The sequence below is a fragment of the Pseudomonas congelans genome (assembly GCF_900103225.1).
In the GTDB taxonomy this organism is placed as follows: domain Bacteria; phylum Pseudomonadota; class Gammaproteobacteria; order Pseudomonadales; family Pseudomonadaceae; genus Aquipseudomonas; species Aquipseudomonas congelans.
Genome location: NZ_FNJH01000002.1, coordinates 788,157 through 845,827, shown reverse-complemented (window position 1 = coordinate 845,827; position 57,671 = coordinate 788,157). Strand labels below are relative to the sequence as shown.

Sequence of the window (57,671 nt, the reverse complement as noted above, 5' to 3'; positions counted from 1 at the left end):
TGAACCGGTTCAAGGCGCTGCAAGCCGCGGTCACCGGCCTGGATACGGCGTCATTGCGCACGGTGGGCTGGTGGCCTGATGGCTATGACCGATTCACTGCAGTGCTGAATCTGGTCCAGGCACTGCGCGAGCAGATTGCCATGGACAGCGGGTTGATTCTCGACCCATGGCTTGAAACCTACATGCTCATGCAGCTCTCCACCCAGCAAGTGCCGGACCTGATCGAGCGTATCGGTCGTCTGTCGAGTGTGGGGCAGACGTCGGTGGCATCCGGTCAGTTCAGCCTGCAGAGCCGTCTGCAAATGCGTGATCTGCGTGGTCGCATCGATGATTCCAAGGATCAGATGCAAAAGGCTGCCGGCCTGCTGCTATCCAAGCTTCCCGAGCAGTTACAGCCCTGGGCCGACAAGTACGCTGCGGTAATGCAAGTGCTGGAAGCACAGCTGAAGGTGATTGATGACGGTGTTTTCGGCGGCAGTATCAAGCTAAAGCCGGAAGAGTTCGAAAACAGCATCGACGCCTTGACCGGCAGCATGGTGGATTTGCGCAGGCAGTCGCTTGAGGCGCTCAATGGACGCCTCGATTACTACCATGAGACCTCCAACACGGAGTTCATCCCGATGGCGGTGGTCTTCTGTGTTCTGGTGATCATGGCGATCTATCTGTTCGCCTGTCTGCAATCCTCGATTCGCAACAGCGCCAAAGGCATCACCACGCTGGCTGAATCCCTGCGTGACGGCAATCTGTGTGTGGAAGTGGCTGTGCAGGGCCGTGACGAACTTGCTGCCATCAGTCGCGCGCTGAATGTCGCGGTGGTGCAACTGCGTACCAGCCTGCTGGGCGTCAATCAGGAAACCGTTCGCGTCGGCGACGCCGTGCTGACGCTGAGTGCTCAGTCCAGCGGGACGCTCACCGAAGTCGAGGACCAGCAACAGCAGATCAGTCAGATCGCCGCCGCAGCCACCGAGCTGGCTGCCACTTCTCAAGGCGTGGCGAGAAGCTGTGAGCAGGCATCGGAAAGCGCCAGGCAGACGCGCCAGATTGCTCAGCAAAGCAGCCAGGACAGCCAGCGCACCACTGACAGCATTCAGCAGCTCAATCAGCGCCTGACCGAAACTGCCGCCGCGCTGGGTCGGGTCAGCGAGCAGGGCCAGCAGATTCAATCGGTGGTGGATGCCATTCGCGGTATCGCCGAACAGACCAACCTGCTGGCCCTCAACGCAGCCATCGAGGCGGCACGCGCCGGTGAGCAGGGTCGCGGTTTCGCCGTGGTCGCCGATGAAGTGCGCAGCCTGTCCCAGCGCACCCAGGCCTCGACCGCTCAGATCGCCGGCACAGTCGACAGCTTGCGCTCCACCGTGACGCAGGCGGTCAACCTGATGGAAGCGGCCTGCGGGCAAGCCGTCAACGATGCGCAGTCGGTGACCGGGCTGGGCGTCCGCCTGGGCGAAATCGCCATAGCAGTGCAGGGTGTGACCGATACGCTGGCGCAGATATCGACCGCCGTGGAAGAACAGGCGACGACCGCTGATGAAGTGAGCAGCAACATCCAGCAGGTCGATCAGGCCGCAGGGCGTTTGCTGGAAGGTGCCCGTGCGGTCAATCAGGCGGCGGATACACTGAGTCAGGGCAGCCGGGCGTTGAATGACAATACGGCGCGGTTTCGGTTGGGGTGATTGGACGGCTGGCCACGTCACACTGAAAAACCGGCGTGGTCATACACAGCCGGTTTTTTCGTATTTGTGGCCGTGATGTATGAAAGTTGGATAAACGGATGTGCATTCAATCATTTGAGGACTGACGGGAGTCGACACAAGGCGTAAAATGCGCGGTTTTTGCAGGCGAAAGGTTTCTTGAGAACGCAGCTCACCGAAAAACACAGAGCGGATGGTGACGGCTCGCTAAGACGTCGAGGTTTATCCGAGGTGTCAGGTCGCTCACGCGTCGCTATTTTGATGTGCACGTACAACGGGGCTGAGTACCTTCGTGAGCAGCTAGAGTCGTTTTCCGCTCAGACCTTTCGCAATTGGGTTCTTTATGTTTCCGACGATGCGTCGACCGACGACACTCTTCGCATTTTGTCCGAATACCAGGTTCGCTGGGGGGCGGAGCGACTAGTCATTTTCAGCGGCCCCTGCAAGGGCTTCGCGGAGAACTTTGTCTCTCTGGTCAAGCGCCCTGAAATAGAAGCTGATTATTTTGCGTTCAGTGACCAGGATGACGTCTGGTTCAGCGACAAGCTGGAGAGAAGCGTGGGGCGCCTTGAGCTCTTGAAGCCCGATGCGCCGGCGCTTTACTGCTCCAGAACCCGGCTGGTGGATGCAGACCTGAAGGTAATCGGGGTTTCCCCGCTATTCAAAAAAACGCCGTCTTTCAAAAATGCCTTGGTTCAGAGTCTGGCAGGTGCCAATACGATGCTGATCAACCAGGCGGCGCGGGATCTTTTGGCCCAATTGCCTGAACACGCTCCACTGATCGCCCATGACTGGCTGACCTACCTTCTTGTAACAGGGTGTGGTGGTCAGGTTTTCTATGATGCCGACCCCTGCCTCTACTATCGTCAGCACCGAGGAAACTTGATAGGCGCGAATGCGAGTACTCGAGAAAGGCTGGTGCGGTTTCGTAAAATGCTCTCGGGACGATTTGTCGAGTGGAACGATGCGAACGTGTCGGTTCTGAAGGGGATGGAGTCTGTGCTCACTGAAGAAAGCAGGAGCGTACTGACGTATTTCGACACCGGTCGAAGAGAAGTTTTTTTGAAGCGCGTCTTGACTCTGCGAAAGGCCGGGATCTACCGGCAGACGGTGCAGGGTAATCTAAGTCTGATATTGGCAGTGTGTGTGGGGCGGGTGTAGCAGGCGAGCAATCTTGCGTTGTGTTACGCAAGGCGCTTTGTAATGATCCAGAGAGGCATATTCGTCAAAGCATCTTCATTGGAAAGTTTACGGTGCGTGGAGCCGCGTGTGGTTAATAGCAATAATTCATTTGATTGTATTAGGCACCTTGCGGCATTAGCATTGTTAGTTAGCTATCACTATAGGGCTTCTGGTTTTGGATTCGATGCTTAAGGGATATAACTCATCAGGGGATATTGCTGTGCTGGCGCTTTTTGCTATATCGGGTTTCCAATTTCTTAACGTTTCCTAGATGCGTCCAGTTTTTGTTTGTATAAAAAAAGAGTAGCACGAATATTACTTGCTTTGATAGCTTGCGCGTTTGTTATGGTATACGTGGCGGGTGTCATCCTTACACGAGCACGTGGCATAAGGTATGCACTCAGTATTGAAGCTGAGTTTGATTTTATTAAAGTCATATTGCTTGATCGGCCCGATCATCAGTGATGTTGCAAGTGAATTCATACTCAAAGATTCAATGGATGCACGCTCATGGACGTTAAAAATTTAAATTCGGGTTCTATGTGATTTTCGTATTGAAACTAATAGTCATGCGTAACATTGTAATGCCAGTGCGCGCAATAAGTCGAGTGGCTGCTTGAGTATTGCGTAAGCCGAGCGACTTCATTGAAAAATATTTCCGTAATAGGGATGCTTTCATCGAGCAAGTCGTACGTAGATACTAGATATAAGCTTTTACTAAAGCTGGTTTCGTCGACCAGAACCAGTAAATACTCGGTGATGATTTAGCCCGTCGCCATCATTAGCTCACGGAGCGTCCTTGAGGGGAGCGCTCTATGAATGGATCGCACCGAAATACGTTTTCTTCAGTGCTCATCCTGTTTACGAGGTGTAATGTTCAAAGCAACAAGCAAGTCATCGTACAGTGCTAGAACTTCGCGTGTGTGGGATCTGGTTCTTTACTAAGCCTGACCAAGTACCGATTGCCAATCTTTTTTACCGATCCAGCCGCAGGCCAAACAGGCATCTCTGTGAAGATCGGAGTCATTGCTATTCGTTCCTCGGCTGCAGGTGTCGTCAGGTTTTCATAACCCATGACTCTCATGTAGGTGACCATTCTACCGACATTGCCGTCGTCCCAGGAAAAGAAAGACCCCTGCATCGTGGATGACCAGCCATTTGCATAAAGAGTGGTTATAACCTTTTTACCAAAAACATCAACTTCCAGTGGTGCATTTCTATCAAAATCATTACTGAGCTCACCTATTCTTCTATAAATATCTGCTGCCAGTGCCCGATCATGAGCCTGGGTTATAGTCGCAGAAACCATATATTGGGAGTTTGTACTGAAAATTTGAATTTGATAAAGCAGGACAGTCAACACTCCAAGGGCCAGAATGAATGGACGTCTACTGGAAAGTATAAGTAAGCTTGCTATCCAGCTAACATACGCTATCGCCAGCAGAGTGCGCATGGGCAACGGGGAGCCTCCGGAAACAAGATTGAATGCGAAGGGAATCGTCAGCACGCCAGCCCAGAGAAAAAGCGGAACGGCAATTTTTCCATGGCTTTTAAATAATACAGTCAACGTCGAAGCTATAATTAAAAGTGCCGACAGACCCATGCTCGTACCGTAACGTGCTGAGTCGCCAGTGTAGATAAGTTTCATTTCCGTAAAGACTGACTCTAAGGCGTCAAATGGATGGTCGGCAAGCGCTTTGTAGTTTATAAAATTACCAATGTATCCGCTGTCTGCAGCAATGATTTTTTGCGCAATCATGTTGATTGCAATGTAGGTTCCCAACGCGGCTAAAACTAAGAGCATATTTTTCAACAGGGCTGTAGCGGTATGCTTTAAGAGTTTACCGTCGCCACAGTTATTGCGTTGGTAGCGGGTCAGTAGGGTTCCGAATACCATGGCTATAAAGAAAAGTATCAGTGACTGGTAGGCTGCTGTTGCACAGGCAAGAAGAATGACCACACTGATATTTTTTAGTGTGTGATTCCCGTTTTTAAGGCGGTCGTTATTGTTTTCTCCAAGCACTAGATAGGCGCTACAGCTTGTGAAAAATATACCAAATGCTACAGCAGGAATATTTGAATAGAATTCAGATATGAACCACCATGTTGGGAATGCGCAGAAGATGGGGTAGGTTGCATAGCTTCTCCAGTCCGGGGTGTAGCTATGTGCTCTTAAAATCAATGCGTAAGAAGCAGCAAGCATAGTGACTAGAAACGCATAGGGTGCAAATGGGATTGATGACTGAGGGAAGATTAGCTTTTCTACAATATATACAAACCAGCGGCCCTGGGTAACCCACGCGGCAGGGTCTTGACGTACGGCCGCCATTTCGTCATCAATTGAAAAGGAAAATGTTGATAAGAAATAAACATAAAATATAGAGCCAATCGCGATCAGGCAGCCTATTTCTTTGAGGCTGATGCCGTCATTGCGTAATTGACGTGCTGCCGCGAGAATTACGCTATCTATGTGATTAATTAATTTTTTTGCAGAGCTTCTGAAATAAAATAGTGCAACTAAAAAAAGCGCCAGAAAGAAGCCAAGAAGGGCGCTGGTGAGTACACGAGCTTTGCTTATTTTTTCGAAGTCAAGCGTCACGCCAATTTGGGGGTCTCTAGCGTCTACCTGTGTGGTAATATAGGTTTTCGCCCCCACTGATTGCATCTGCTCTATATCGAATAAAGGAGTTAACGATAAATTACCCGTATTTAACTTCTCCCCAAGGAGGGTTACATATAGGTTGTCAACTTCAAGAGAGCCTGGACCATCCAGTAGATCCCACCTTAAGGAAGAGTAAGATCCGTGAAGGGGGAAAATCAGTTTGTTTCTTCCCGGCACTACATGCTGCCATGCGCTGTTATCCTGTGTGTAGTTTGAATCTACCCCGAAAAAAAGCTGAGAGTCACCTGTCATTTTTGAACTTGTTTCAACAACCAATGAAGCATTGGTAATCGGTAAAAAAAACAGAGTCACACTAAGCACTAACTGGAGTAGGCAAAGGGCTGCTATCCATAAGAATATCGAGCGCTTCTTTAAAACCGGGATTTTTTTTGGAGAGGGCATTTTTGGGCCTGGTTTGCAATTATGGTATGTGCGGTTGCGAGAATGGTGTTGGCTTATTATTATTCATGGCAACGCAAAGGCGCGTATGAAGTGGAGTGTAGCTCAATTACATCCGTCAATCAAACCTCGATTCGTGCGACGAGCGAGAATGAGTCGAGCGCGCATGTTTATAGAAAACGGAGTTGACATGCGCGTCATTGGCACTCTTATTTTCTTATTAATCGAACGCCGATACGCTGGCGGGGGCTTGGCGGGAGCGTATTCAACATTGATCGAACTCGGCGTCGCCAGGCCTGCGCGATGAAGCGGCTACAGTGCCGAGCTTGATCAGCGACATGACACAAATAAAGGTTTTGCGCTCATTGACGATTATGAAAGAATAGCGGTACTTTTCCAGATCTGAAGATTGTCAGTGTTTTGTTATCCGGCTTGGTTAAAAAATAGGCTAAATTCATCTTCAGCCTTTGACGGAGAGTCCATATCCTCGATAGCAGTCTCGGGTTGGGGGTAGAGAGGCAGGTGCTGATTGACCATGAAATGGAAGGCAGCAAGCGGTTCTTGCTCGTCTAACATGCGATGTCGTCCTCACTGGGTTTTCATCGTTCGATCGGATTAGCGGGTTAAAAAGTAAAATTTTACTCATGCGGTATGTCTGCTGTTTTACGCCAGCACTACTTGCAAGGTCATCAGCGAAGTGTGCTAGCATTTTACAAAATTTTCAGCTTAAGGATTGTCATGAAATCCCTCCCTGCAGATTTCTCTGCCTCCGATTACCTGCGTTTGAACCCTGACGTTGCATTGGCAGGGGCCAACCCCGCCCAACACTACCTTGAGTTCGGTCATGCAGAGGGGCGTGTGTACACGATAGCTTCCATCGATAAAGAAGACCTGCTGAGTACTGGGCTATTTGATCCGGATTTTTATGTGCAATACTATCCTGACATCTTGGAGTCTGGCGTTGATCCAGCTGATCATTTCTTGGCGAGTGGCTGTGCCGAGGGCCGATGGCCAAGTTTGTTTTTTCGCAGTGATTGGTATATGGATCGCTATCCTGCATCCAGGAGTCATGCGAAGAACTGTCTATTCCACTACATTGAAATAGGTAGCAAACTTGGTTATGAACCCAATCCTTTTTTTGAACCTGATTACTACGTTGAAAAATATAGGCATAAGCTTGAGGGGAGGGAGCCTCTAACGCACTTTATAAAGTACGGTGAAGAAGGATTTAACCCATCTCCCAGATTTGATTCGAAATCTTACCTAAAGGAGACCGGTTGCTCGGGTAATCCGTTAAAGCATTATCTGGAAATCGGCATGGGGGCAGGTGTCGTCTTGCGAAGAGCAGAACCGTTAAAGTGGGGCGAATACGTAGAATCTGCATTTTTAACTATTCTCAAAGGCTCTGCGCCCGTTGAGCGTGTTGCACTGCTGATAACGCATAGTAGTGATGGCGAGATCAAGCCACACGTGGAGCATTATGCTACGGAACTTGCCAAGGGTGGATTATCTATTTTTCTTATTGTTGCGTCCGATTTTAGTAACGTATCGATACCCGAGAAATTAAAAAATGGATGTTCAAATATTGTCGTGCGTCAAAATATTGGTTATGACTTTGCTGCGTGGGCGCATATCCTGAAGTCATTTCCATGGCTTATGGACTGCGTAGAAATAATTCTGACAAATGACAGCATTATCGGGCCGATTGGTAAAACTGGGACTGCCTTGATGGCAGAGGTACGCTCCCACTCTGAAGACCTGGTCGGTCTTATTGAAAATCATGAGCATGCAGATCACCTGCAGAGTTTTTTCTTAATGTTTGGCGAAAAAGCGATAAGGTCAAACGCCTTCAAAGAATTCTGGTCTGCCGTAGTGAATCATAATGATAAGAGCAGAGTGATACGTGATTATGAGGTAACGCTTACCAGTCGGATGAAGGCTGCAGGCCTCACTACATCATGTGTTTTTCAGAAGGCAGGAGCGAATAATGCAACCATTTTTAAATGGCAAGAGCTGCTAGACTGTGGATTTCCATTTTTGAAGTTTGAAGTGGTCAAAAACTCAGGTAGTAAAGAGTTGAAGTCTATAGGCTCGAAATTGAATAAGATGTCTTACGATATTTCACTTATACCTCAATTGAAATAAGGTTTACTTGCACTGGTTACCTTGTATCTTTTCGATCTGTGAGGGCCAGTGTCTTGAGGCGTGAACTCTAAGCAGAAAGCGAAATGCTGCTGTTTTTTACTTACTTGTTAAAAGGTGTTATTGAAGAAGATTTCTCGGTTCGCCGATCTGTAAGTAAAGTCTCCGTGGTCGGTGGACATGAGTTATTCAGTGAAAAGCGTTTGGGCTGGCTAAAAAGGCGCTGCGCATTTTAGGGGGGGGGCATTGTTCTGTTCATGAAAAGTGAGAAGGAAAGGTGCAACTGCGTAACCGCGGCATTGGTAGTGTAACGAGATCTGTCCATCCAGGCCATGTGTGAATTTTTAGAGGTGGATATTTTTGGCCGTCGGCGTGTTGCCGGATCACGCTAAATGACGGCTGGTTTATAGAAAGGGGGGAATGGCTGGAACGCACACACACACACACACACACACACGTTGAAGATCACGAATGATTGAATCAATAAAAAAATGATGATTTTAATGCCTGAAATCTTATTGGAAACTTAACTGGCCGTCACAAGTCGTGTAGTATTAAAATCGTTGGTCGGAGCGCAGATGCCCATATTGCCTTAAGGGTGATGAGGTAGGCTCGAGAGAATTCTAAAATTTTATGAGGTCATTGAGTCATGCTTAAGCGTCTCCGCCGAGAAAACTCCCTTCAGAGAAAGCAATCTTCTGCTGACCTGGAAAAGCTGCAACAAGAGCTGGCTAGCAAAGAGGCGGCAATGACAGCTGCTCTGCTTGAGCGAGACACGCATATCCATAATCTAAATCTTACTATTATGGAAATACAAAGTTCTACCAGTTGGAAAGTAACCTCTCCACTGAGGAAGATAGTTTCTGCTCTTCGCCGCGTTGGCCGCAGTCATCCAATAATTGCACCATTGCCTTTGCCTAACACGCCTCAGGTCAGGTCTGATCTTGACACGACTGGAATCGCCCATCCAGAGCATATCGATACCTATGCTCAGTGGGTGGAAGAGTTTGACACAATCGATGATATAGATCGTCTTTGCATGTACGAGGAAATCGGACGGTGGAAAGTACAGCCGTTGCTGTCGATTATTATGCCGGTTTACAATCCGCCGATCGACATGCTGAGAGAGGCCATTGAAAGTATAAGAAGCCAAGTGTATTTTAACTGGGAGCTGTGCATAGCTGATGATGCGTCAACCGATCACCGTGTTCGGTTATTTCTTGAGCAAAGTGCCAAATCAGATCATAGAATAAAAGTAACTTACCGTACAGAAAATGGGCACATATCGAAGGCCAGTAATTCTGCATTGGATATGGCGGAAGGGCAGTTTATTGTTCTTATGGATAATGATGACCTTATTGCTGAGCACGCTCTGTTTTGGGTCGCCAAAACTATTAATAGTTATCCTGACGCCGGTATCATTTATTCGGATGAAGATAAAGTAGACGAGCAGGGTTTAAGGTCTAATCCTTACTTCAAAACTGATTGGAATCCTTACCTGTTCCGTTCACATAATATGATCTGTCACTTGGGTGTGTATAGAAGGGAGCTTGTAGAGAAGGCCGGACGGTTTCGAGTGGGGATGGAGGGATCTCAGGATTATGACCTGGCGCTTCGTTGCGTCGAACAAGTTGATGCTGCTCAGATTATTCATATTCCTCGCGTACTGTATCATTGGCGAATGCATGCTGGCAGTACTGCTATGTCCACTGGTGAAAAGCCCTATGCACTGCCCGCGGGGCAAAGAGCACTTGACGAGCATTTGAGACGCTCTGGGATAGCCGGGCATGTCGAGTTGCTTGATTTTGGGATGTACCGTGTTCATTATCACTTGCCCAAAGAAAAGCCTTTGGTGAGTTTAATAATACCTACCCGCAATGCCCATGGACTAGTAAAGCAATGTGTAGAAAGTATTCGTCATAAAACCCTTTATCCTAATTACGAAATAATTTTGGTTGATAATGGCTCTGACGATCCACAATCATTGCAGTATTTCGAAATGCTCTCACGCCTGACGGGTGTTACCGTTCTTCGTGACGACGGCGAGTTCAACTACTCCGCGCTCAACAATAACGCTGTAGAGCACGCCAAGGGTGAACTCATCGGGTTGATCAATAACGACATTGAAGTCATCAACCCCGAGTGGCTGGATGAAATGGTATCCCTGGCGTTACAACCTAATGCGGGAGCCATTGGAGCGCGTTTGTGGTACCCCGATGAGCGGCTACAGCACGGTGGCGTCATCATGGGGCCACTCACTCTCGCCGGGCACGCTCATAAAATGCTGCCCAGGGGGCATCACGGCTATTTCGGAAGAGCATCTTTGATCCAGGGGATGTCTGCGGTAACAGCAGCGTGTTTGGTCGTTAAAAAATCAGTCTTCCAGGAAGTAGGCGGGCTCAACGCCAAGGATCTGAAGATTGCCTTCAATGATGTGGACTTGTGCCTGAAGATCATGCAGGCCGGGTATCAGAATATCTGGACCCCGAATGCAGACCTTTACCATCATGAGTCGGCGACGCGTGGCTTTGAAGACACGCCTGAAAAAATAAAGAGGTTTATTAGCGAAGTTGAGTACATGCAGAATAAGTGGCGGGCGATTATCAAACATGACCCTTATTACAACCCTAACCTGACTATATCTGCTGAAGACTTTTCGGTAGCGTTCCCTCCACGCGTTACTGATTTGACCGGTAGCGTGTAGCCTGCAAAGGGCTTTGTTTGAGGCAGATGTCGGTAGTCACTGACACCTGCCTCAACCTGATCAAGCAGAACGTTTGCCCCGTTGTGATCGTGTTGGTTACTGGTTTTTATCAACCTTTGCGGCGAACGCAAATTTTGAAAGGATGAATGTAACAGGCAGTGTTAAAACAATGGCAGCCAGGGGCGCAAGCCTTTCGTCAAACTGCAGCTTTTCAACCCAACACCAGAGTATGGCCAGACTCAAGCAATACTGAATGGCGTAAATCAGCGGCAACAGGATCACAGAGCGAAGGCCCTGATGGCTTTTGAAGACAAAAAATCGATTCAGAATATAGGCCAGCAATATTCCGGTCACATAAGAAATCGTATAACTGATTTTATAGGACAGGAACATCAACAGAATAAGATAGATTCCATAAGTCAAGGCGGTGTTGAAACCGCCTGACATCAGGAATCGAGCAAAATCCTGTTTTAAGAGTTTTGAAACAACCTGATTCATCATGGTGCCGTTATTCAGCGTTTGCGATCAGGGACTTGAATTCTTCGTAGTTACGAATGTAGTCCCCGGCATCATAGTAATGCGATGCAAACACCAACAGTACGGCGTCCTGTGAATAGCGATACTGGATACCCCAGGTCATCGGCGGCAGGTGGATTCCCTGATTTGGCTTGTCGAGAATAAACTCTTCACGATTGACACCATCATCCGCTACAACATGAACCGAGCCCTTCACGGCAACCAGAAACTGGTGACATAGACGGTGCGCGTGCTCGCCCCGGGTCTCGGCAGTCGGCACATCGTATACAAGAAAATAGCGCTCGGACTTGAAGGGCACCGAACGCTCGAATTCGCCTGCCGACAAACTACCGCGAATATCCGCCACTTCATTCATGGTGTGCAGAGTAACGTTCTTCACCGATGTTGCTGTTACGCCTGGCGCCGCCTTTTCCGGGCGTGTCTCGCTATTGGCGTTGACAGGCTTGGCGTCCACGTAACCAATGATCTTGGCCGGGTTGCCTACGACTATCGCGTTAGGTGGTACCGAGCGGGTAACGACAGCGCCTGCGCCAACCATAGCGTTGATGCCGATGGTGATACCCGGAAGAATCGTGCAGTTAGCGCCTAGTGAGGCGCCTTTTCTGATGATGGTACGGGCGAAACTCTGTGGATAGACTTTGCTGCGTGGGAACAGGTCATTGGTAAATGTAGCGTTAGGACCGATGAAGACATCGTCTTCAACGGTAATGCCATCCCATACCTGTACGCCGCATTTCAGCGTCACTCGATCGCCGATGATAACGTCATTCTCGATGAAGACGTTGTCACAGACGTTGCATTCACTACCAAGACGTGCGCCTGGCAAAATATGCGCAAACGCCCACACTCGCGAATCTTTCCCGATATTCTCGGACTCGCACAGCGCATGACTGTGAACAAAGAAATCCTTACCGCTGCTCATGTGTTTCTCCAAATCCCTCAATCCGCATCGGGATAGCCAAGGGTCTATTCTTTGTGTTTTCGTAAGTACGCCATGCATAAGAACCGACGATTCCCAACCCCAGCAGGTTCAAACAGCCGAGGAAGGTAATGGCCAGCATGATCATTGCGTAGCCGGGCACTTCAATTCTGCCTTCGAGCTTGGCGATCAGTGTGAACACACCGAACAGCGCCGCAAACGTAGAGCCGAACGCACCAACGCGGGTCAATATACGTATAGGCATATCCGTGAAGGAGAATACGCTGTCCATCAGGTAATTGACTTTTTTACGCAGTGTCCACGCAGAGGTACCGTGAACCCTCTCCTGTCGGGTGTAGGTTACTACTTCGCGGCGATAGCCCATCCAGAAGATCTGAGCGATGAGAGAGCTATGACGTTCTTCAAGGGTCAGCAGAGTATCCCGAAAAGCCTTATTGCAGGCGAACATATCGACGCCGCCTGGCGGGATTTCAGGAATGACATAGCGACGATAAAAGCCCCAGAAAATCTTTGAGGCCGTCCGTGTTGCCCATGGATCCTGACGACCTTCACGTACGCCGACGACAACATCGATGTCGCCGCGCACAAGGACCTCATTCATTTCCAGAATCAGTTCTGGTGGTTCCTGAAGATCCGCTGCCATTACCGCAAAACGATCGCCGGTCCCATGCTGCAGGCCTGTGCGAATAGCCATGAAGGACCCGAAGTTTCTGGACAGCAGGATCAGTTTGGACTTGAAGGATTGTGAAGGCAGTTGTGCCCTGAGTAGTTCGTAACAGCGATCCGGGCTGCCGTCCACAACGAACACGACCTCCAGGTCGTGTCCGAGTTGCTTATCAAGCGCCGTGACTGCAACGAGCAAATCCGGAAGATTGCTCTCATTGCGGTACACGGGAATGACCAACGTCAGCAAGATCATATCTCCTTGGAAAAGTAGGCGGTCACCGCATCTATAACGCGATCAACTTCTTCGTCGCTCAGGCCCGGGAAGCAGGGCAGAGAGATGACGGTATCACATGCAAGCTCGGTTTCCGCAAGCGAAAACTTTTGAGTGACTTCGTAGGCAGGCTGGTGATGATCTGCAATGGGGTAATGAATATCTGTAGTAATAAATTTTTCCTTCAATGCAGCTGAGAACTGGGTTCTGTTTTCAACCCTTACAACGTACAGGTGGGCAACAAAATCTTCATCTGTAGAGCAGGGGAGCTGCATTTTTAATTTTGCAAAAGCAGCATTGTAGCGTCTTGCTATGGAGCGTCTCTGTTCATTCCATGTATCTAGAAGTGGTAGCTTGATTCTAAGGATGGCTGCTTGGATTTCGTCCAGACGGCTATTGCGTCCGCCCGGAATGGATACTTCGTATTTTTGCGACCAGCCATACTGACGTAGCTGTTTAACGCGTGAAGCCAGTACCTCATCGTTTGTAACTATCGCGCCACCGTCTCCCAGTGCCCCTAGGTTTTTGGTCGGATAAAAACTGAAGCAAGCGATCGTTCCAAAGCTACCAGCTTGTTTTTCGCCTCGGCGTGCACCATGGGATTGTGCGCAGTCTTCTATGACCGGCACACCTGCGGAAGAGGCCATCGATACGATGGTTTCAATATCGGCCAGTTGCCCATACAAATGAGTAACGATAATTGCTGATGGCTTGCTATCAAGCACTGATTTTAATGCTTCAGGGCACAAAGTAAGTGTTTTTGGGTTGACGTCGATATAGACAGGCTCGGCCCCCACTGCGTGGATCGCGGTGCTGCCATAAAACCCCGCATTAGCGACAGCCACAACTCGATCGCCGCTGCCAACGTTCAATCCCTTTAAAGCCAGTTCAAGAGCGTCAGAGCCGTTAGCAACGCTGACGCAGTGACTAACGCCTACGTAGTTCGCGAATTCATTCTCGAAACTCGTAACTTCTTGGCCTAGAACATACCAGTGAGAGTCAAGTGTCTTTGTCAAAGGAGTAATGAAATTCAGGCCAGCATTTGCTTTGGCTGCTGAGAATAAAGGCACAATATTTTTTGAGTTCATAAATAGTATCCTGAATAATTAATTAGTAATGAGCCGGGTCTGCTTCGTTGCCTAGTTTTACTAGGTAAGTGTCATTTATCTTTATAACGGACCCAGGTGCGGGCCATGCAGGCATTGACATGAATACGGGTTTCAATGTTTTTCTGGTGTTGTCATCAGCAGCGTACAGATTCGGGTAACCCTGAATTTTCAGGTAGGAGAGTATTCTTGATATGTTTCCATTGTCCCAGTCAAAGAAGGAGGCTTGCATGGTTGATGTCCAGGCTTTTGCATAAATGGTTTCAAATTTCTTATGCCCATAAAAATCTATTTTTACAGGGCTGTCGGCACTAAAGTCTTTATCGATTTCGCCAATTTTTCTATAAATGTCTGCAGCTAAAAGCTCGTCATGTTTTTGAGTTAACGTTGCAGATGCGATGTATTGGGAGTTCAGGTTCAGTAGCTGCATCGAGTAAACGATTACGAGTGGTGCGCAGACAGCAGCAGAGAACCCTTGAGCAGTAGTTAATAATACAAAGGTCATCAGCCATGCGACGTAAGCAAGTGAAATCATGGTGCGCATGGGGACGCCGTTCGCTCCCGCTAAGACATGCAAAAGAAAAGGGGTCGCTAACACCAGCAGCCAGATGAAAATGGTAATCAATTTGTTTTTGGCGGCGGCAGTATTTAGAGTCGTCAGTGTGGACACCAACAGTATGAGTGGGGCCAAGCCGATGGACGCACCAAAGTAATAGGGCGAGCCAAAATACACGCGCCCGGCTTCAGACACTATCTGTCTGAAGGCAGATAGTGGGTTTTCAATAATTCGATCCAGGTTTAAGAAATTATTCAGATAAGCGCTATAGGATCCGGAGATATCTTGAAATATTTTATTTAGCAAATAATAAATTGCCATGCCCCCGGCCGCGAGAAAGAGGTAGCGTACACCGTTTCTTAACACCCAATAGTTCATGCTTTGGGGGGTTGAGAGCGTTCTCGTCAGCATTATGCCTAACCCCATGGTTAGATAAAGCAGAATGAGTGACTGATAAGACGCTATAGCGATGGCAAGCATTGAGCAAATCGCGAGGGTTTTGAACTTGGAATTCTTGTTGTTCTTCACCGTATCAACGGGAGTCGAAATAGATGCCGAAAGCACAGTCAAAAACAAACCGATCGCAACGGCGGGGACATTAGAAGAAAATTCGGATATTAACCACCAGGTAGGGAAGCTGCAGAATACTGGAAAGGTCAAATATGATTTCCAGCTGGGTACTCCTCCGTGGATCCTAGTCATCAACATGTACGACAACGTCAACGCTACGTCCAATATTAGGTAGGGAAGAAATGGAATCGCTGGCAATGGGAGTAAGAAGCGCTCTATCAGATAGACTGCCCATCGTCCTTGAGAAATCCATACTTCGGGGTTGGTTCTTAATGCCCCCATTTCATCGTCGATCGATAATGAAAGGTTGGTTATAAAATAGCTGTTCAGCAGTGTTGATAAGAAAAGCAGGATGAAGAATTCTTTCTTTGAAAATTGTTGTTTGGCGATATGAGTCTTGAGGTCGAGTATCTTCCGGTTGATACCGAGCGCGTACTTATTCTGCACGCGGTCAGCTATTTTGCCGCCAGTGACAAGAAGAAAAATAAAGCAAGACAGTGTCATGCAGATAACCAGTCTGGCGAGGGCAATGTTGCTATCGTCAAACTGAACTAATACTTGTGGATCGTTAGCATCTGCTGCCATCGATAGGGCGTACTCATCAGGTGCTTTTGTCACGCTGGTGATCTGATTTAATGGCTGAATATCTATACGAGTGCCCGGCACTCTTATACCGGCCACGGTGACACGTATGCCGGAAACTTTTATATCAGCAGCGGACTGTGTCGGGTCCCACCGTGCTGGCGAGGCAGCATTGAGCAAGCTGAACCTCAAATCATTTTTTCCTACGGTAAGTGGCTGAGTCTCGGAGCCCGTCTCGGAAAAAATGGCGTTTGAGCTCGTATACAGCTGAGATTGACTTGCCGTATCGGAGGTCACGGTGAACTCAAGAGTCGGCGTGCATAGGGGGGACAGCCATATACATCCTGTCAAGAGAAGAAAAATGAATGTCTTTAACAACACCGCGTTGATCTTGTTATTCAGCATGATCTCGATTCTTGGTTGGGTTCTGCATTTTTCGCTGAAAAATGTACTCTTTTTTGCCTGTCATGGCTTCGTACATCCCTCATTTTCTGAAAGCGGCCACCGTACACTGATGACCGCGTTTCATGGGCGTTATTGCTGGTGCACTGTCCAGTGGTAGCGGATCAGGGTAGGATTTTTGGAGCCCGTGGAGGCCACGACAAACTAAAATCCTCATGGTCTAGTGATAGGTTCGGATTGTAACAATAGTCGCTTCTGATGTCAGGCCAGCGGAGCAACATATAGTTGACTTCTTTCGAAAATCGTTGTTTTTTTTCTGGCGTGTCTTCAAGTCCGCGAGTAGCCGATTCATGATGATAAAGCTCAGCAAACGGAGTCCAAACGTTGACATATCCCGCATCTCTGACACGTAGACAGAAATCAACGTCATTGAATGCGATTTTCAAATGTTCTTCGTCAAAACCACCGACCTGCTCAAAAATCGCCTTCTTGATTACAAGGCATGCAGCGGTCACTGCTGAGAACTCCTGAGCCAGCGCAGCTCGACAGAAGTAGCCATAACTACCTTTTGGCAGGTACTTGTGCGAGTGCCCTGCCAGCCCCCCGATACCTAGAATGACGCCGCCGTGCTGCAGCCTTTCATCCGGGTACCACAACCGCCCCCCTACCGCCCCGACGTTGGGCTGCAGAGCCATTGAAACCATCTCTTCCAACCAGCCAGGTGTGATAACTTCAATATCATTATTGATCAAGCCAATTAACTCGCCTTGGGCGAGTTTTACGGCACGGTTGTTAAGCGCGGAGTAGTTAAACGGCCCTTCATCGCGCACGACGCGTATGTTTTCTTCCCGATCGATATCGGCGAAGTATTCAAGCGCTTCCGGTTCGTCCGAACCATTGTCCACCAGGATGATTTCATAGTGTGGATACGTCGTCCGTTTACGTATGCTGTCAATACACTGTTTGACGAGCGCCTGAGCATTTCGAGTCGGAATGATCAACGTCACGAGTGGTAAAGTAGCGGGTAGCGAATAGTGAATTCGGTACATACCCATAGGTAAAAGTTCGGCGGTTCCAATTTTCCCGATTCGATCAAGGTGCTCATTCAAGGCTTTTAAACCAGCCAAGGCAGCGTAAGGTTTTTCATCTCCCGCCATGGCAGTGCTGCCTGCATGTATCCTCCAGTGATACAATACGTGAGGAATATGTACAATCTGATCGCGTTTTAGTTTTTCCACACATCTCAATGCGAGATCGTAATCCTGAGCGCCCTCGAAGCCGACTCGGAATTGGCCGACCTCAATGGTGAGGTCTTTTCGATAAGCCGCCAGATGGCAGATCATGTTCTGTGAGCGAAATAAAAATTCATTCCAGTCTGATTTGAAGTAAGGCGAGCTTCTCGTCCCTTCAATGTCTACTTTGTCTTCATCTGAATAAATCAGACCGGCTTCGGGATTCTCGATAATCGTGCGGGCAACCCAATACAGCGCATGCTTGGACAGCAAGTCATCGTTATCCATAAGCGCTACAAAATGCCCACGCGCCAAGTCCAGGGCTGAATTACTTGCCTCGGATATATGTCCATTACGCTCACGGAATATGATTTTGATGCGTTCGTCTTGCGATGCCAGGGATTTCAGATAATCCACGACCTCTGGATCGGTAGAGGCATCGTCGGCAAGGCATAACTCCCAGTGCGGATAGAGTTGATTGATCACGCTGTCAACTGCTTCGCGCAGGAGGTTTAGAGGCGGATTATACACCGGCATAATGATAGAAATTACCGGGCGGTCAGTCCATTGAGAGACTTCCTGGAGGATAGAGTCAATCTTGGTTTGGTCCAGCGTGTCGTAATAGTTGATCCATTGAGTGTAATTATTTCGGTCTGAAACGTGACGGGTTTCTCGCCCTGTGAATGCTTGCGCGGGTTCACCTTTGGCCCATCGTGCCTGAGCAACGACGCCGGCAAGACCTCTCATTTGCCATACACGGTACGCTTTCTTAGCTGTGCTTAGCAGACCACCACCGCGTCGAACGATGAGAGGCAGGGAGGTGGCGTTGTTCTTGACCCTATAGAAGGCTCTTGCCAGTTTCCTAAGTGGCGCCGTGATCTTCCAGCTGCTAGAAGACTGCATCGAGATAATGTTCAAGTTCAGGTTATGAATATGAGTATCTTTCTCTACCAGCTCCAAGCTGTGATTTTCCATCAAAATCAGGTTTTTGCTTTCAAGCTCAGACAATTGGCGAAGCTGATTTTTTTTCAAAATCAGCGTATTGGCTTCATAACTCTTAAGGATAAGGTGATGGTTTTCTCTAACAGCCAGGCTTTTAACTTCAAGCGCTCTTAACTCGGCTCTGTGGTTCTCGAGTGCGACCAAGTGCTTGCTTTCAGCCTCCATCAACTCGAGTCGATAGTTTTCCTGAAGTGCAGCGTCTTTAGCCTCTAGCTCCAGCAGCGCAAGGCGATAACTCTCTTGCTTGGCCTGACTTTCTGCCTCGATAGCTTCCAGGGCGGAATGTTCTTTACGATTCAGCTCTGAAGTGCTTTCAAGCGCCTGTTTGAGTTCCTCTTCTTGCTGAAGAAGCCTCTCAGCGACCTGACTTTCAGTGAGCAGAGTAAACGAGATCTGGACCTTAAATGATTTACCGGCGATCAACAGATTTAGATCGGCTGGCAACATTACGTGTGGATCATCGTTGAGCGTCATGAGCAATGTGCCGGTGGCGTCGCTAGAAAACGCTGTAATGCCCGCAGCTGTCAATTGAGCATCGCTACCATCGTGCCATGCCCATAACTCTGCGTTCGCGCTATAAACCTTGATTGCGCTGATGGAGAATGACTGCCTAACGTTAGTCGGATCGAAACGCAGAGAGGCGCATCCGGCTGAACCGGGGACGTCGAAAACTATGGTCTGAAAGCCATCGTGTACCCGCTGACTTTTGGTCCGGTCCTCAGAAAATCCGCCTTCGGTATCGCCCAGATAAAGCGTCGCCATTTTAGGCGTTTCGTTTAGTTGAGAACCGGTTTTCTGGATCGTCGCATCGGGCGCCCAGTTAAGAAAGCTGGCGGCCTCACGACCGGTGACCCTTTCCTGGAAGAGGGCTTCCAGCTCAGCAAAGCGATTGAGGTCTTGATCCGTCACAGTCAGGCCGACGCTGGCCATCAATTGAATGATGAAGTCGCGCCTGCTGATCATGGTTGCTGTGGGATGGAAAGGAACTGCGCTGGCAATCAACAGCAGTAAGCCACGCATGAGCAAATGGCCCAGTTCGACGCCCTCGGTCATCTCCCATTCGATGTCGATAAGGTGTGGCTGGCCCTCGCCATCAAGGATGATGTTTTGTGCTACCGCATCGATGTAGTGACCTGGCAGGCGTGCCTTCACGTGATCAAGCGCAAGGTCATGGCCTTCCGACGCGAGCAGTCGTTTGAGACTGTCCACATACAGCGACAGAAACGGCGTGAATGTACCGACGTCCCAGTTGTGAGTTGAAGCCGCTTCATAGAATTTCAGGCTGAGCAGCGAGCCTTTGGCATAACCATGAGCGTCCGGAAGAATGAACCTGTGCGCAGCTCCTGGGTTTTCCGAAACAGGCTTGTCACTAAGGCGGTGGTAACGAACCTCAATACCTTCTGGGGTCTCGACGAACACGGTCGCTTTGCAATACTCGGCATTGCGGCCTGTGCTGTAGTGGTACGCAAGGGTACCCGTTGGCACTACCTGTTCCGGCTTGCATGAGGCGACGACGAGGAAAGAGTTGGCGAGGTCCATACCCAGGTGGTTATCAATGACAACTGGCCAGGCTCTTTCCAGGTTGAACGTCGTGTTTGCAGGCAGTTGTGGATCTTTTCGAGTGTTCTGGCAGGCCAGTGCAGCCGCGTCGAAGTCTTGAGACCTGAAGCCACTTTCGGTGATGATCGAATTCGGAATTTTGTAATCGGGGTAGGGCGATAGAAAGTCCGACGCCATGAACCCTGCGCGAGCAATAAGTGCTTGCAGCTCTTTTCGGCCAAATGTTTTCGGCTGCCGATCTACATATCTGCCTTCGATGCCATACATTGCAACGCCGACATGATCTTCCGGCGCGCCTGCAAAATATTTCAGACCCAGCTGGTTCTCGATGGCGATAAACAAATGGCCGTCGGGCTTCAGCAATTTTCGAACGCGATTCAACATACCGAAGGCAGGGTCGGCATCTGCGCTGAACATACTGGCGTATTCAAGAACACCGATGAGTGTCACGACGTCGAATTGCTGATCAAGCTTGAAATCATCAAAGCGCTCAGCCAGTACCGTAACGTTATCCAGATCTCTGGTTCTGCTGGACGCAATCGCGGCGCGGCGCGGGCTACCCTCCAAAGACAGAACGGTGGCACCTGCTTCGCCAAGGTAGCGGCTGATTGCGCCGCATCCGGCACCTATTTCAAGAATCGATTTGCCTTTGATAAGGCTTTCGAAGGGGCGAAAGATATTTCCACGGCTGGAGGTCAGGTGATAAAGCTTAGGCCAATCGGTGCAATATTGCGGAAGCTCGCTGGACAGTACTGATACGTCCTTAGCCTCACGTACGATTTTTGCCAGTTCGTTCTCGGAGTTGTCGCCATCGCTGTAGGCGATGCCCTGGTAATCGGAGCGCACCCAGACATCTGTGCCCGCATCCAGGTTATAGCCATATTTATCAAGCTCAAACATCAACAAGTACCGGTTCAATTTCCATGGAGGCGCCCAGGTCTATCAAACCCAGAAGCTTCGGAGTAGGTTCTACGACGAAATGTATCGAATCATAGCGTCGGTCGTGAGGCACGATATCTTCGCTTTGCCGAGAGGCGATGCCGATGGAAATGAAGTAATCACCGGTCGCCAGCGCGTTTCTGAATTTCACACGCGCTTTTGCCTGTTTGCCAGCGCTGCCTATCAGGCCTGTGCCCTCGCAATCCTGCATGTAAGAGTTGGTGCCATAAACGGTCACACCCTCTTTGGTCTTGATCGTAAAGCCGATAATCGGGTTGACCACGGTGCGATTGAATTGCAGGGCCAGATCAATGACGATGTCCTCACCGGACTCGACACTGTTGGGAAACTCTCGTTCCGATGCACTCAGATGGAAGTCGAGCAGTGTTGCAGCGCCATCCCCCCAACGGTACTCATGGGGGTTGTAACCAGGCCTGCTGGCGTACACGTCTTCGTCAAAACGCAGCGCTATCTTGTCGGTCTGGACTGGAGCGGTTTCCACTCGCTCTGCTTCGGCGAGGTCCAGGCTCTTGTCGGTAATAGGGCTCTTCTCACGCCCGAACAGAAGGTCGGTGTAGCGGTTGATGACCGGGCGCGATTCCCCAATCATCTCGATCCTGCTCTTTTCCAGCAAAATGGCGCGATTGCAGTGGGTGACCACTTGCTCGCTGGAATGAGTGACGAGCAAGATGCTGGTGCCATTTTCTTTCAGCTGCCTGAGGCGCTCAAAGCACTTGGCCTGAAATCGGGCATCACCAACGGAAAGTGCCTCATCGACGACAAGGATTTCCGGATCGACCTGAGCCTGAACCGCGAATGCCAGGCGTACGGCCATGCCGCTTGAGTAGGACTTGACCGGCTGATCAAGGAACTCGCCTATGTCGGCAAAGCCGGCGATCGCATCAAAGCGCTCGTCCACTTCGTCACGCGTCAGCCCAAGGACAGCAGCGTTCAGATAAACGTTTTCACGGCCGGTAAACTCGGGGTTGAAGCCGGAACCGAGCTCCAGCAAGGCCGCCACCCGGCCACGTGTGTGAATCTCGCCCACAGTCGGGTTCAGTGTTCCGCAGATGATCTGCAGCAAGGTTGACTTGCCGGAACCATTACGGCCGACGATGCCGACTGTTTCGCCTTTGGCAACATTGAAGCTGACGTCGCGTAACGCCCAGAACTCTTTACCGTAGGTGGTAGTGGTTTCCTGCCCAGACCAGCGCTGAAGCCTTGGCACTAGCGCTTGCTTCAAGCGGTCATGAGGTTTGTCGTAGGTGTAAAAACACTTCGAGACGTTTTGTACGCTGATAACCGGTTGATCAGATGACATCAGCGAATCCTTTACGTGTTTTTTGGAAAAACCAGAACCCCATGACAGCAATTACTGCGCCAATCACAATGGCGATACCCAGGCTGTCCCAATGGGGAAGATTGCCGAACAGCAGCACGCTGCGGCTTTCTTCGATAATGTAGGTAAGCGGGTTCATCTGCAGCCAAGGGCGATAGACTTCAGGAAGCGCCGCTACCGGGTAAAGAACCGGTGACAGAAACAGCAGGACGGTTGTCAGAACCGTGATGACCTGCGCGACGTCGCGCAAGTACACGCCGAGGGATGCGAGAAACCAGCTGATACCCAGCGTGCCCAGAATCAGCGGCACCAGAATCAGCGGGAACAACAGCGCCGTCCAGAAAAGCGTGTGCGAGATCAGAAGTTGTGCCATCACCAGCACTATCAGGCTGATGCAACTGTGAAAGAGCGCCGAACCCAAGGTGATAACCGGCAGAATTTCCAGGGGAAACACCACCTTCTTGACGTAATTGCTGTTACTCATTACCAGAGAAGGTGCCCTGTTGGCGCACTCTGCAAACAAACCATGCACGATCATCCCGACGAACAGCAGAATAGCGAAGCCGCCTTTGCCGGTGTCGACGCCTACCCAACGTGCGCTGAAGATTTCGGAGAATACGAAGGTATATACCGCCAGCATCAACACCGGATTGAAGAATGACCACGCCAGGCCCATCACTGAGCCGCGGTAGCGACCAATGACTTCTCGCTTGGTCATTTGCGAGATCAATGAGCGGTTGGTCCACAGACTGCTGACGAGCCGCAAAGGGCCCGCCGAAGGGGTTTTATGAGGGTTCATTAAGCGAACACCTCGGCGTTTTCGAATGCCACGGCTTTCTGATCTTTGGCGGACAGGGAGGGCGCTTCGCCGAATGGCCAGTCAATGCCCACGGTGGCGTCGTTCCAGGCAAGGCTGCGCTCATGTTCCGGCGCCCAGTAATCGGTGGTCTTGTAAAGGAACTCGGCGTTTTCGGACAGTACGACGAAGCCGTGCGCAAAGCCTTCCGGAATCCACAGTTGTTTTTTGTTTTCGGCGGTGAGATGCATCCCCACCCACTTGCCGAAGGTCGGGGAGCTCTTGCGCAGGTCGACCGCGACATCAAAGACTTCTCCCACGGTTACCCGGACGAGCTTGGCCTGCGGCTGTTGAATTTGATAATGCAAACCGCGAAGAACGCCTTTCACCGAGCGGGAGTGGTTGTCCTGAACGAACGTTACAGTCCGCCCAACGACCTCTTCGAATGCCTTCTGGTTGAAGCTTTCAAAGAAAAAGCCGCGATCGTCGCCGAAGGTCTTGGGCTCGAATACGATGACGTCTGGAATGGCGAGGCGTGTTGCATTCATAGGTAACGTATCTCCGGGATGCTCATCAGGGTCTGCTCATATGGCCCTGGCTGGGGCAGGCGTGTGTTGAAAAACGCCTGCGCCATGGAATTTGATTGCGCCACTAAAACGCGTTTTACGATGTCGAGGCTCATGGGCGTCGGATGCGCCATAGACTGTCCACCTGGGCGGAAGATGTCTGCGCTGGATAAGGGGGTAGGTCTGTTAATACTGAAGGGCGCGGGGCATGCATCGTCTATTTTTGGTTTTCCGATGTAGGTTCCGACGATGAGCAACACTAGGTCTTCATTGCAGGACGGTTTTACGAATTGAAGCGCGTCCGGTATCTGAGCTCATGGCCGTGTGGGTGACTCGAGTCCCGTCATCCCTGGTTGGGCGGTACAAGTGACCCCACCTTCCGAGGCTGGTTCCGTTCAGCCCGGTTACACTGGCTTCTTTGCGCTTTTGATACCGAAAACAAAGGCCTGCACATTAACATAAGCCGCCGCTTGAGAACATTCGGCGCCCTGCGAAATTAAGCGGTTTCGGTGCGCTGACTGATAGCTGCGGTGCAGCGTCCAACGCCCTCTCTAGTTTGGGTGTAGATGTTGAAAGTTATTATTTTCAAGGGGTTGCGATACGGGACATCTGATCATTTGTTTAATCAGGCTGCATCGTTCTCATTGGCCAAGAGCTGGCGCGAGTGGCTATTTGGCAGTCAAGGCTTGTTTAACATTGCTGCCAGGCACGCAACAACGAAGAAAATCTTGTCTCGCGGTCTCCTGCGGCATTGCGGTGCCTTGAGCGCGAGCTTCAGGAACGACAGCCGTGTACTCCCTTGCTTTCCCGCAGTTTGCAGTTGGTTGTTTCCGGTCAAACGGCCAATGAGTAATACCTGCCCGGCCCACCAGCCATCAGCAATCTTTTTCAGTCGACTGATGAGTGAGGCAAACCCGGTATTGGCTCCCACCTGATTGTTGGCGTGCTGACGGTAGTCCAAACCTGAAACCGGATCGATAAGCCATTGGAAGCCGTGACTGCGAGCATATGCGTAACAGTACCAGTCATGCAGGCTGACGGCCTGAGCTTCGTCCCAGTGGGAAAGGAGTGATGACTTGAAGGCATCTGCAAGCCGGCGATTCAACACATAGGTGCAGCCGGGGCCGGCAGCTTCGAACAGATAGTCCCACTGGACCTGAGGCTGAGCCTTGTCCAGCAGTACGCGCTGCCCATCGGGCCAGAATGCGGTGACATTGCTGGAATAGGCATCGTGATGACCCGTCGCCAAGGCCGATACGGCGCGCTGAAGCTTGTCCGGATGCCAGAGATCATCTTGATCGGAGAACGCCACGTAATCAAACGTCGAGAAGTCGACATCCCGGATCAAGCGGAAGAAGTTGCGTGACGCTCCGCCAAATCGTCCGGCAGGCGGCAGCAGGGTGATATTCGCATGACGCTGCGCATAGTCAGCACACCATGCTTCAGTGCCGTCCGTGGAGGTATCGACACTGATGAATACGCTGATGCAGACATTTGTCTGCTTCAGAATGGAGTCAAGTTGCGCCTCTATCCACGCCATACCGTTATAGGCTGCCAGCAGCACGGCTACCTTGGGGAACACAGATGACATACTGTCAGCCTTGCGGTATGGGGGATGGAGTTTACAGTCTTAGAACGAGCCCAGATCCAGCAGCTTCTGCAGATATTGGCCGTAGCCAGTCTTCTTCAGTTTCTGAGCTTGCTCACCCAGCTGCGCGGCAGTGATCCAGCCGTTGGTGTAGGCGATCTCTTCCAGGCAGGCAACTTTCCAGCCCTGACGCTGCTCGATGGTGTGCACGAAATGACTCGCCTCCAGCAGCGACTCATGAGTACCCGTATCGAGCCACGCAAAGCCACGACCGAGAATTTCCACGGTCAGATTTTTCTGCTCGAGATAAGCACGGTTCACGTCAGTGATTTCCAGCTCGCCGCGCTCTGAAGGCTTGATGTTCTTCGCTATTTCGACAACCTGATTGTCGTAGAAGTACAGGCCGGTGACTGCATAGCTCGACTTGGGTGCTGCAGGCTTCTCTTCGATGCTCAAGGCGCGACCGGTTTCGTCGAACTCGACAACGCCAAATCGCTCAGGATCGGAAACGTGGTAACCGAAGACGGTAGCACCGCTGGTCTGCTGGCTGGCCGAGCGCAGGTTGTCGGAGAAGTGCTGACCGTAAAAGATGTTGTCGCCCAGGATCAGGCAGCAAGGATCTTCACCGATGAATTCTTCGCCGATGATGAACGCCTGTGCCAGGCCATCAGGAGTCGGTTGCTCTGCATAGGTGAGCTGAATGCCGTATTGGCTGCCGTCGCCCAGCAGCTTGCGGAAGCTTGGCAGGTCTTCTGGCGTGGAGATGATCAGGACTTCACGCATGCCTGCCAGCATCAACACCGACAGAGGGTAGAAAATCATCGGTTTGTCGTAGATAGGCAGCATTTGCTTGGATACGCCAAGGGTAAGCGGGTGCAGACGAGTGCCCGAGCCGCCGGCCAGGATGATGCCTTTACGATTAATGGTGGTCATTTGTTCAGAGTTTCCATGAGCATTCGGGCTACACCACTTTGCCAATCAGGCAGGTGCAGAGAAAAATTGTGGCGCAGCTTTTCTGTGTTCAGACGCGAATTCAGAGGGCGTTGCGCGGGTGTCGGGTATTCGATTGTGCCGATGGGGTTGATCGTTTCCACCGCCAGGGGTTCCCCTTGGGCGCGGGCGAAATCAATCACATATTGCGCGTAGGCATGCCATGACACTTCGCCGGCAGGTGCCAGGTTGTAGATGCCACACAACTCCGGCTTCGCCAGCGTCTGAAGAAGGGCAGCCGTCGCTATGTCGGCCAGCAACTCGGCACCTGTAGGCGCTCCAATCTGATCGGCGATCACATTGAGCGTCGGGCGATCTTTTGCAAGGCGCAGCATGGTTTTGGCAAAGTTGTTGCCGCGTGCGGCATAAACCCAGCTGGTACGGAAGATCAGGTGCTTGCAACCTGAGGCAGCGATGAGTTGCTCGCCTTCAAGTTTGGTTGCGCCGTAATAGTTGACCGGCGACACCGCATCGCTTTCTTTCCATGCGGTGTTGCCCGAACCGTCGAACACATAATCGGTCGAGTAATGAACCAGCAGCGCGTCCAGCGTGCGTGCTTCTTCTGCCAGTACCTGGCTGGCCAGCGCATTGACCGTGTGCGCAAGCTCACGCTCGGCTTCGGCCTTGTCGACTGCGGTGTAGGCTGCGGCGTTGACGATGACCTGCGGTTTAACGCTGCGAATGGTATTGCGCAAGCCATCCAGATCAGACAGATCGCCAGAAAGCTCGCCATAGGCCGTCGATACGCTATGGCGGTCAAGCGCGACAACTTCACCCACTACAGCGAGTGAACGTTGCAACTCCCAACCCACTTGGCCGTTTTTGCCCAGCAGAAGAATTTTCATCATTTATCGGCGCGCGCTGTGTAGTTCTTGTCGATCCATTGCTGGTAGCTTCCGCTCTTCACGTGAGCAACCCATTCAGGGTTATCGAGGTACCATTGCACCGTCTTGCGGATGCCGGATTCGAAGCTCTCTTCTGGCACCCAGCCCAGCTCGCGCTGAATCTTGCTGGCATCGATAGCGTAGCGCAGGTCATGGCCTGGGCGGTCCTGCACATAAGTGATCAGGCTGGCATGCGGGCGATGAGCTGAATCCGGACGCATCTGGTCGAGCAGGGCGCAGACAGTGTTGACCACTTCGAGGTTCTGCTTCTCGTTGTGACCACCGATGTTATAGGTCTCGCCGATCTCGCCTTCGGTGACGACTTTGTACAATGCGCGGGCATGATCTTCTACGTAGAGCCAGTCACGAACCTGATCACCTTTTCCGTAGATGGGCAGCGGTTTGCCTTCCAGCGCATTGAGAATGATCAGCGGGATCAGCTTCTCCGGGAAATGGCACGGGCCGTAATTGTTGGAACAGTTGGTTACCAGCGTGGGCAAGCCGTAAGTGCGGCTCCAGGCGCGTACCAGATGGTCAGAGCTGGCCTTGCTGGCCGAGTAGGGTGAGCTCGGCTGGTAAGGCGTTGTCTCGGTGAAGAGATCTTCCGGACCTTCCAGGTCGCCGTACACTTCATCGGTGGAGATGTGATGAAAGCGGAAGTTGGCTTTGCGTGCTTCGTCCAGCTGGTTCCAGTAGCCACGTGCAGCTTCAAGCAGCGTATAGGTGCCGATGATGTTGGTCTGGATAAACTCCGAAGGGCCAGTGATCGAGCGATCGACATGCGATTCGGCCGCCAGGTGCATGACGGCATCGGGTTGGTGTTCTTTGAACACCCGATCCACGTCCTCACGGTTGCAGATATCGACATGCTCAAACGCGTAGCGCTCGCTTTGATCGGCCGACTGCAGCGACTCAAGGTTGCCTGCATAGGTGAGCTTGTCGACGTTAACGACGGAATCGGTTGTGTTGGCAATGATGTGCCTGATGACCGCCGAACCGATGAAGCCTGCACCGCCTGTTACTAAGATCTTCAAAAGAGTATCTACCTTGGGTTGTGACAAGGCTCTGCCCGGTCCGTGGAAACAATCGCTGATCGGCTTCCGTCTTTCAGACATCTGCTGTGTTAAACATGAATGTTTAAATGACGTGGATGAGCGACGGTTAAAAAACGACATTTTACATATAAAAACAGACATCCCCATTAAAAATTTGAGGGTATCGGCGATAGGGTGGCGCGCTTGAGCATGGCTGTGCGTAAAAACGCGAAAGCCCCAGATAATGGGGCTTTCGCGGTGATCGGAGCACGCTCTTGCCGAGCGCCCTCTGGGCATGCGTGATGCTTAGACGTTAAACCGGAAATGCATCACATCACCGTCTTTGACGATGTATTCCTTGCCTTCCAGACGCCACTTCCCGGCTTCCTTGGCGCCGGCCTCACCCTTGAACTGGATGAAGTCGTCATACGCCACCACTTCGGCGCGGATGAAGCCTTTTTCGAAGTCGGTATGGATAACGCCTGCGGCTTGTGGTGCGGTGGCACCGACGCGGACGGTCCAGGCGCGCACTTCTTCGACGCCAGCGGTGAAGTAGGTCTGCAGGTGGAGCATTTCGTAACCGGCGCGAATCACGCGGTTCAGGCCGGGTTCTTCGAGGCCCAGGGCTTCGAGGAACATGTCTTTCTCTTCGCCGTCATCTAGCTCGGCGATTTCGGCTTCGATCTTGTTGCAGACCGGCACCAGCATTGCGCCTTCTTCTTCAGCGATGGCGCGGACCACGTCCAGCAGCGGGTTGTTTTCGAAACCGTCTTCGGCGACGTTGGCGATGTACATGACCGGCTTGGTGGTCAGCAGGTGGAAGCCACGGATGGTGGCTTTCTCGTCGTTGCTCATGCTCTTCATCAGGCTGCGTGCAGGCTTGCCTTCGCTGAAGTGTGCAATCAACTGTTCCAGCAGGCCTTTCTGGACCACTGCGTCCTTGTCGCCACCCTTGGCATTGCGCGTGACCTTTTGCAGTTGCTTTTCGCAGCTGTCGAGGTCGGCGAAGATCAGTTCCAGATCGATGATCTCGATGTCGCGCTTGGGGTCGACGCTGTTGGAAACGTGAATCACGTTCTCGTCTTCAAAGCAGCGCACCACGTGGGCGATGGCATCGGTCTCGCGGATGTTGGCGAGAAACTTGTTGCCCAGGCCTTCGCCCTTCGAAGCGCCTGCCACGAGGCCGGCGATGTCGACGAACTCCATGGTAGTCGGCAGGATGCGTTTCGGGTTGACGATGGCTGCCAGGGCCGCCAGGCGCGGGTCGGGCATCGGCACGATACCGCTGTTCGGTTCGATGGTGCAGAAGGGGAAGTTTTCGGCCGCGATACCAGATTTGGTCAGGGCGTTGAACAGGGTGGACTTGCCGACGTTAGGCAGGCCGACGATGCCGCAATTGAATCCCATGGTGTTTCCCCTCGAGTGATGTCAGGCCTTCTGGCTGTGCAGGTTTTTCATCGCCCGGTTCCATTCACCGGCGAAGATATCCGGCAGCACGCCGAGGGCAAAGTCGATACTGGCGTCCAGTTTTTCCTGCTCGGCGCGTGGCGCTCGACCCAGGACAAAACCGGATACCTTGCTGGCATCGCCCGGGTGGCCAATGCCAAGCCGCAAGCGATGGAATGTATTCTGATTGCCGAGCTGCGCAATGATGTCGCGCAGCCCGTTATGACCGCCGTGACCGCCGCCTACTTTGAGTTTGGCAACGCCCGGAGGCAGGTCAAGTTCGTCATGCGCCACCAGAATCGACTCGACCGGAATGCGATAAAAGCCGGCGAGTGCCGCGACAGCCTGGCCGCTGCGGTTCATGTAGGTGGTGGGAATCAGCAGACGAACATCCTGACCCTGGTGCGTAAAGCGTCCGGTCAGGCCAAAGAATTTGCGCTCGGGAACGAGGTTGACTCGTTGCGCCGCAGCAATACGCTCAACAAAAAAAGCCCCTGCGTTATGCCGGGTCTGTTCGTATTCGGCGCCTGGATTTCCCAGGCCCACGATCAGTTGTATGGCGGTCACGACAGGGGCTCTTCCTTTGGAGTTGAGGGTTGAACCGCTGACGACAGCGGCAATGTGGACGAAAACTGCTCATTTACCATGATGTAAACTCAGCGATCTCGCCCGCTTTGCCTGCTATCGCTCGCGATGTCTCCTGAGCAACTCCGACGTTACCAAGTAATGAATTACTCGGCAGCGCCTTCTTCAGCTTCACCTTCTTCTTCGTCTTTGACGATACGCGGTGCGTGGACGTTGGCGATTGCCAGGTCAGTACCGTGTGCCAAAGCGACGAACTCAACGCCTTTAGGCGCTTTCAGTTCGGACAGGTGAACGTTGTCACCCACTTCCAGCGCGCCCAGATCGACTTCGATGAACTCAGGCAGGTCTTTCGGCAGGCAGGTCACTTCCAGTTCAGTGGTAGTGTGCGAAATCTCGCCGCCTTTCTTGACCGGAGCTTCTTCGTTCAGGAAGTGGATAGGCACGATTGCGGTCAGTTTCTGGCCGGCAATAACGCGCACGAAGTCAGCGTGCATCACGTGGCCCTTGGCCGGGTGACGTTGCAGCGCCTTGATGATGACGTTTTGCTTCTTGCCACCAACGTTCAGCTCGATGATGTGGCTGTAGGCCGCATCGTTTTCCAGCAGTTTGGCAACTTCCTTGGCCAGCATGCTGATGGACTCGGGGGCTTTGTCGCCACCGTAGACTACAGCTGGAACCAGGCTAGCGAGACGACGCAGGCGGCGGCTCGCACCTTTCCCCAGGTCGGAACGCTGTTCTGCATTCAGGGTAAATTCGTTCATGTTGTATCTCCAAATTAACCACATCCACCGTTGCGTTTGCGACCAGCGCTCGGATGGTATGGGCAAAAAAGCCCCGCCCTGACCGGATGTCAGGGCGGGGCGCTTTTCGTCTGCGTGATGTCAGTTAACGGAACATCGCGCTGATCGATTCTTCGTTGCTGATGCGGCGAACCGCTTCGGCGACTACCGGGGCAATATCCAGTTGACGGATACGGCCACAGGCTTGAGCTGCGGCGGACAACGGGATGGTGTTGGTCACTACCAGTTCGTCCAGCACGGAATTTTCAATGTTTTCAATCGCCCGACCCGACAGCACAGGGTGTGTGCAGTAGGCGAAGACCTTGGCAGCACCATGCTCTTTCAGGGCCTTGGCCGCGTGGCACAGAGTGCCGGCGGTATCGACCATGTCATCAACCAGAATGCAGGTACGCCCTTCGACATCACCAATGATATGCATCACTTCGGAGTGATTGGCTTTCTCACGGCGTTTGTCGATGATACCGAGATCGACACCCAGGGATTTGGCGACAGCACGTGCACGCACGACACCACCGATATCCGGGGAAACGATCATCAGGTTTTCAAAGCGCTGATCTTCGATGTCGTCCACCAGAACGGGGGAGCCGTAGATGTTATCTACCGGAATGTCGAAGAAGCCCTGAATCTGGTCAGCATGAAGATCAACCGTGAGCACACGGTCGATTCCCACTACGGTCAGCATGTCAGCGACAACTTTTGCGCTGATTGCAACACGAGCGGAGCGCGGGCGGCGATCCTGGCGGGCATAACCAAAGTAGGGAATCACAGCAGTGATTCGGGACGCTGAGGAGCGACGGAAGGCATCAGCCATCACGACGAGTTCCATCAGGTTGTCGTTCGTGGGTGCGCAGGTCGGCTGAATGATAAAGACGTCTTTACCGCGGACGTTTTCATTAATCTCAGTGCTGATTTCACCGTCGGAAAATTTTCCGACAGAAACATCACCCAGTGGGATATGCAGCTGACGTACTACACGCCGAGCGAGATCGGGGTTGGCATTCCCCGTAAAGACCATCATCTTGGACACGCGCAGTACCTAGAGGCTGAGGGTAACCTGGATGAGTATAGAAAATGGCAGGGGCGGCTGGATTCGAACCAACGCATGGCAGGATCAAAACCTGCTGCCTTACCGCTTGGCGACGCCCCTGTATTGAATCAATCGAGTGCCTGGCACTCAATTCCTGCTACAGAATTTGCAGCTTGCGATGCAACATCGAGATGTTGCTTCCTTTCGCTACGAACCCCGTAAGGGTCTCTGTAAGAAGGGCCGAGACTTTATCAGCTTCAGCTTTGTTTGGGAAGGCCCCAAACACACAACTTCCAGTTCCGGTTAATTTTGCTTCGGTAAATTTACCTAACAAATTCAAAGCGTTACGTACTTCTGGGTAACGCCTCTCTACAACCGCCTTACAGTCATTTCGACTGTTTCCCTTGGGAACGGGGCGCACTTTAATGGGCGGCGTGTCGCGTGTCAACAACGGATCTGAAAAAATTTCTGCTGTACTTACAGCGACTTGCGGAACGAGTACCAAATACCACGGTTCTTCCGGGTCCACCGGGGTGAGAATTTCACCGACGCCCTCAGCAAAAGCGGCATGTCCACGTACGAAAACCGGTACATCGGCGCCTAGCGTCAGGCCCAGTTGCGCCAGGCGATCCTCATCCCAGCCGAGCTGCCATAAATGATTCAGGGCGAGCAGGGTGGTCGCTGCATCCGAGCTGCCGCCGCCGATACCGCCCCCCATGGGCAGGCGTTTTTCCAGCCAGATGTCCATGCCCAGTGTGCAACCGGACTGTTTTTGCAGGGCGCGGGCAGCTTTGACGATCAGGTTGCTGTCATGCGGGACACCGGGAACGTCGGTCTGCAGGCGAATCTCGCCATCGTCGCGAACGGTAAAACCCAGTTCGTCGCCGTAATCGAGAAACTGAAACAGCGTCTGCAGTTCGTGATAGCCGTCAGGGCGGCGTCCCAGAATGTGCAACATGAGGTTGAGTTTTGCCGGGGCAGGCAAAACCAGTTGTGGCGTGCTCATGGTCATTGCCCCAGTTTGCGAGGCTGCCAGTCCTTGATGACCAGCGTTACGTCCAGATCCTGACCGTGCAGCTTGACGCGCTCCGGCAGCCAATAGCCGTTCTGCTCGACGTAACTGAGGTATTCCACCTGCCAGCCATCCTGTTCAAGGCTGGCCAGCCGGCTGTCGCCATCGAGTGTGACGCTGCTTTTGCTGTCAGGTGCCGGCAGGCCGCGTACCCACCATACAAGATGAGACACGGGCAGTTTCCAGCCCAGTTGGTCCTGCAGCAGTGATTCTGGTGACGTGGCTTCGTAGCGGCCCTGATTGGCGACTTCGAGCACCACCGCCCCCGGCCTGCCGGTCAAGCGCGCCGCGCCACGACCGAGCGGGCCGGACAGGCGAATGTCGTAATAATCCTGGCGCTGCAGCCAGAACAGGGTGCCGCTGCCTGAGTCTTTTGGCGCGCGGATACCGACCTTGCCGTTGATCTGCCAGCCATCGAGGCTGCTCAGTTGTTGTTTGTGCTCGCGCCATTGCGCGGGGTCACCTTTGCCCTGAACGGCTTCGCGGGAGGTGAGGCCGGCGCAGCCGGTGAGCAGGGCGATGAGGCTGAATACGATTAGGTGGCGCAAAAACATAACGTCAAAGGGTCTCTGATCCGGTCAAGCGTCGCAATGTGCTGCGCAGGACGGTGCTGTCGGGTTGTTGTTCCAGGGCCTTGGCCCAGACTTTTTTGGCTTCGCGCTGCTCGCCCTTGGCCCAGAGTACTTCGCCCAGATGGGCGGCTACTTCGTGGTCTGGGTAGCGTTCGAGGGCCTGGCGCAGGTAGCGCTCGGCATCGTCCAGATTACCCAGGCGGTAGTTCACCCAGCCAAGGCTGTCGAGCACTGCCGGGTCATCAGGGTTGATCTTGTGGGCTTTTTCGATCAATTCGCGTGCTTCGGTATAGCGCGTGGTCCGATCGGAAAGGGTGTAGCCCAGCGCATTCAGCGCCATGGCGTTTTCCGGCTCGCGCTTGATGATGCTCCGCAGGTCTTTTTCCATCTGGGCCAGATCATTGCGTTTTTCAGCCAGCATGGCGCGGGTATACAGCAGGTTGGCGTCGTCCGGGTATTGCTTGAGCGCCTGATTCAACACCTGCCAGCCACGATCCAGTTGATCATTGCTGGTCAGGGTTTCGGCTTCGATCAGGTACAGCTGGACGGCATAATCGGGCTCTTCGGCGCGTGCTTCGGACAACCTTTTGGCGGCTTCCGCACCGTTGCCATTGCTGACCAGAATATCGGCCTGGCGCAATTGCGCCGCCAGGAAGTCCGGGCCAGGGCCTACCTGAGCGTATTCGTTGAGCGCGCTTTGCGGGTCCTCGCGCTCTTCGTGGATGCGGCCCAGATTCAGGTGCGCCGAATCTACATGCGCGCCGCGGGCGATCAGTTCTTCCAGATAGCCCGCTGCTTCGTCCCAGGCCTTGGCCTCAAGGCACACCAGTGCCAGCGAGAAGCGCAGCTCGTCGTCATCCGGATACTGCTGCAAGAGCGCGGAAAACTGCACTTTGGCGTCTTCCATGCGGTTCTGCTCGACGAGCATGCGCGCATACGTCAGGCGCAGGCGCTTGTCGTCCGGGTATTTCTTGATGCTTTTTTCCAGCAGGGGCACCGCTTCCTTGCCTCGATTCATGCTTTGCAGCAGGCGGGCGTGCAGCAGAATCGGCGCGATTTCACCTTCTTTGGGCGGGTTGTCTTCGAGCAGTTTCAACGACTGTTCGGAGTCGCCGTTCTGCTGCAGCAACAACGCCTTGCCGAAAATCAGCTGGCCGTTGTTCGGGTACTTGCCCAGCAGTCGGTCAAAGCTCTTGAGCAGACCATTGCGGGTGTCCGGATCTGTTTCGGCGGCCGACAGGGCAAGGAAGTCGAAGTGCGTATCGCCCTGGCCTTGCAGGACTCTCTCCATGTACACCAGCGAATCGTCGTAACGACCGGCGCGCGCCAGTTGGATGGCGGCAGCTCGCTGTGCTTCAAGATTGCCCGGTGCGTTCCTCGCCCAGATCAGCGCGGTATCCAGCGCCGACTGATCGGCGCCCATGTACTCGGCGATCTGATAAGCGCGCTCCGAGACCCCCGGGTCCTGAGTCTTGATCGCCTGGGTCACGTAGTTGTCCAGGGCGATGTCGAAGCGGTTGCGCTGGCCCGCCAGCTCCGCGCTCAACAGGCTGACCAGGGTGTCCTGAGTGAACGAACCATAGACCTGCGGCTTGGCTTCAGGCGCGGGCGGGGCGTCCTTTTGAGCGGGCACAGGCTGTGACGAGGCGGGGGTCATGGACTGACAGCCACCTAGAAAGGCGAGAGCAAGGAACAACGCGGAGGATCTATTCATATATAAGAAGGGCGGCTTACCTGCGGTGGGAGCATCATGACACAAGGCTGTTGGCAAAACCCACAGCCGTCGGAAAAACTGATGCAATGCGTGTGTTTGCAGTGTCGCGGACCCGAAAGCACGGTCTGCGACGAGCGATTGTAGTGGGACAATAATATGTGGTGGTTGTTCTGAGCTTATCGAAGTAGGACAATTACCGGCTTCACGTCACCACCTGCGACCCTGAATGGCCTTCCTTGCACTCGGTATCAACCATAAGACCGCCTCGGTCGACGTTCGCGAGCGTGTGGCATTTACCCCGGAACAGCTGGTCGAGGCATTGCAGCAGCTCTGCCAACTGACGGAGAGCCGCGAGGCTGCGATCCTTTCTACCTGCAACCGCAGCGAGTTGTACATCGAACACGAGCACCTCGGCGCGGACAGTATTCTTGCCTGGCTCGCCGATTATCATCACCTGAGTCTTGAAGAACTGCGCGCCAGCGCTTATGTGCACGAAGATGACGCCGCGGTGCGGCACATGATGCGTGTCGCCTCGGGGCTCGATTCGCTGGTGCTCGGCGAGCCGCAGATTCTCGGCCAGATGAAATCCGCCTATGCTGTTGCCCGCGAAGCCGGCACGGTCGGGCCATTGCTCGGCCGTCTGTTCCAGGCGACGTTCAGCGCCGCCAAACAGGTGCGTACCGACACCGCCATTGGCGAAAACCCGGTCTCTGTGGCCTTTGCCGCAGTCAGCCTGGCGAAACAGATTTTCAGTGACCTGCAACGCAGCCAGGCCTTGTTGATCGGTGCAGGCGAGACCATTACTCTGGTCGCCCGGCATCTGCATGATCTGGGCGTCAAGCGTATCGTGGTTGCCAACCGCACGCTCGAACGCGCCAGCATGCTCGCCGCCGAGTTCGGTGCGCACGCCGTGCTGCTGTCGGACATCCCGGCGGAGCTGGTCAACAGCGATATCGTGATCAGCTCGACGGCCAGCCAGTTGCCGATTCTGGGCAAGGGCGCTGTCGAAAGTGCGCTGAAGCTGCGTAAGCACAAACCGATTTTCATGGTCGATATCGCCGTACCGCGGGATATCGAGCCTGAGGTCGGCGAGCTGGACGATGTTTACCTGTATAGCGTTGATGATCTGCACGAAGTGGTGGCAGAGAATCTCAAGAGCCGTCAGGGCGCTGCGCTGGCCGCCGAGCAATTGGTCAGCGTGGGTGCCGAGGACTTCATGTCGCGCTTGCGCGAACTGGCTGCAGTCGACGTGCTGCGCGCCTATCGTCAGCAAAGCGAACGGCTGCGTGACGAAGAGCTGAGCAAGGCGCAACGTATGCTGGCCAACGGCAGCAATGCCGAGGACGTACTGATCCAGCTGGCACGTGGCCTGACCAACAAATTGCTGCATGCACCCAGCGTGCAGCTCAAGAAGCTGTCTGCCGAAGGTCGCGTCGATGCGCTGGCCATGGCCCAGGAACTATTTGCCCTCGGTGAGGGCTCGACGGATAAAACCCCGCAATGAAAGCTTCACTGCTCAATAAGCTGGATGTGCTCAGCGACCGTTTCGAGGAACTGACCGCGCTGCTCGGCGATGCGGAAGTCATCAGCGATCAGACACGCTTTCGCGCCTATTCCCGTGAATACGCCGAAGTGGAGCCGGTCGTTGCGCTCTACGCGCAGTTGCTCAGGGTGCAGGGGGATCTGGAGGGCGCCCAGGCGCTGCTCAAGGACAGTGATCCGGACATGCGCGAAATGGCCGTCGAGGAAGTTCGCGAAACCAAGCAGCAACTGGTCGAGCTGGAAGCGCAATTGCAGCGCATGCTGTTGCCCAAGGACCCGAACGACGGTCGTAACGTGTTTCTGGAAATCCGCGCGGGCACCGGCGGCGATGAAGCGGCGATCTTCTCCGGCGACCTGTTCCGCATGTATTCGCGTTACGCCGAGCGGCGTGGCTGGCGGGTCGAGATTCTTTCCGAAAACGAAGGCGAGCATGGCGGCTACAAGGAAGTCATTGCACGTGTCGAGGGTGAAAGCGTCTATGGCAAGCTGAAATTCGAGTCCGGCGCGCACCGTGTGCAGCGTGTTCCGGAGACCGAATCCCAGGGCCGTATCCATACCTCTGCCTGTACGGTTGCAGTGTTACCGGAGCCTGACGAGCAGCAGGCGATCGAGATCAACCCTGCCGACCTGCGTGTCGACACCTACCGTTCTTCGGGCGCCGGTGGTCAGCACGTCAACAAAACCGACTCGGCGATCCGCATTACTCACTTGCCGTCGGGTATTGTCGTCGAGTGCCAGGAAGAGCGTTCGCAGCACAAGAACAGAGCCCGGGCAATGTCCTGGCTCTCTGCCAAACTGAATGATCAGCAGACCAGCGCGGCGGCCAATGCCATCGCCAGCGAACGCAAGCTGCTAGTGGGTTCGGGCGATCGTTCCGAACGCATACGTACGTATAACTTCCCTCAGGGGCGAGTGACGGATCACCGCGTGAACCTGACTTTGTATTCGCTGGATGAAGTTCTGGCAGGCGGAGTCGATGCAGTGATAGAGCCGCTACTTGCTGAATATCAGGCTGACCAACTTGCGGCACTGGGTGAGTAAATGACCATCATCGCAAGTGTACTCAGAAGCGCTGAGCTTCCCGATTCACCGACTGCACGGCTTGATGCCGAGTTGCTGCTGGCGGCAGCGCTGGGCAAACCGCGCAGTTTTCTGCACACCTGGCCCGAGCGAATTGTCAGCACCGAAGCCGCAGTGGCATTCGCCGGCTACATGGAGCGCCGCCGCAAGGGCGAGCCAGTGGCTTATATTCTCGGCCAGCAGGGCTTCTGGAAGCTGGATCTGGAAGTCGCACCGCACACGTTGATCCCGCGCCCCGAGACCGAAATGCTGGTCGAGGCGGCACTGGAGCTGGTGCCTGCCTTCGCGTCTGCTCAGTTGCTGGATCTCGGCACCGGCACCGGCGCGATTGCGCTGGCGCTGGCCAACGAACGCCAGCAATGGAAGGTCACCGCGGTTGACCGTGTGCCAGAGGCTGTCGCCTTGGCCGAACGCAACCGGAAGCGCTTGCAACTGAACAACGCCGAAGTTTTCGAAAGCCACTGGTTCAGTGGCCTGCAAGGCCGACAGTTCGACCTGATCATCAGCAACCCGCCTTATATTTCCGACGCCGATCCACATCTGTCGGCCGGTGACGTGCGTTTTGAGCCGAGCAGCGCGCTGGTAGCCGGTTCCGACGGGCTGGATGACTTGCGCACGATCATCGAACAGGCGCCTGCACACCTCAATGCAGATGGCTGGCTGCTCCTGGAGCATGGCTATGATCAGGGGCCTGCGGTGCGTGAGCTGCTGATCCGCCAGGGCTTCGAGCGTATTCAGACCCGTCGTGATCTGGGCGAGCATGAGCGCATCACGTTCGGATGCAAGCCGTGCTGAGTGATCAGGAACTGCTGCGCTACAGTCGCCAGATTCTGCTGCAACACGTTGATATCGACGGCCAGTTGCGACTCAAGCAAAGTCGTGCGCTGGTCGTGGGCGTCGGCGGGCTTGGCTCGCCGGTAGCCTTGTATCTGGCCGCCGCAGGGGTTGGTGAACTGCATCTGGCGGATTTTGATCACGTCGACCTGACCAACCTGCAACGCCAGATTATCCACGACACGCAGAGCATCGGGCAGGCCAAGGTAGATTCGGCCCTCGCGCGGCTCAACGCTATCAATCCCGAGATCACCCTTGTCGCTCATCGTACTGCGCTGGACACCGACTCACTGAAGGCGGCGGTGCAAGCTGTCGATCTGGTGCTGGATTGCTCGGATAATTTCGCCACCCGCGAAGCGGTCAATGCCGCCTGTGTCGCTGCTGGCAAGCCGTTGGTCAGTGGGGCGGCCATCCGGCTCGAAGGACAGTTGTCGGTGTTCGACCCGCGTCGTGCGGACAGCCCTTGTTACCATTGTCTGTACGGGCATGGCAGCGAAGCCGAACTGACCTGCAGCGAGGCCGGTGTCATCGGGCCGCTGGTCGGTCTGGTTGGCAGCCTGCAGGCGCTGGAGGCGTTGAAACTGCTGGCCGGCTTTGGCGAGCCCATGGTCGGTCGACTGTTGTTGATCGACGCCTTGAGCACGCGTTTCCGTGAGCTGAAGGTCAAGCGTGACCCGGCGTGCAGCGTCTGTGGTCCGGCCAGCGTGCAGGGCGAGCATGCTTGACGTGCATATGAGCCATGGCAGCGATGCGCCGGTCGGAATCTTCGATTCCGGGGTCGGTGGTCTGTCGGTGCTCAATGAAATCCGTCAGCTGTTGCCCAGCGAGTCGCTGCTGTATCTGGCGGACTGCGGGCACATTCCCTACGGCGAAAAAACTCCCGAATTCATCATCGAGCGGTGCCTGACGATTGCCGGATTTTTCCGCGAGCAGGGGGCCAAGGCGCTGGTTGTCGCCTGTAATACGGCTACGGCAGCAGGTGTGTCGCACATACGTCAGCGCTACCCCGACTGGCCGATTGTCGGCATGGAGCCTGCGGTCAAACCGGCTGCCGAGGCGACCCGCAGCGGTGTCGTCGGAGTGCTGGCGACTACCGGAACGCTACAAAGCGCACGGTTTGCTGCCTTGCTGGACCGTTTTGCCAGCGATGTACGGGTCGTGACCCAGCCGTGCCCAGGGCTGGTCGAACTGATCGAAACCGGCGACCTGGTCAGTCCGCAAATCCGTCAATTGCTGCAGCATTATGTCGAGCCGTTGCTGGCGGCGCGCTGTGACACGATCATTCTGGGCTGCACTCACTACCCGTTTCTCAAGCCATTGCTGCGCGAAATGCTTCCCGAGTCGGTCACCCTGATCGATACCGGGGCCGCAGTAGCGCGGCAGCTGCAGCGTCTTTTGGCGCGGTCCGGCGTGCTTGCCAGTGGTGTCGCCCGAGACACTTTGTACTGGTCTAGTGACATACCGGACAATTTCAGAAAAATCCTACCTTTTTTGTCGCAAAACGTCGGCAATGTGAGAAGCTTCCGTTTGTAAAAAAAACGTGAAAAAGGCGCTTTTGGGGTGAACTAACGTCGCCTCCGCGGCTTCTATAAAAGCGGCTGATGAATTCCAACACTTTTCGTACAATTTAATATATTTAGGACGTTTCTCATGAAGAGACTCTTTTGCCTGGCCGTGATTGCGGCCGCTTTGGCAGGGCAAGCTTCAATCGCGCAGGCTGATGGTGTTGAGTTTTCGGTCGGTCAGACCGGCGAGTCCACCATGACTTATCGTCTGGGCGTACAGTTTGATTGGGATAAAACCTGGCTGCAAAGCGACATCGGCCGTCTGACCGGCTACTGGGATGGCGCCTACACCTACTGGGATGGTAAGGACTACAAGGATAACCACAGCCTGTCGTTCTCCCCGGTTCTGGTCTACGAATTCGGCAACGGCAACGTCAAGCCATACGTAGAAGCCGGTATCGGCGTCTCGGTGTTCTCAAACACTCAGGTTGAAGACCGCAAGTTCGGTTCTGCCTTCAACTTCGAAGACCGTATCGGTTTTGGTCTGCGCTTCGCGGGCGGGCATGAAGTCGGTATCCGTGCGACCCACTACTCCAACGCCGGCATCAAAGAGCCGAACGATGGTATAGAAAGCTACGCACTGCACTACAAGATGCCGTTCTGATTTGATCGACTCTGGTGCGTGACAGCGTTACTGCCGTCGAGTGCTTTTCCCCACGCGATGGCACTGACGACGCAGAGTGCGACGTAAGTGACGGCTGAGTCCTGGCGCTGATCCGGGGGTAGCCTGGCAGGACGCCAGGCTAGCCGCACCGGGCCATGGATGGCCCGTTGCGGCGACCCCCGGATCAGTGACAGGGCGAAGGAACCCGACGAAGTCGGGCCGGAAACGGAGCGGTGACTTTGCTTACTTTGGTCCCTCAAAGTAAGGCGCCGTAAGGGCGCAAAGGTCACCTGAGCCGAACCCCAATCCACCTGACATCACAGAACCGCCGTGTGACGCAGAGCGTCACGAACTGCATTCCCAGGCGGAGCGTGGGGACGATACTCATCCATTCAGCAACACTGATCAAAGACATCCAGTCAGCAATACTGATCAAAGATAAGCCGTCGCAATCCCCTTGCGTTCGTTCAGGCAGTCTTCCGCACCCGCTTCGAATTCACGACAGATCAACGGGCGTTTCTCGTAGATCGTGCACATCATCGTGTTGCGATCCAGTGCAGCGCACCAGCCGTCATCCAGACGCAACATGACTTCGCCACCCCATTCATCGGTATCGATGTAACGCTCAGGTACGCCCGTGTCGGTGATCAGCATCACTTCCAGTTGGCAGCAGCAGGCTGCGCAGGTCGAACACGTGACTGCCGGTTCTTCGCCATGGACCTCTGCGAGCGGAATGAGTGTAGCGTTCAGAGCGGTTCTCCCGAGTGTCTGGCGGCGCGGGCTGCCAGCCATTGCAGCAGGGGAAATACCCCCGCCCAGACCAGGCCCAGCACCAGCATGCCTGGCCACACTCCGAGGGGAAGGTGGACCTGTGCCAGTTGCGAGCCGGCATAGTACGACATCGGGCCGCCAATAGCGCCCAGCACGACTGCGCGCCATAGCGGCTTGGCTGTCCAGGCCAGGCAATGATTGAGCGTGGTGCCCAGCACCGCCCACAACAGCGCCAGCCACAGCGGCAAGAGATAGCCGCCAGTGCCGAAATCAAAAACACCGAGTGTCATCAAGGCACTGTCCAGCACGATACCGATCAAGGTCACTGTGAGAATCAGCCGGCCTTCGGCTGCCCATGAGCTGATCCACAGAAAATGCACCGCCAGGACGCCGACGGCGATCATCAGCCAGTAGCTGTTGCCGCCCAGTACGCAGGCGAACCAGCCGATCTGAAACAACAGCGCATTGGCGATGGATTTAAGCATTGAAGCGGCCAAGCAAGGGTTCGCGCAACGCCTCGGGCTTGGCGAGCAGCAGCTGCGCGGTGCCAATGGTTCGCTCCAGGAAACCGCCTTCGCAATAGCACAGGTAAAACTCCCAAAGGCGCAGGAAATGCTCGTCGTAACCCAGCTCGGCGAGTTTGCCGTGAGCGTTTTTGAAGTTGTCGTGCCACAGGCGCAGGGTGCGCGCGTAGTGCAAGCCGAAATCTTCCATGTGCAGCAGGTTCATGTCGGTATCGCTGCCGACGATGTCGAGCATCTTCGCCACCGATGGCAGGGCGCCGCCGGGGAAAATGTAACGCTGGATGAAGTCCACATTGCGTTTGGCCTGTGCGTAACGCTGCTCGCGAATAGTGATCGCCTGCAGCAGCATCATGCCGTTGCTTTTCAGCAGGTTCGCGCATTGCTTGAAGTAAGTGGGCAGGAAACGATGGCCGACCGCTTCGATCATTTCGATGGACACCAGCTTGTCGTACTCACCGGTCAAATCCCGATAGTCTGTCAGCAGCAGCGTCACGCGATCCTGCAGGCCCAGTTCGATCAGTCGTCGCTCGGTGTAGGCGAACTGTTCTTTGGACAGGGTCGTGGTGGTTACCTGGCAGCCGTAGTGCTGCGCAGCGTAAATAGCCATGCTGCCCCAGCCGGTGCCGATTTCCAGCAGGTGATCGGTGGGTTTCAGGGCAAGTTTCTGGCAGATGCGCTCGAGCTTGTTCAACTGCGCCTGTTCAAGCGTATCGTCTTCGCTGAGGAACTGTGCGGCTGAATACATCATCGTCGGGTCGAGAAACTGCTCGAACAGCGTATTGCCCAGGTCGTAGTGGGCGGCGATGTTTTTCTGCGAGCCTTCGCGTGTATTGCGGTTGAGCCAGTGCAGCGCGTGAACCAGCGGGCGGGTCAGGCGCGCCATTCCGCCTTCCATCGCATCCAGCACATCCAGATTGCTGACAAACACCCGGACCACCGCGGTCAGGTCGGGTGTCGTCCAGTAGCCATGAATGAATGCCTCGCCCGCACCGATTGAGCCGTTGCTGGCGACCATGCCCCAGGCTGCCGAATCGAGAAGGTGGATTTCAGCCTGAATCAGTGCGCCGTTCTTGCCGAACACATGGCGCTCACCCCGTTCGACAATTACCAACTGGCCGTTGCGCAGTCCTGCGAGTTGCCGCAGCACACCTCGGCGCAGGAGGTTGGCAGTCAAACCATTGGTGCCCAGATTGGCAGAAAAACTACTGCTACTGCTTTTCATGGAGTGAGTCCTTGGATTGCGCGGCGGCAGCACGGTACTCGCCGTCAGCGGCCTGATGGGAAAAGATAGGTATGCGTTTGACCAGCAGGCGCATGGCCTGCCAATAAATGGCCAGACAGGTTTTCGCCGTCATCCATGGATAAGCGATCAGATAGCGATGTAACGTCGTGCGGTCGAGATTCTGGCGGGTCAGATTGAGCGTGGCGTCAAACATCTTCAGCTCGCCTTGCCAGTCAGCCATGTGTACACCTATCCGTTCGGCGGGCTGGCTGAAGCTCATGCGGTATTCGAGATCACGTGGCAGGAACGGTGAAACATGAAAGGCCTTGGCCACGGCAAAATGCTGATGGCCTTCACCGGTGGCGGGCAGCACGTAGCTGTAGCGCTCGCCCCACGGGGTATTGGTGACTTCACACAGGATGCCGGCCAATGTGCCGTCAGCCTCATGGCAGTAGAAGAAGCTCACCGGGTTGAACGACAGGCCCCAACTGCGTGCCTGTGTCAGCAGGCAGACGCGACCTGAAGGGATGCGGCCCAATGCTTTGCCGACCCGCTCGCGGACCGCCTCGATGAGCGTCAGCCCTTGCCCGGTCAGCTCTGGCAGATAGTCTCGCTCACGGAACGAGAACGGCGCAAAACGCTTCCGGCCCGCCAGTGGGGAGAGCCCCAGCACACTGTCCTGCTCATCCAGATCCAGATAGAGCAGGCCTATCCGATAGGTGAACTCATGGGAGCGCGGTGCAAACCGCCGGTGGCTGATCCAGCCACTGTACAAGGCGCTGTTCACAGCGTTTCACCAAAGGCCTGGGCGACACGCAGGCCGCTGACCACGCCGTCTTCGTGAAAGCCATTGGCCCAGTAGGCGCCGCAGTACCAAGTGTGATCGACACCATTGATTTCCTCCCAGCGCGCCTGAGCAGCGATTGCATCGAGGCTGTATTGCGGATGGGCATAACGGTAGCGGCCAAGGATTTTTGCCGGGTCGATGGCGGCGGTCTGGTTGAGGCTGACGCAGAACGTCGTATCGCTCTCGATCCCTTGCAGAATGTTCATGTCATAGGTGACGGCGGCCGACTGCTGTTCGCCGCCGCCCAGCCGATAGTTCCAGCTCGCCCAGGCCAGTGTGCGCCTGGGCAGCAATCGCGTATCGGTGTGCAGCACCACATCGTTTTCGGCATAGCGCAGGGCGCCGAGAATCGACTGCTCGGCACTCGATGGCTGTGCCAGCAAAGCCAGGGCCTGATCGCTGTGGCAGGCAAATACCACCTTGTCGAAGCGTTCGCTGCCCAGGGCGCTGTGCAGCGTCACACCTTGGCTGTCACGCTCGACACGTGTGACCGGGCACGACAGACGAATCCGCTCGCGGAACGAGGCGGCCAACGGTTCCACATAACTTCTGGAACCGCCCTGAATCACGCACCATTGCGGCCGATGGATGACCGAAAGCAGGCCGTGATTCTTGAAAAAGCGCACGAAGAACTGCAGCGGGAAGCCGAGCATGTCGGCCAGTGACATCGACCAGATCGCCGCGCCCATGGGTACGATGTAGTGATCGATGAAGCGCTGGCCATAACCGCCGTTCTTCAGGTACTCACCCAGCGTGGTGTCTGCCGCGATGCGCTGGTTTTCCAGATCATCGACCGATTGGCGGTTGAAACGCAGGATATCGCGCAGCATGCCCCAGAACCGCGGCGACAGCAGATTGCTGCGCTGGGCGAACAGGCTGTTGAGGTTGTTGCCGTTATATTCCACGCCAGTGCGCGGATCATGCACCGAAAAGCTCATTTCCGCAGGCTGGAAGCCGACACCCAGCTGGCCTAGCAGGCGAATGAAATTGGGGTAGGTCCAGTCGTTGAAGACGATGAAACCGGTGTCAATGGCGTAGGCGCGGCCTTCGACCTGAACGTCCACCGTATGAGTGTGCCCGCCGATCCAGTCCGAAGACTCGAAAACGGTCACCTCATGCGCGCGGTTGAGCAGGTAGGCACTGGTCAGGCCAGCGATCCCGCTGCCAATGACTGCGATCTTCATTGCGCGTCCTTATTCGACGATTCGCTGCGCGCCATGCGTTTGCCGAGGGCGAGTCGGGCGCGTGCCGGGAGCAGAGCCAGCAAGCTCATGCTGAAGATGAACAGCGCCGGAAAAGCGATATCCAGCGGGCGTTTGTTGCGCCCCAGTTTGCTGGCGATGTGCTTGGCTGCCTTTTCGACAGGCCAGCGCATCGGCATGGGGAAATCATTTTTCTGCGTCAGAGGTGTATCGACGAATCCAGGGCTGACCACCGTCACGTCGATATTTTCGCTGGCCAGGTCCAGGCGCAGCGCTTCGAGCAGATAACGCAGGCCGGCTTTCGACGCGCCGTAGGCTTCGGCACGGGGCAGGGCCAGGTAGGTCACCGCACTGGCCACGCCGACCAGATGCGGCTGATGACCTTTGCGCAGCAGCGGTAACGCGTGCTCGATGCAGTAACTGCTGGCCAGCAGGTTGGTACGCACCACGCGTTCGACCATGGCCGCCTCAAACTGCCGGGCATCAATGTATTCGCAGGTGCCCGCGTTGAAGATAGCGGTGTCCAGGGCGCCCCATTGCCGGTCGATGTCGTCGGCAATCGCCTTGACTTGCTCGGGGTCGGTGATGTCGCCGGTCACCAGCAGCACCTGCGTGGGATAAACGTTCGCAAGGTTTTGCAATGGCTCAAGCGTGCGGGCGGTCAGTGCCAGCCGATGACCGGCGTTGAGCAGTTCTTTGGCCAGAGCCAGGCCTATGCCGCTGCTTGCCCCGGTCAACCAGATGCGTCGTGCAACAGGAGTGCTCATCCCAACCTCTTCTTCAACCAATGGATGACTCGACCCATGACGGGCAGATGTTCGTAGAGCAATGCACCGGCATCGAAGTAGTCCCGGTGCCGATAAACCTTGTCGCGCCACTTCAGGTGCGAACAGCCTTCTACCTGAATTGTCCGGCCGGCGGCCAGGCGCGGATGCGAATAACTCATGGTCCAGACCAGATAGCCCTCGCCGGGGCGCACTTCGTCGAAGGCATGGAAGTCGAAATGCAGGTCCTGGACGTTGGCGTACAGCTCGCCGAAATAGCGGCGCATGGCGTCAAGGCCGTGGATATCGTGCATCGGATCGCTGAACGACACGTCTTCGCTGTACAGCTCGGCAACCTGATCAAGGTTGTCCTTGTTCAGAGCGGCAAAACCTTCGGCGAAGCGATGCAGGAAATCAGCCATGTTCGACTCCTGCAGCCGGCTGTCGAGCCGGGAGTGCCTTGAACGCTGCCAGGGCGCGGGCGCGGCTCTTGCTCAGATCGACGATGGGTTTCGGGTAGTCGGCAGCCCCAAACAGGTCGCCGATGGACGACGGATCGTGAATCTGCTTTTTATTCATATCCGCCAGTTCCGGCAGCCAGCGCTTGATAAACACGCCTTCGGGGTCGAAGCGTTCCGACTGCGACAACGGATTGAAAATACGGAAGTAGGGCGCCGAGTCGGTGCCGGTGGACGAACTCCACTGCCAGCCGCCATTGTTGGACGCCAGGTCGCCATCGATCAGGTGGCGCATGAAAAAGCGCTCGCCCTCACGCCAGTCGATCAGAAGATTTTTGGTGAGAAACATTGCGACGACCATCCTTAGCCGATTGTGCATCCATCCGGTTTCCAGCAACTGACGCATAGCTGCGTCAATGATCGGCAGTCCGGTGCGCGCCTCTTGCCATGCCCGCAGTTCTTCAGGGGCATCGCGCCATTTCAACGCTTCTGTTTCCGGGCGAAAGGCGCGATGACGCGAGACGCGCGGGTAGCCGACCAGCGTGTGTTTATAGAACTCCCGCCATAATAGCTCGTTGATCCAGGTCACGGTGCCGACGTCGCCGGTCTCGAACTCACCCTGATTGCTGGCCAGGGCTGCATGCAGGCACTGGCGTGGCGAAATCACCCCGGCCGCCAGATAGGCCGACAGCTGGCTGGTGCCGGGCTTGGCCGGAAAGTCGCGTTCGGTCTTGTAGTAGCTGATCTGCTCGTCGGCGAAGGCGTCCATGCGCCGTCTGGCTTCCGCCTCACCGGCTGGCCACAGGTCACGCAACGCCTTCGATGGTGTGGCAAAGCCTTTGACCTGATCGGGGACCGTATCGCTTTTTATCGACTGTGCCGGCTGCGCTTTCGGGGTGCGTATCGGGTGCGGCATGGCCTCGTGCATTCGGGTGTAGCAGACCTTCTTGAACTGGGTGAACACCTGAAAGTAGTTGCCGGTCTTGGTCAGGATGCTGCCGGGCTTGAATAACAGCTGATCAAGGTAGCTGTTGAAGTGCACACCGGCTTTTTCCATCGCCTTCTGCACTGCCTGGTCGCGACGGGTTTCGTTGATGCCGTATTCCTGATTAAGGTGCAGGCCCTCGACCTTGAACTGTGTGCACAGCTTTGCCAGCACTTCAGGCGCCTGATCCCAGGTGTTCGCTTCGCGGATCAGCAAGGGAACATTCAACTCGCCCAGCGCCTGTTCGAGCTCGACCAGATTGCGCAGCCAGAAGTCTACCTTGCAGTCGGCATCGTCATGGCTGCGCCACTGCGCAGGACTGAGCAGGTAGACCGCCAGCGTCGGACCGCGCTCCATGGCGGCGGTCAGGGCAGTGTTGTCTTGAGCGCGCAGGTCGCTACGCAGCCAGATCAGTTGCATGAGAAGTCCTTAGATAAGTCCGAGCTTGCCCAGCTCGATCTGAGCGCTGAGTACGTCGTGGGCAAGGGTCAGTCCAGATATCTCGTTGGCCTGTACGAGCAACTCGGCATTATGGATCTGCACCGTTGGTCCGCCCAGCACGACAGGGCAGGTGATATTGGCCAGCAAGCGGGGCAGTTGTGCCACGTTCAGCGCCTTGCTGGAGTAGAGCAACAGGCCGCGTGGCTTGAGGTATTCGGCTGCCAGCGCCAACTCACCGACAGGCAGCGGCCAGTCGAACACTTCGACCGGACAGTCGGCGCTGCTCACCAGCCAGGCCGCGAGCCACAGATGCGGCTCCAGCGGCAGATCGGACTGATTGACCAGCAACAACGGGCTGCCATTGAGCTGGCGATTGTTGTGGTAGATGCGCGCGCCAAACTTGCTGCGCAGCCAGGAATAGAAAAACGTGCGCTCCAGTTGTGCGCCGAACTTGCCTTGCCAGCGCTGTTCCAGTTCGGCCAGCAGTGGCAGCAGCAACTGTTCACACAGCGTGCGCGGCGGGTACAGCGACATCGCCTGATTGAACACGTCATCGACCCGGCGCTCGGCCAGCTCGCCGATCGCGACCAGCAAGGTCTGGCGCAGTGCGTCCCAGTCGTTGGTCGGCGGCAGGGCGTCCTGGCGGTTGTCATCGATCAGGCCCTTGACCTGACTGACGGACACGCCACGGTTGAGCCAGGTCAGAATCTTCATCACGCGCTGCACATGCTCGTCCGAATACAGCCGATGACCTTTGGCAGTGCGGTGCGGGACGATCAGTCCGTAACGACGCTCCCAGGCACGCAGGGTGACGGCGTTGACGCCTGTCTGGCGTGCCACCTCACGGATCGGCAGCCAGTCGCCCGGCACCTCTGTATCTGTTTCATTCATGAGTCAAATCGCATTGCGCAGGCTGAGGTTTTCCGGGTGGGGCTGCATGTACACCTGCAGTGCCACATACGGGTCCGGATGTTGGCGAAAATGATGCTTGAGCAGCGTCAACGGCACGATCAGCGGCACGATGCCCTGGTGATACTGGGTAATGACCTGCTGGATTTCCTGCTTGTCTTCGCTGGTGATGGTCTGTTTCAAATAACCACACAGGTGCTGCAGGACGTTGGTGTGAGTACTGCGCGTGGCGCACTTTTTCAAGGCAGCCATCAGTTGGCTGAAATACAGCGGCGCGATTTCATTCGGGTCGGTGCGGCCCATGCTGCCGAGCATCTTGCCCAGTGCCTTGTACTGCATCGGGTCATTGGCCATCAGCTGATATTTGTAGCGCGAGTGGAATTCGGTCAGCGCGCGCCGGGTGACGCCTTCTTTCAGCAATTGTTGCCAGGCGGCGTAGGCAAAAACGCGGGTGACAAAGTTTTCGCGCAGCACGGCATCGTTGAGCCGGCCGTCTTCCTCCACGGGCAGATCGGGGTGACGTTCGCAGAAGGCCTGCGCATAGATCCCACGGCCACCACCATCGACCGGCGCGCCGTTTTCGCGGTAGACCTTGACCCGCTCAAGGCCGCAGGACGGGGATTTCTGCATGAAGATGTAGCCGCATATATCACCCAGCTCATCGGCCATCTGTATGCCGTAATCCGCCAGTGCCTCGGTAACGTCGAGGTCACGATTGACCGTGCCGAGCGCCTTGGGATTTTCTGCGTCGCCTACCAGCCTGATCGGCTCGCGCGGGATGCCCATGCCGATAGCGACTTCAGGGCACGCCTGGACGAAATCGAAATACTTGCTCAGCGCCTGTGTACACAGATGAGATTCCTTGTGTCCGCCATTGAAGCGAACCTCGGCACCCATCAGGCAGGCGCTGATGCCGAGTTTGGGTTTTTCGATTGCGGACGTCGCCATCAGTCACCTCTACAGAAGACTTGTACAGATAGTTCGTGCTGTACAACTTGTCTTCATCATAGGGGTGTAGCTGTACAAGTCAAATTCTTTGTAGAGGGCGGTAAAGGCTGCCTCCAGCTACTTCCAGCCCATCCGCCACGTATCCGCCTGTTGCAACACCTGCCACGGCAGTCGCTCGCTGCGCTGGGTCAGCACGGCCTGCAGCTCGACTTCCAGAACGGTGCCTTCTTCATCCTTGAACAGCTCGGTCACCAGAAAGTGTTTTTCCCGGTTGAGCGGGGTGGCGGCTGTCCATTTCGACAGCAGCAGCTTGCGCGGGTTGATCTGATTCATTGCATATGCTCCAGCAGTCGGCGCGCTGCTTCCTGACCACTCAGCCATGCACCTTCCACGCGCCCTGACAGGCACCAGTCGCCGCACACGTAAATGCCCAGATCTGCATCCGACAGGGCGCCCCATTCGTGAGAGCCGGCAGGCCGTGCATACAGCCAGCGATGTGCGAGGCTGAACACCGGCGCAGGCATTGTGCAATCGATCAACTCCGCGAATGCGCCGTGCAATTGTTCGGTGACCTGTTCTCTGGAGGCGTCGATATTCTGCTGGCTCCATTGGCTGGTGGCGTGCAGTACCCAGGTATCGAGCGTGGCATCGCGCCCGGGTTTGCTGCGATTGCGGGCCAACCAGTCCAGTGGGCTGTCTTGCACGAAGCAACCCTGCATGGGCGTCTGCAACGGGGTTTCGAAGGCCAGTGCCACGGCCCAGGTCGGGTCCATCTTCACGCCTGCGACCACGCTGGCCAGTTTCGGCGCGGCAGCCAGCAGGGCAGTGGCCTGAGGGGCCGGGGTGGCGATGATCACATGGCTGAAGGGGCCGTGACTTTCGCCTTCGGCATCCAGTAGGTTCCAGTGTTGTTCACCGCGAAACACTTCAGTGATGCGGCACGAGAACGACACCGGCAGATCGCCGCGCATTGCTCGGGTAATGGCGCTCATGCCAGGCGTACCAACCCAGCGCACTTGCTCGTCCGGTGAAGGGCTGAGCCTGCCGCCGTGAAAGTTATAGAGCGAGGGGGTCCACTCGGCGACGTGACCCTCGGTTTGCCACTGCTTGACTGCGGTGGCAAAGCGCCGGTCTCGGGCGGTGAAATACTGTGCGCCCATATCCAGCGAACCTGCGTCGCTGCGCTTACTGGACATACGACCGCCGCTGCCGCGGCTCTTGTCGAAAAGGTGCACCTGATGCCCGGCGGATGTCAGCGCCTGGGCTGCTGAGAGTCCGGCGATACCGGTACCGATGATTGCGATAGGGACAGTCATAGGGGCCTCGTTACCTTGTCTGTACAGACTACGCCGTAGTTAAAACCTGTACAATCTTCTTGTTTGGTATAACTTGCAGTGGTTTTGCTATCTAGCGGTTGAGTCACATTGCCACTGGCAAGGTCGAACGGTTCAGCGACTCGGGCAAAGGCCTCGGAGCTGCGTTTCACTCTGCTGTGGCCTATGGTTCAGCTGACAGTTTCGTTTTCCGGACCAACGTCACGGACCGCGTCACTGGTAAAAATAAGACTACTCAATTGTCACCTACGCCACGCGAGGTTATCTGCCATGCACATATTGCTGACCGGTGGTACTGGTTTGATAGGACGAGCGCTCTGCCGTTTCTGGTCTGCCCAAGGCCATGAATTGACGGTATGGAGCCGAAAACCCGCCGACGTCGCCGAGCTGTGCGGCCCTTCAGTGCGTGGCATTGCCAGCCTTGATGAGCTGGGTACGCAGCCGGTGGATACAATCATCAATCTGGCGGGCGCGCCTATTGCTGACCGCCCCTGGACCCGCAAGCGTCGTCTGTTGCTGTGGGAAAGTCGCGTCGGCCTGACCGAACAACTGCTCAAATGGCTGGCCACTCGTTCGCAAAAACCTGCGCTGATGATTTCCGGTTCCGCAGTCGGTTGGTACGGCGACAGTGGCGAGCGCGAAATCGACGAAACCTCTCTGCCCGCCAAAGAAGACTTTGCCAGCCAGCTGTGCAACGCCTGGGAAGAAACCGCGCAACGTGCCGAGGCCCTGGGTGTGCGGGTGGTGCTGATACGTACAGGGCTGGTGCTGTCCGACCGCGCCGGCTTTCTGCAGCGTCTGTTGCCTCCTTTCAAATTCGGTATGGGCGGGCCTATCGGCAATGGCAGGCAGTGGATGCCGTGGGTTCACATCCAGGATCAAATCGCCGCGATTGATTTTCTGTTGAATCTGAATGAAGCAAAGGGTCCCTATAATGTTTGTGCGCCTTCACCGGTGCGCAATCGTCAGTTTGCCAAGTCCCTGGCCGGCATTCTGCACCGACCGGCATTCATGCCCATGCCTGCGCTGGCCCTGAAAGTATTGCTGGGTGAGCTTTCGGTATTGCTGCTCGGTGGTCAGCGTGCGCGGCCGGAGCGTTTGCAGGAAGCTGGTTTTACATTCAAGTACACCGAACTCGACACTGCCCTGCAGGATTTGCTGGGTCGCCACTGAACGCTGTTGAAATGAATAGGATGTTGCATGACCGATCACGCTTTGTTGCTGGTCAATCTGGGTTCGCCTGCTTCTACTCAAGTGGCAGACGTGCGCAGCTATCTGAACCAGTTCCTGATGGATCCTTATGTGATCGACCTGCCGTGGCCGGTGCGCAGGCTGCTGGTCTCGCTGATTCTGATCAAACGGCCAGAGCAGTCCGCGCACGCCTATGCGTCCATCTGGTGGGATGAAGGTTCGCCCCTGGTGGTGCTGAGCAAGCGTCTGCAGCAGGCGATGAAAAAGGAGTGGTCGCACGGGCCGGTCGAACTGGCCATGCGTTATGGCGAGCCGTCCATCGAAACCGTGCTGACGCGGCTCGCAGAGCAGGGCTTCAAGAAGGTCACCCTGGCGCCGCTGTACCCGCAGTTCGCCGACAGCACGGTGACCACGGTCATTGAAGAAGCCAAACGTGTGGTGCGCGCCAAATCGTTGAAGATGCAGTTCTCGGTTCTGCAGCCGTTCTACGATCAGCCCGAGTACCTGAGTGCGCTGGTGGAAAGCGTGCGGCCGCATCTGGAGCAGCCTTACGACCATTTGCTGCTGAGTTTCCACGGTCTGCCGGAGCGGCACCTGCACAAGCTCGACCCGACCGGCAAGCATTGCCTGAAGGACGACTGCTGCATGACCGCACCCGCCGAAGTGCTCGCCACCTGCTATCGCGCGCAGTGCATACAGTCGGCGGCGGCGTTTGCCAAGCGTATGGGCATTCCTGACGGTAAGTGGTCGGTGTCGTTCCAGTCACGTCTGGGGCGCGCCAAGTGGATCGAACCCTATACCGAAGCGCATCTGGACGAACTGGCGGCGAAAGGTGTCAGGAAGCTGCTGGTCATGTGCCCGGCGTTCGTGGCTGATTGCATCGAAACCCTGGAAGAAATCGGTGATCGCGGTGCCGAGCAGTTCAAGGAAGCGGGGGGAGAGGAGCTGATCCTGATCCCTTGCCTGAACGACGATCCCAACTGGGCGAAAGAGCTGAACAGGCTGTGCGAACGTGCGCCGTTGATGTTGTGATGCGCTGAACCGCGGAGCATGGGCACGATAGTGTTCTTCCAGACGCTTATCGTGCCTCACGCTCCAGCGTGGGAATCCCTTGGGTGACGCTCCGCGTCACAAGTCTGCGCCGCACCGCATACTCAGGATCGGACGCAGAGCGTCCAGAACGGCATGCCAACGCGGAGCATTGGCACGATGGTCATGCCCGCTCCGGCCAGGATTACGGCAACTGATCATCCAGTTGCTTGTTCTTCCAGCTGTCATTGCCCGGCAAGATCAGGTTCAGGACAATGGCGGTCACGGCGCACAGGGCAATGCCTTTCAGGCCGAAATCGTTCGGGCCGTTGCCGGTGCCGATCAATACCCCGCCGATCCCGAACACCAGGGTGACCGAGACAATCACCAGATTGCGCGCTTCGGCCAGGTCGATCTTGTGGCGGATCAGGGTGTTCATGCCCACCGCTGCAATCGAACCGAACAGCAGGCACAGAATCCCGCCCATTACCGGCACCGGAATGCTCTGCAGCAGCGCCCCGAACTTGCCGATGAACGCCAGGATGATGGCAAAGAACGACGCCCAGATCATGATCTGCGGGTTGTAGTTCTTGGTCAGCATCACCGCGCCAGTCACTTCGGCGTAGGTGGTATTGGGTGGGCCGCCGAACAGACCGGCTGCGGTGGTGGCAATGCCGTCGCCGAACAGCGTGCGGTGCAGGCCCGGTTTTTTCAGGTAGTCGCGGCCGGTCACGCTGCCGACTGCAATCACCCCGCCGATGTGCTCGATGGCCGGGGCCAGAGCGACCGGGACAATGAACAGAATCGCCTGCCAGTTGAATTCCGGTGCGGTGAAGTGCGGCAAGGCCAGCCAGGCGGCGTCAGCGATCTTTTTGGTATCGACCACACCAAAGTAGAACGACAGCGCGAAGCCCACCAGCACGCCGGAGATGATCGGCACCAGACGGAAAATGCCTTTACCGAACACCGCCACGATCAGCGTGGTCAGCAAGGCGGGCATCGAAATCAGCATGGCGGTCTGATAAGGAATCAACTGCGCGCCATCGCCGGACTTGCCCATTGCCATGTTGGCTGCGATCGGGGCCATGGCCAGACCGATCGAGATGATCACCGGCCCGATAACCACGGGAGGCAGCAGGCGGTCGATGAAACCGGTGCCCTTGATCTTCACCGCGAGACCGAGAAAGGTGTACACAAAGCCTGCCGCCATGACGCCGCCCATGGTCGCGGCCAGGCCGAACTGGCCTTTGGCGAGGATGATCGGGGTAATGAAGGCAAAGCTTGAGGCCAGAAAGACCGGCACCTGACGCCCGGTGACGATCTGGAACAGCAGCGTGCCCAGGCCTGCGGTGAACAGCGCCACGTTCGGATCGAGCCCGGTGATCAGTGGCATCAGGACCAGCGCGCCAAAGGCCACGAACAGCATTTGTGCGCCGGATAGAATCGTGCGCCACAGTGGATCGTTGAACTCCTGCTGCGTCATCGGGTTACGCGTCCTTCTGCTTGGTGCCGAAAATCTTGTCACCGGCATCGCCCAGGCCCGGAATGATGTAGCCGTGTTCGTTCAGACGCTCGTCGACGGAAGCGGTGTAGATCATCACGTCCGGGTGCGCTTTCTCCACTGCAGCGATGCCTTCGGGCGCCGCGACCAGGACCATTGCGCGGATTTCCTTGCAGCCAGCCTTTTTCAGCAGGTCGATGGTGGCGACCATCGAGCTGCCGGTGGCCAGCATCGGGTCGATGATCATTGCCAGGCGCTCGTCGATTTCCGGAACCAGTTTTTCCAGGTACGTGTGCGCCTGCAGGGTTTCTTCGTTGCGGGCCACGCCGACCGCGCTGACCTTGGCGCCCGGGATCAGGCTGAGCACGCCGTCGAGCATGCCGATACCGGCGCGCAGAATCGGCACGACGGTGATTTTCTTGCCCGCGATCTTCTCGACTGAGACCGTACCGGCCCAGCCTTGAATGTCGTAACTTTCCAGCGTCAGGTCGGCAGTGGCTTCATACGTCAGCAGCGCGCCGACTTCCTGAGCCAGCTCACGGAAATTCTTGGTGCTGATGTCGGCGCGGCGCATAAGGCCGAGCTTGTGGCGGATCAGTGGGTGACGGATCTCACGAATGGGCATGGGGAAAGGCTCCAGCGGGGCAAAAATCGGTCTAGGTTAATCTATTCGGCACTGACTGTCTTAGGCTCTGTACGTAAAGTGGCTGCGCTCGGTGATGCTGCGTTAAAAACAGGCTCGGAATGCTCATTTACAACACGTAGACTCCGCTTCCTCGCCTGTTTTTGCCTTGCCTGACCTTCGCTCGCCGACTTTTCGTACAAAGCCTAAAGCACATGCAGTATCGTTATGGAGCTTCGACGTTCGCGGCTTTTGCAAGACACCCGCAACGTTAGTCCAGAATCACTTGCTCTGGCTTGAACGGATGCGTACCTTTGCCCGCTTTTCTCAAACTGCCTTACCTGGAGAGCGTCATGTCCGCTGATCTCGAGCATATCCGTCAAGTCATGCGCGAAGCTGACTGCCTGTACACCGAGGCCGAAGTGGATGCGGCCATTGCCCGCGTCGGCGCGCAGATCAATGCCGAGCTGGCCGAGCGCAATCCTGTCGTGTTCTGCGTCATGAATGGCGGCCTGATTTTCTCCGGCAAGCTGCTCACCCACCTGAACTTCCCGCTGGAAGCGTCCTACCTGCACGCAACGCGCTATCGCAACGAAACCACCGGCGGCGATCTGTTCTGGAAAGCCAAGCCGGAAGTCTCGTTCATGGATCGTGACGTGCTGATCATCGATGACATCCTCGATGAAGGTCATACCCTGGGTGCCATCATCGACTTCTGCAAACATGCCGGTGCCCGCGCTGTGCACACTGCCGTGCTGATCGACAAGGACCACGACCGCAAGGCTCGCCCGGACCTGAAAGCCGACTACGTCGGCCTGCCATGCATCGACCGTTATATCTTCGGTTTCGGTATGGACTACAAAGGCTACTGGCGTAATGCTGCCGGTATCTATGCCGTCAAAGGAATGTAAGGCATTCTGACGGCCGCTTCTGCGAGCAGGGGCGGTCGTCGATTCGCAATTACATGGAAAGCCTCAATGAAGCTACTGATTCCCGGCGCCGTGGCGTTGGTGCTGTTGTCTGGTCTGGCAGTTGCCGCACCTGCTGCGCCGGTATCGGCCAGCCCCATGCACGATCAATACCTGCCGCCTGACGACCTGAGCCTGCGCGAAGGTGTGCCCGAACAGCAACAGTTGATGCGGGTCACCGAATACACCATCGTTGCCGGTAATCAGCGGCAGTCGAGTCAGCAGCCGATTCCGGTCACCTCACCCTTGTCGCTGCGCCTCAAGGGCAAGTCGCTGAACAAGGGTGCGTCCATCTCCCAGGTACTCGTGCACTTCGATGGCGGTGATAGCAAAAGCCTTAAAAAGCCGACCTATGATGAGCCATCGCGCACGTTGACGCTTTATTACCCGCTGTCCCAGTACCGCGTGCTGGTGGACCTGCTGCGCAACGAGAAGGTTTATTGCCAGTTCCTCAGTTATGCCAACGGGCACATCTGGGCTGATCTGCACACCACCTCTGCACGTGCGCGTTGAGCGCGGCGCTCGCCGGAGGGTAAACTGCCCGCCCGTGAAAGTGTCTGCGACCTGCTGGAGCCTGTAATGCGTAAAGATAAGAAGCAGTTGATTGGCGATGAGATCGGCGATGAGCAGATCAAGCTGTTCCTCAACTTCGAGCCGTATGATGCTACCTCGCCGTCGCTGCACAAGCTGATCAAGGCCTACCGTGGGCTGCGCATCAACGATTTCGAACGCTTTCTGGTGTTCTTCAAGGAAGCGGGCCATGACTTCGAT

The 57,671-nt window shown here is 55.1% G+C and carries 50 protein-coding genes and 1 tRNA gene (2 of these 51 cut by a window edge); 15 read left to right on the top strand and 36 right to left on the bottom strand.

Translation table 11 applies throughout. From position 1 onward, the window contains the following. Both BLR20_RS10925 and BLR20_RS10920 read left to right on the top strand, forming a co-directional pair. On the top strand, positions 1–1,676 hold the 3' portion of the coding sequence (locus BLR20_RS10925; RefSeq protein WP_054992440.1) for a methyl-accepting chemotaxis protein. 382 nt of this gene lie to the left of the window's left edge; 1,676 of the gene's 2,058 nt are visible here — the last part of the coding sequence; its start codon lies beyond the left edge, outside the window; its stop codon occupies positions 1,674–1,676. 177 nt (positions 1,677–1,853) lie between these two features. After that, entirely contained in the window at positions 1,854–2,855 is a 1,002-nt protein-coding gene (locus tag BLR20_RS10920) for a glycosyltransferase family 2 protein (protein ID WP_074594674.1), read from the top strand. A 928-nt stretch (positions 2,856–3,783) separates the two neighbouring features. Here BLR20_RS10920 and BLR20_RS10915 read toward each other — a convergent pair. Then, positions 3,784–5,940 carry a glucosyltransferase domain-containing protein gene (locus BLR20_RS10915; protein WP_054992438.1) on the bottom strand — a complete coding sequence of 719 codons (2,157 nt, stop codon included), beginning with the start codon at positions 5,938–5,940 and terminating at the stop codon, positions 3,784–3,786. Positions 5,941–6,675: 735 nt separating this feature from the next. Here BLR20_RS10915 and BLR20_RS10910 point away from each other — a divergent pair. Beyond that, positions 6,676–8,082, top strand: a complete 1,407-nt coding sequence (locus BLR20_RS10910) for a rhamnan synthesis F family protein (RefSeq protein WP_054992437.1) — start codon at positions 6,676–6,678, stop codon at positions 8,080–8,082. 646 nt (positions 8,083–8,728) lie between these two features. Further along, positions 8,729–10,783, top strand: coding sequence for a glycosyltransferase family 2 protein (locus BLR20_RS10905; protein ID WP_054992436.1), 2,055 nt, complete (start codon positions 8,729–8,731; stop codon positions 10,781–10,783). Between the two features lie 96 nt (positions 10,784–10,879). Here the strand turns inward: BLR20_RS10905 and BLR20_RS10900 are convergent, their stop codons facing one another. The 21 genes from BLR20_RS10900 to BLR20_RS10795 all read right to left on the bottom strand — a co-directional run bounded on the left by BLR20_RS10900 (position 10,880) and on the right by BLR20_RS10795 (position 35,559). After that, positions 10,880–11,284 (bottom strand): GtrA family protein, encoded by a 405-nt coding sequence (locus BLR20_RS10900; RefSeq protein WP_054992435.1) that lies wholly within the window; start codon positions 11,282–11,284, stop codon positions 10,880–10,882. Between the two features lie 7 nt (positions 11,285–11,291). Then, positions 11,292–12,242 (bottom strand): WxcM-like domain-containing protein, encoded by a 951-nt coding sequence (locus BLR20_RS28225; RefSeq protein ID WP_054992434.1) that lies wholly within the window; start codon positions 12,240–12,242, stop codon positions 11,292–11,294. After that, a complete protein-coding gene (locus BLR20_RS10890) occupies positions 12,229–13,179 on the bottom strand; it encodes a glycosyltransferase family 2 protein (protein ID WP_054992433.1) in 951 nt (316 codons plus the stop codon). Before BLR20_RS10890 ends, BLR20_RS28225 begins: the two co-directional genes overlap by 14 nt. After that, positions 13,176–14,285 carry a DegT/DnrJ/EryC1/StrS family aminotransferase gene (locus BLR20_RS10885; RefSeq protein ID WP_054992432.1) on the bottom strand — a complete coding sequence of 370 codons (1,110 nt, stop codon included), beginning with the start codon at positions 14,283–14,285 and terminating at the stop codon, positions 13,176–13,178. The genes BLR20_RS10890 and BLR20_RS10885 overlap by 4 nt, the downstream gene beginning before the upstream one ends. Before the next feature lie 22 nt (positions 14,286–14,307). Then, on the bottom strand, positions 14,308–16,416 hold the full coding sequence (locus BLR20_RS10880; RefSeq protein WP_054992431.1) for a glucosyltransferase domain-containing protein: 2,109 nt from the start codon (positions 16,414–16,416) through the stop codon (positions 14,308–14,310). Positions 16,417–16,577: 161 nt separating this feature from the next. Then, positions 16,578–21,107, bottom strand: coding sequence for a glycosyltransferase (locus BLR20_RS10875; RefSeq protein ID WP_054992430.1), 4,530 nt, complete (start codon positions 21,105–21,107; stop codon positions 16,578–16,580). Beyond that, complete coding sequence (locus tag BLR20_RS10870; protein WP_054992429.1) at positions 21,100–22,467, bottom strand: ABC transporter ATP-binding protein; 1,368 nt, start codon at positions 22,465–22,467, stop codon at positions 21,100–21,102. The genes BLR20_RS10875 and BLR20_RS10870 overlap by 8 nt, the downstream gene beginning before the upstream one ends. After that, positions 22,457–23,284, bottom strand: coding sequence for an ABC transporter permease (locus BLR20_RS10865; RefSeq protein WP_054992428.1), 828 nt, complete (start codon positions 23,282–23,284; stop codon positions 22,457–22,459). Before BLR20_RS10865 ends, BLR20_RS10870 begins: the two co-directional genes overlap by 11 nt. Continuing rightward, the gene (gene rfbC / locus BLR20_RS10860; protein WP_054992427.1) at positions 23,284–23,829 is read right to left on the bottom strand and encodes a dTDP-4-dehydrorhamnose 3,5-epimerase; all 546 of its coding nucleotides are present in this window, start codon (positions 23,827–23,829) and stop codon (positions 23,284–23,286) included. The genes BLR20_RS10865 and rfbC overlap by 1 nt, the downstream gene beginning before the upstream one ends. 697 nt (positions 23,830–24,526) lie before the next feature. Further along, positions 24,527–25,438 carry a glycosyltransferase family 2 protein gene (locus BLR20_RS10850; RefSeq protein ID WP_054992425.1) on the bottom strand — a complete coding sequence of 304 codons (912 nt, stop codon included), beginning with the start codon at positions 25,436–25,438 and terminating at the stop codon, positions 24,527–24,529. 39 nt (positions 25,439–25,477) lie between these two features. Continuing rightward, complete coding sequence (gene rfbA / locus BLR20_RS10845) at positions 25,478–26,368, bottom strand: glucose-1-phosphate thymidylyltransferase RfbA (protein WP_054992424.1); 891 nt, start codon at positions 26,366–26,368, stop codon at positions 25,478–25,480. Beyond that, positions 26,365–27,270 carry a dTDP-4-dehydrorhamnose reductase gene (gene rfbD, locus BLR20_RS10840; protein WP_054992423.1) on the bottom strand — a complete coding sequence of 302 codons (906 nt, stop codon included), beginning with the start codon at positions 27,268–27,270 and terminating at the stop codon, positions 26,365–26,367. The genes rfbA and rfbD overlap by 4 nt, the downstream gene beginning before the upstream one ends. After that, positions 27,270–28,343 carry a dTDP-glucose 4,6-dehydratase gene (gene rfbB / locus BLR20_RS10835; RefSeq protein ID WP_054992422.1) on the bottom strand — a complete coding sequence of 358 codons (1,074 nt, stop codon included), beginning with the start codon at positions 28,341–28,343 and terminating at the stop codon, positions 27,270–27,272. The genes rfbD and rfbB overlap by 1 nt, the downstream gene beginning before the upstream one ends. A 306-nt stretch (positions 28,344–28,649) precedes the next feature. Continuing rightward, positions 28,650–29,750 (bottom strand): redox-regulated ATPase YchF, encoded by a 1,101-nt coding sequence (ychF, locus tag BLR20_RS10830; RefSeq protein WP_004663905.1) that lies wholly within the window; start codon positions 29,748–29,750, stop codon positions 28,650–28,652. 21 nt (positions 29,751–29,771) lie between these two features. Continuing rightward, positions 29,772–30,356, bottom strand: a complete 585-nt coding sequence (gene pth, locus BLR20_RS10825) for an aminoacyl-tRNA hydrolase (protein WP_003317127.1) — start codon at positions 30,354–30,356, stop codon at positions 29,772–29,774. Positions 30,357–30,520: 164 nt separating this feature from the next. Further along, complete coding sequence (locus BLR20_RS10820) at positions 30,521–31,135, bottom strand: 50S ribosomal protein L25/general stress protein Ctc (RefSeq protein WP_003317126.1); 615 nt, start codon at positions 31,133–31,135, stop codon at positions 30,521–30,523. 124 nt (positions 31,136–31,259) lie between these two features. Beyond that, the gene (locus tag BLR20_RS10815; protein WP_003317125.1) at positions 31,260–32,201 is read right to left on the bottom strand and encodes a ribose-phosphate pyrophosphokinase; all 942 of its coding nucleotides are present in this window, start codon (positions 32,199–32,201) and stop codon (positions 31,260–31,262) included. A 45-nt stretch (positions 32,202–32,246) separates the two neighbouring features. After that, a tRNA-Gln gene (locus BLR20_RS10810) sits at positions 32,247–32,321 on the bottom strand. A gap of 37 nt (positions 32,322–32,358) precedes the next feature. Beyond that, complete coding sequence (gene ispE / locus BLR20_RS10805) at positions 32,359–33,207, bottom strand: 4-(cytidine 5'-diphospho)-2-C-methyl-D-erythritol kinase (protein WP_010430233.1); 849 nt, start codon at positions 33,205–33,207, stop codon at positions 32,359–32,361. Positions 33,208–33,209: 2 nt separating this feature from the next. Next, entirely contained in the window at positions 33,210–33,827 is a 618-nt protein-coding gene (gene lolB, locus BLR20_RS10800) for a lipoprotein insertase outer membrane protein LolB (protein WP_054992421.1), read from the bottom strand. A 4-nt stretch (positions 33,828–33,831) separates the two neighbouring features. Continuing rightward, the gene (locus BLR20_RS10795) at positions 33,832–35,559 is read right to left on the bottom strand and encodes a tetratricopeptide repeat protein (RefSeq protein ID WP_074594644.1); all 1,728 of its coding nucleotides are present in this window, start codon (positions 35,557–35,559) and stop codon (positions 33,832–33,834) included. Positions 35,560–35,785: 226 nt separating this feature from the next. Here BLR20_RS10795 and hemA point away from each other — a divergent pair, with 226 nt between their 5' ends. The 6 genes from hemA to BLR20_RS10765 all read left to right on the top strand — a co-directional run bounded on the left by hemA (position 35,786) and on the right by BLR20_RS10765 (position 41,184). Next, positions 35,786–37,063, top strand: coding sequence for a glutamyl-tRNA reductase (gene hemA / locus BLR20_RS10790; protein ID WP_003433718.1), 1,278 nt, complete (start codon positions 35,786–35,788; stop codon positions 37,061–37,063). After that, complete coding sequence (gene prfA / locus BLR20_RS10785; protein ID WP_010430223.1) at positions 37,060–38,142, top strand: peptide chain release factor 1; 1,083 nt, start codon at positions 37,060–37,062, stop codon at positions 38,140–38,142. Before hemA ends, prfA begins: the two co-directional genes overlap by 4 nt. Further along, a complete protein-coding gene (gene prmC / locus BLR20_RS10780; RefSeq protein ID WP_010430220.1) occupies positions 38,143–38,976 on the top strand; it encodes a peptide chain release factor N(5)-glutamine methyltransferase in 834 nt (277 codons plus the stop codon). Next, a complete protein-coding gene (locus BLR20_RS10775; RefSeq protein WP_162091524.1) occupies positions 38,970–39,740 on the top strand; it encodes a molybdopterin-synthase adenylyltransferase MoeB in 771 nt (256 codons plus the stop codon). Before prmC ends, BLR20_RS10775 begins: the two co-directional genes overlap by 7 nt. Continuing rightward, positions 39,733–40,548 (top strand): glutamate racemase, encoded by an 816-nt coding sequence (gene murI / locus BLR20_RS10770; RefSeq protein WP_010430216.1) that lies wholly within the window; start codon positions 39,733–39,735, stop codon positions 40,546–40,548. Before BLR20_RS10775 ends, murI begins: the two co-directional genes overlap by 8 nt. A 117-nt stretch (positions 40,549–40,665) precedes the next feature. Beyond that, positions 40,666–41,184, top strand: a complete 519-nt coding sequence (locus BLR20_RS10765; RefSeq protein ID WP_002552154.1) for an acyloxyacyl hydrolase — start codon at positions 40,666–40,668, stop codon at positions 41,182–41,184. A gap of 432 nt (positions 41,185–41,616) precedes the next feature. On the opposite strand, the gene BLR20_RS10755 is transcribed toward BLR20_RS10765, so the two are convergent. From BLR20_RS10755 to BLR20_RS10700, 12 genes are all read right to left on the bottom strand, one after another. Further along, on the bottom strand, positions 41,617–41,976 hold the full coding sequence (locus BLR20_RS10755; RefSeq protein WP_050549186.1) for a YkgJ family cysteine cluster protein: 360 nt from the start codon (positions 41,974–41,976) through the stop codon (positions 41,617–41,619). Further along, the gene (locus tag BLR20_RS10750) at positions 41,931–42,440 is read right to left on the bottom strand and encodes a DUF2878 domain-containing protein (protein ID WP_010428689.1); all 510 of its coding nucleotides are present in this window, start codon (positions 42,438–42,440) and stop codon (positions 41,931–41,933) included. Before BLR20_RS10750 ends, BLR20_RS10755 begins: the two co-directional genes overlap by 46 nt. Then, the gene (locus tag BLR20_RS10745) at positions 42,433–43,701 is read right to left on the bottom strand and encodes an SAM-dependent methyltransferase (RefSeq protein WP_010428686.1); all 1,269 of its coding nucleotides are present in this window, start codon (positions 43,699–43,701) and stop codon (positions 42,433–42,435) included. The genes BLR20_RS10750 and BLR20_RS10745 overlap by 8 nt, the downstream gene beginning before the upstream one ends. Then, positions 43,688–44,488, bottom strand: coding sequence for a DUF1365 domain-containing protein (locus BLR20_RS10740; protein WP_032615928.1), 801 nt, complete (start codon positions 44,486–44,488; stop codon positions 43,688–43,690). The genes BLR20_RS10745 and BLR20_RS10740 overlap by 14 nt, the downstream gene beginning before the upstream one ends. Continuing rightward, positions 44,485–45,732: an NAD(P)/FAD-dependent oxidoreductase gene (locus tag BLR20_RS10735; RefSeq protein WP_054992730.1), complete on the bottom strand. Its 1,248-nt coding sequence runs from the start codon at positions 45,730–45,732 to the stop codon at positions 44,485–44,487. Before BLR20_RS10735 ends, BLR20_RS10740 begins: the two co-directional genes overlap by 4 nt. Continuing rightward, positions 45,729–46,517 (bottom strand): SDR family NAD(P)-dependent oxidoreductase, encoded by a 789-nt coding sequence (locus BLR20_RS10730; protein WP_010428677.1) that lies wholly within the window; start codon positions 46,515–46,517, stop codon positions 45,729–45,731. The genes BLR20_RS10735 and BLR20_RS10730 overlap by 4 nt, the downstream gene beginning before the upstream one ends. Continuing rightward, entirely contained in the window at positions 46,514–46,936 is a 423-nt protein-coding gene (locus BLR20_RS10725; RefSeq protein WP_010428675.1) for a nuclear transport factor 2 family protein, read from the bottom strand. The genes BLR20_RS10730 and BLR20_RS10725 overlap by 4 nt, the downstream gene beginning before the upstream one ends. Next, on the bottom strand, positions 46,929–48,377 hold the full coding sequence (phrB, locus tag BLR20_RS10720; RefSeq protein ID WP_074594642.1) for a deoxyribodipyrimidine photo-lyase: 1,449 nt from the start codon (positions 48,375–48,377) through the stop codon (positions 46,929–46,931). The genes BLR20_RS10725 and phrB overlap by 8 nt, the downstream gene beginning before the upstream one ends. A gap of 9 nt (positions 48,378–48,386) precedes the next feature. Continuing rightward, positions 48,387–49,289 carry a MerR family transcriptional regulator gene (locus BLR20_RS10715; protein WP_010428672.1) on the bottom strand — a complete coding sequence of 301 codons (903 nt, stop codon included), beginning with the start codon at positions 49,287–49,289 and terminating at the stop codon, positions 48,387–48,389. A gap of 3 nt (positions 49,290–49,292) precedes the next feature. Further along, entirely contained in the window at positions 49,293–50,255 is a 963-nt protein-coding gene (locus BLR20_RS10710) for a YbgA family protein (RefSeq protein WP_010428670.1), read from the bottom strand. A gap of 117 nt (positions 50,256–50,372) precedes the next feature. Next, on the bottom strand, positions 50,373–50,588 hold the full coding sequence (locus BLR20_RS10705) for a TIGR02450 family Trp-rich protein (protein ID WP_003318221.1): 216 nt from the start codon (positions 50,586–50,588) through the stop codon (positions 50,373–50,375). Continuing rightward, a complete protein-coding gene (locus BLR20_RS10700; RefSeq protein WP_010428665.1) occupies positions 50,585–51,571 on the bottom strand; it encodes an NAD(P)/FAD-dependent oxidoreductase in 987 nt (328 codons plus the stop codon). The genes BLR20_RS10705 and BLR20_RS10700 overlap by 4 nt, the downstream gene beginning before the upstream one ends. A 288-nt stretch (positions 51,572–51,859) precedes the next feature. Between BLR20_RS10700 and BLR20_RS10695 the strand changes: the two genes are divergently transcribed. Continuing rightward, the gene (locus tag BLR20_RS10695) at positions 51,860–52,762 is read left to right on the top strand and encodes a TIGR01777 family oxidoreductase (RefSeq protein WP_010428663.1); all 903 of its coding nucleotides are present in this window, start codon (positions 51,860–51,862) and stop codon (positions 52,760–52,762) included. 27 nt (positions 52,763–52,789) lie between these two features. Then, entirely contained in the window at positions 52,790–53,812 is a 1,023-nt protein-coding gene (gene hemH, locus BLR20_RS10690) for a ferrochelatase (protein WP_024661430.1), read from the top strand. Positions 53,813–54,014: 202 nt separating this feature from the next. Here hemH and BLR20_RS10680 read toward each other — a convergent pair whose 3' ends face one another. Both BLR20_RS10680 and upp read right to left on the bottom strand, forming a co-directional pair. Then, complete coding sequence (locus BLR20_RS10680; RefSeq protein WP_010437106.1) at positions 54,015–55,292, bottom strand: uracil-xanthine permease family protein; 1,278 nt, start codon at positions 55,290–55,292, stop codon at positions 54,015–54,017. Between the two features lie 4 nt (positions 55,293–55,296). Next, entirely contained in the window at positions 55,297–55,935 is a 639-nt protein-coding gene (gene upp, locus BLR20_RS10675; protein WP_003408662.1) for a uracil phosphoribosyltransferase, read from the bottom strand. A 350-nt stretch (positions 55,936–56,285) separates the two neighbouring features. On the opposite strand from upp, the gene BLR20_RS10670 reads away from it, so the two are divergent. From BLR20_RS10670 to BLR20_RS10660, 3 genes are all read left to right on the top strand, one after another. Then, positions 56,286–56,843, top strand: a complete 558-nt coding sequence (locus BLR20_RS10670; RefSeq protein WP_003318214.1) for a hypoxanthine-guanine phosphoribosyltransferase — start codon at positions 56,286–56,288, stop codon at positions 56,841–56,843. Positions 56,844–56,909: 66 nt separating this feature from the next. Next, positions 56,910–57,413: a hypothetical protein gene (locus tag BLR20_RS10665; protein WP_003365577.1), complete on the top strand. Its 504-nt coding sequence runs from the start codon at positions 56,910–56,912 to the stop codon at positions 57,411–57,413. Between the two features lie 66 nt (positions 57,414–57,479). Then, positions 57,480–57,671 carry the 5' portion of a PA4642 family protein gene (locus BLR20_RS10660; protein WP_003318212.1) on the top strand. The gene runs 96 nt beyond the window's last position, so 192 of the gene's 288 nt are visible here — the first part of the coding sequence; the start codon lies at positions 57,480–57,482; its stop codon lies off the right edge, out of view.

Bases quoted from the DNA above. Each gene is read 5' to 3' on its own strand.
- BLR20_RS10765 (WP_002552154.1), top strand. From the start codon at position 40,666: ATGAAGAGACTCTTTTGCCTGGCCGTGATTGCGGCCGCTTTGGCAGGG.
- BLR20_RS10850 (WP_054992425.1), bottom strand. From the start codon at position 25,438: ATGTCATCTGTGTTCCCCAAGGTAGCCGTGCTGCTGGCAGCCTATAAC.
- BLR20_RS10710 (WP_010428670.1), bottom strand. From the start codon at position 50,255: ATGGCGACGTCCGCAATCGAAAAACCCAAACTCGGCATCAGCGCCTGC.
- BLR20_RS10865 (WP_054992428.1), bottom strand. From the start codon at position 23,284: ATGAACCCTCATAAAACCCCTTCGGCGGGCCCTTTGCGGCTCGTCAGC.
- hemH (WP_024661430.1), top strand. From the start codon at position 52,790: ATGACCGATCACGCTTTGTTGCTGGTCAATCTGGGTTCGCCTGCTTCT.
- BLR20_RS10795 (WP_074594644.1), bottom strand. From the start codon at position 35,559: ATGAATAGATCCTCCGCGTTGTTCCTTGCTCTCGCCTTTCTAGGTGGC.
- rfbC (WP_054992427.1), bottom strand. From the start codon at position 23,829: ATGAATGCAACACGCCTCGCCATTCCAGACGTCATCGTATTCGAGCCC.
- lolB (WP_054992421.1), bottom strand. From the start codon at position 33,827: ATGTTTTTGCGCCACCTAATCGTATTCAGCCTCATCGCCCTGCTCACC.
- BLR20_RS10880 (WP_054992431.1), bottom strand. From the start codon at position 16,416: ATGCTGAATAACAAGATCAACGCGGTGTTGTTAAAGACATTCATTTTT.
- BLR20_RS10745 (WP_010428686.1), bottom strand. From the start codon at position 43,701: ATGAAAAGCAGTAGCAGTAGTTTTTCTGCCAATCTGGGCACCAATGGT.
- hemA (WP_003433718.1), top strand. From the start codon at position 35,786: ATGGCCTTCCTTGCACTCGGTATCAACCATAAGACCGCCTCGGTCGAC.
- BLR20_RS10695 (WP_010428663.1), top strand. From the start codon at position 51,860: ATGCACATATTGCTGACCGGTGGTACTGGTTTGATAGGACGAGCGCTC.
- rfbD (WP_054992423.1), bottom strand. From the start codon at position 27,270: ATGAAAATTCTTCTGCTGGGCAAAAACGGCCAAGTGGGTTGGGAGTTG.
- BLR20_RS10725 (WP_010428675.1), bottom strand. From the start codon at position 46,936: ATGGCTGATTTCCTGCATCGCTTCGCCGAAGGTTTTGCCGCTCTGAAC.
- upp (WP_003408662.1), bottom strand. From the start codon at position 55,935: ATGCCCATTCGTGAGATCCGTCACCCACTGATCCGCCACAAGCTCGGC.
- BLR20_RS10705 (WP_003318221.1), bottom strand. From the start codon at position 50,588: ATGAATCAGATCAACCCGCGCAAGCTGCTGCTGTCGAAATGGACAGCC.
- BLR20_RS10730 (WP_010428677.1), bottom strand. From the start codon at position 46,517: ATGAGCACTCCTGTTGCACGACGCATCTGGTTGACCGGGGCAAGCAGC.
- BLR20_RS10680 (WP_010437106.1), bottom strand. From the start codon at position 55,292: ATGACGCAGCAGGAGTTCAACGATCCACTGTGGCGCACGATTCTATCC.
- ychF (WP_004663905.1), bottom strand. From the start codon at position 29,750: ATGGGATTCAATTGCGGCATCGTCGGCCTGCCTAACGTCGGCAAGTCC.
- BLR20_RS10735 (WP_054992730.1), bottom strand. From the start codon at position 45,732: ATGAAGATCGCAGTCATTGGCAGCGGGATCGCTGGCCTGACCAGTGCC.
- BLR20_RS10900 (WP_054992435.1), bottom strand. From the start codon at position 11,284: ATGATGAATCAGGTTGTTTCAAAACTCTTAAAACAGGATTTTGCTCGA.
- BLR20_RS10670 (WP_003318214.1), top strand. From the start codon at position 56,286: ATGTCCGCTGATCTCGAGCATATCCGTCAAGTCATGCGCGAAGCTGAC.
- ispE (WP_010430233.1), bottom strand. From the start codon at position 33,207: ATGAGCACGCCACAACTGGTTTTGCCTGCCCCGGCAAAACTCAACCTC.
- rfbA (WP_054992424.1), bottom strand. From the start codon at position 26,368: ATGACCACCATTAATCGTAAAGGCATCATCCTGGCCGGCGGCTCGGGC.
- prmC (WP_010430220.1), top strand. From the start codon at position 38,143: ATGACCATCATCGCAAGTGTACTCAGAAGCGCTGAGCTTCCCGATTCA.
- BLR20_RS10750 (WP_010428689.1), bottom strand. From the start codon at position 42,440: ATGCTTAAATCCATCGCCAATGCGCTGTTGTTTCAGATCGGCTGGTTC.
- BLR20_RS10905 (WP_054992436.1), top strand. From the start codon at position 8,729: ATGCTTAAGCGTCTCCGCCGAGAAAACTCCCTTCAGAGAAAGCAATCT.
- BLR20_RS28225 (WP_054992434.1), bottom strand. From the start codon at position 12,242: ATGAGCAGCGGTAAGGATTTCTTTGTTCACAGTCATGCGCTGTGCGAG.
- prfA (WP_010430223.1), top strand. From the start codon at position 37,060: ATGAAAGCTTCACTGCTCAATAAGCTGGATGTGCTCAGCGACCGTTTC.
- murI (WP_010430216.1), top strand. From the start codon at position 39,733: ATGCTTGACGTGCATATGAGCCATGGCAGCGATGCGCCGGTCGGAATC.
- BLR20_RS10820 (WP_003317126.1), bottom strand. From the start codon at position 31,135: ATGAACGAATTTACCCTGAATGCAGAACAGCGTTCCGACCTGGGGAAA.
- BLR20_RS10715 (WP_010428672.1), bottom strand. From the start codon at position 49,289: ATGAATGAAACAGATACAGAGGTGCCGGGCGACTGGCTGCCGATCCGT.
- BLR20_RS10890 (WP_054992433.1), bottom strand. From the start codon at position 13,179: ATGATCTTGCTGACGTTGGTCATTCCCGTGTACCGCAATGAGAGCAAT.
- BLR20_RS10665 (WP_003365577.1), top strand. From the start codon at position 56,910: ATGAAGCTACTGATTCCCGGCGCCGTGGCGTTGGTGCTGTTGTCTGGT.
- phrB (WP_074594642.1), bottom strand. From the start codon at position 48,377: ATGCAACTGATCTGGCTGCGTAGCGACCTGCGCGCTCAAGACAACACT.
- BLR20_RS10700 (WP_010428665.1), bottom strand. From the start codon at position 51,571: ATGACTGTCCCTATCGCAATCATCGGTACCGGTATCGCCGGACTCTCA.
- BLR20_RS10870 (WP_054992429.1), bottom strand. From the start codon at position 22,467: ATGTCATCTGATCAACCGGTTATCAGCGTACAAAACGTCTCGAAGTGT.
- BLR20_RS10885 (WP_054992432.1), bottom strand. From the start codon at position 14,285: ATGAACTCAAAAAATATTGTGCCTTTATTCTCAGCAGCCAAAGCAAAT.
- BLR20_RS10910 (WP_054992437.1), top strand. From the start codon at position 6,676: ATGAAATCCCTCCCTGCAGATTTCTCTGCCTCCGATTACCTGCGTTTG.
- BLR20_RS10915 (WP_054992438.1), bottom strand. From the start codon at position 5,940: ATGCCCTCTCCAAAAAAAATCCCGGTTTTAAAGAAGCGCTCGATATTC.
- BLR20_RS10875 (WP_054992430.1), bottom strand. From the start codon at position 21,107: ATGTTTGAGCTTGATAAATATGGCTATAACCTGGATGCGGGCACAGAT.
- BLR20_RS10755 (WP_050549186.1), bottom strand. From the start codon at position 41,976: ATGGCTGGCAGCCCGCGCCGCCAGACACTCGGGAGAACCGCTCTGAAC.